Source organism: Xanthobacter aminoxidans (genome assembly GCF_023571765.1).
Lineage (GTDB): Bacteria > Pseudomonadota > Alphaproteobacteria > Rhizobiales > Xanthobacteraceae > Xanthobacter > Xanthobacter aminoxidans.
This window is the reverse complement of the sequence record NZ_JAMJXC010000013.1, coordinates 111,613-162,864: the sequence shown is the minus strand read 5'-3', so window position 1 is coordinate 162,864 and position 51,252 is coordinate 111,613. Positions and strand designations below refer to the sequence as shown.

At 67.7% G+C, this 51,252-nt stretch carries 43 protein-coding genes and 2 riboswitches (1 of these 45 only partly in view); of the genes, 26 read left to right on the top strand and 17 right to left on the bottom strand.

Annotation, left to right across the window (positions count from 1 at the left end; all coding sequences use genetic code 11):
- From EJ105_RS19095 to EJ105_RS19065, 7 genes are all read left to right on the top strand, one after another.
- Positions 1 to 449: TrbJ/VirB5 family protein (locus tag EJ105_RS19095; protein WP_488657466.1), on the top strand; the 449-nt coding region annotated here is incomplete at its 5' end.
- 9 nt (positions 450 to 458) lie between these two features.
- Positions 459 to 719, top strand: coding sequence for a putative entry exclusion protein TrbK-alt (gene trbK-alt, locus EJ105_RS19090; protein WP_250167592.1), 261 nt, complete (start codon positions 459 to 461; stop codon positions 717 to 719).
- Positions 716 to 1,996: a P-type conjugative transfer protein TrbL gene (gene trbL / locus EJ105_RS19085; protein ID WP_250167591.1), complete on the top strand. Its 1,281-nt coding sequence runs from the start codon at positions 716 to 718 to the stop codon at positions 1,994 to 1,996. The genes trbK-alt and trbL overlap by 4 nt, the downstream gene beginning before the upstream one ends.
- Entirely contained in the window at positions 1,993 to 2,682 is a 690-nt protein-coding gene (trbF, locus tag EJ105_RS19080; protein WP_250167590.1) for a conjugal transfer protein TrbF, read from the top strand. The genes trbL and trbF overlap by 4 nt, the downstream gene beginning before the upstream one ends.
- On the top strand, positions 2,679 to 3,731 hold the full coding sequence (trbG, locus tag EJ105_RS19075) for a P-type conjugative transfer protein TrbG (protein WP_250167589.1): 1,053 nt from the start codon (positions 2,679 to 2,681) through the stop codon (positions 3,729 to 3,731). The genes trbF and trbG overlap by 4 nt, the downstream gene beginning before the upstream one ends.
- Entirely contained in the window at positions 3,728 to 4,975 is a 1,248-nt protein-coding gene (locus tag EJ105_RS19070) for a TraB/TrbI/VirB10 family type IV secretion system protein (RefSeq protein ID WP_250167588.1), read from the top strand. Before trbG ends, EJ105_RS19070 begins: the two co-directional genes overlap by 4 nt.
- A gap of 1 nt (position 4,976) precedes the next feature.
- Complete coding sequence (locus tag EJ105_RS19065; protein WP_250167587.1) at positions 4,977 to 5,204, top strand: DUF2274 domain-containing protein; 228 nt, start codon at positions 4,977 to 4,979, stop codon at positions 5,202 to 5,204.
- 7 nt (positions 5,205 to 5,211) lie between these two features.
- On the opposite strand, the gene EJ105_RS19060 is transcribed toward EJ105_RS19065, so the two are convergent.
- From EJ105_RS19060 to EJ105_RS19005, 12 genes are all read right to left on the bottom strand, one after another.
- Positions 5,212 to 6,126 (bottom strand): LysR family transcriptional regulator, encoded by a 915-nt coding sequence (locus tag EJ105_RS19060; protein ID WP_250167600.1) that lies wholly within the window; start codon positions 6,124 to 6,126, stop codon positions 5,212 to 5,214.
- Positions 6,127 to 6,286: 160 nt separating this feature from the next.
- A complete protein-coding gene (locus tag EJ105_RS19055; RefSeq protein WP_250167586.1) occupies positions 6,287 to 7,024 on the bottom strand; it encodes a DUF6925 family protein in 738 nt (245 codons plus the stop codon).
- The gene (locus tag EJ105_RS19050; protein ID WP_250167585.1) at positions 7,014 to 7,808 is read right to left on the bottom strand and encodes an ABC transporter ATP-binding protein; all 795 of its coding nucleotides are present in this window, start codon (positions 7,806 to 7,808) and stop codon (positions 7,014 to 7,016) included. Before EJ105_RS19050 ends, EJ105_RS19055 begins: the two co-directional genes overlap by 11 nt.
- Positions 7,805 to 8,800: a FecCD family ABC transporter permease gene (locus EJ105_RS19045; protein WP_394042486.1), complete on the bottom strand. Its 996-nt coding sequence runs from the start codon at positions 8,798 to 8,800 to the stop codon at positions 7,805 to 7,807. The genes EJ105_RS19050 and EJ105_RS19045 overlap by 4 nt, the downstream gene beginning before the upstream one ends.
- Positions 8,797 to 9,717, bottom strand: a complete 921-nt coding sequence (locus EJ105_RS19040; protein WP_250167584.1) for an ABC transporter substrate-binding protein — start codon at positions 9,715 to 9,717, stop codon at positions 8,797 to 8,799. Before EJ105_RS19040 ends, EJ105_RS19045 begins: the two co-directional genes overlap by 4 nt.
- Positions 9,711 to 11,693 (bottom strand): TonB-dependent receptor plug domain-containing protein, encoded by a 1,983-nt coding sequence (locus EJ105_RS19035; RefSeq protein ID WP_250167583.1) that lies wholly within the window; start codon positions 11,691 to 11,693, stop codon positions 9,711 to 9,713. The genes EJ105_RS19040 and EJ105_RS19035 overlap by 7 nt, the downstream gene beginning before the upstream one ends.
- A 102-nt stretch (positions 11,694 to 11,795) precedes the next feature.
- Positions 11,796 to 11,994, bottom strand: a riboswitch (cobalamin riboswitch).
- Between the two features lie 130 nt (positions 11,995 to 12,124).
- Positions 12,125 to 13,042 carry a methylisocitrate lyase gene (gene prpB / locus EJ105_RS19030; RefSeq protein WP_250167582.1) on the bottom strand — a complete coding sequence of 306 codons (918 nt, stop codon included), beginning with the start codon at positions 13,040 to 13,042 and terminating at the stop codon, positions 12,125 to 12,127.
- Between the two features lie 11 nt (positions 13,043 to 13,053).
- Positions 13,054 to 14,235, bottom strand: a complete 1,182-nt coding sequence (gene prpC / locus EJ105_RS19025; RefSeq protein WP_250167581.1) for a bifunctional 2-methylcitrate synthase/citrate synthase — start codon at positions 14,233 to 14,235, stop codon at positions 13,054 to 13,056.
- Between the two features lie 10 nt (positions 14,236 to 14,245).
- A complete protein-coding gene (locus EJ105_RS19020) occupies positions 14,246 to 15,793 on the bottom strand; it encodes an MmgE/PrpD family protein (RefSeq protein ID WP_250167580.1) in 1,548 nt (515 codons plus the stop codon).
- Positions 15,790 to 16,242, bottom strand: coding sequence for an acyl-CoA thioesterase (locus EJ105_RS19015; protein ID WP_250167579.1), 453 nt, complete (start codon positions 16,240 to 16,242; stop codon positions 15,790 to 15,792). The genes EJ105_RS19020 and EJ105_RS19015 overlap by 4 nt, the downstream gene beginning before the upstream one ends.
- A 1-nt stretch (position 16,243) precedes the next feature.
- A complete protein-coding gene (locus EJ105_RS19010) occupies positions 16,244 to 16,489 on the bottom strand; it encodes a hypothetical protein (protein WP_250167578.1) in 246 nt (81 codons plus the stop codon).
- Positions 16,490 to 16,677: 188 nt separating this feature from the next.
- Positions 16,678 to 18,300 carry an isocitrate lyase gene (locus EJ105_RS19005; protein WP_250167577.1) on the bottom strand — a complete coding sequence of 541 codons (1,623 nt, stop codon included), beginning with the start codon at positions 18,298 to 18,300 and terminating at the stop codon, positions 16,678 to 16,680.
- On the opposite strand from EJ105_RS19005, the gene EJ105_RS19000 reads away from it, so the two are divergent.
- From EJ105_RS19000 to metE, 3 genes are all read left to right on the top strand, one after another.
- Positions 18,299 to 19,897: a short-chain fatty acyl-CoA regulator family protein gene (locus EJ105_RS19000; RefSeq protein WP_431192971.1), complete on the top strand. Its 1,599-nt coding sequence runs from the start codon at positions 18,299 to 18,301 to the stop codon at positions 19,895 to 19,897. The two genes, EJ105_RS19005 and EJ105_RS19000, sit on opposite strands and share 2 nt — an antisense overlap.
- A gap of 153 nt (positions 19,898 to 20,050) precedes the next feature.
- Complete coding sequence (locus tag EJ105_RS18995) at positions 20,051 to 20,533, top strand: hypothetical protein (RefSeq protein WP_250167576.1); 483 nt, start codon at positions 20,051 to 20,053, stop codon at positions 20,531 to 20,533.
- A 134-nt stretch (positions 20,534 to 20,667) separates the two neighbouring features.
- Positions 20,668 to 20,865: riboswitch (cobalamin riboswitch) on the top strand.
- Positions 20,866 to 20,982: 117 nt separating this feature from the next.
- A complete protein-coding gene (gene metE, locus EJ105_RS18990; protein ID WP_250167597.1) occupies positions 20,983 to 23,340 on the top strand; it encodes a 5-methyltetrahydropteroyltriglutamate--homocysteine S-methyltransferase in 2,358 nt (785 codons plus the stop codon).
- 213 nt (positions 23,341 to 23,553) lie between these two features.
- Here metE and EJ105_RS18985 read toward each other — a convergent pair whose 3' ends face one another.
- The 4 genes from EJ105_RS18985 to EJ105_RS18970 all read right to left on the bottom strand — a co-directional run bounded on the left by EJ105_RS18985 (position 23,554) and on the right by EJ105_RS18970 (position 26,528).
- A complete protein-coding gene (locus tag EJ105_RS18985; RefSeq protein WP_250167575.1) occupies positions 23,554 to 23,856 on the bottom strand; it encodes a cysteine-rich CWC family protein in 303 nt (100 codons plus the stop codon).
- Between the two features lie 133 nt (positions 23,857 to 23,989).
- Positions 23,990 to 25,045 (bottom strand): aldo/keto reductase, encoded by a 1,056-nt coding sequence (locus tag EJ105_RS18980; protein WP_250167574.1) that lies wholly within the window; start codon positions 25,043 to 25,045, stop codon positions 23,990 to 23,992.
- Between the two features lie 59 nt (positions 25,046 to 25,104).
- A complete protein-coding gene (locus tag EJ105_RS18975; RefSeq protein ID WP_250167573.1) occupies positions 25,105 to 25,449 on the bottom strand; it encodes a DUF3088 domain-containing protein in 345 nt (114 codons plus the stop codon).
- A gap of 104 nt (positions 25,450 to 25,553) precedes the next feature.
- On the bottom strand, positions 25,554 to 26,528 hold the full coding sequence (locus EJ105_RS18970; protein WP_250167572.1) for a TauD/TfdA dioxygenase family protein: 975 nt from the start codon (positions 26,526 to 26,528) through the stop codon (positions 25,554 to 25,556).
- A gap of 203 nt (positions 26,529 to 26,731) precedes the next feature.
- Between EJ105_RS18970 and EJ105_RS18965 the strand changes: the two genes are divergently transcribed.
- The 9 genes from EJ105_RS18965 to EJ105_RS18925 all read left to right on the top strand — a co-directional run bounded on the left by EJ105_RS18965 (position 26,732) and on the right by EJ105_RS18925 (position 36,841).
- Positions 26,732 to 28,378 carry an ABC transporter substrate-binding protein gene (locus tag EJ105_RS18965; protein WP_250167571.1) on the top strand — a complete coding sequence of 549 codons (1,647 nt, stop codon included), beginning with the start codon at positions 26,732 to 26,734 and terminating at the stop codon, positions 28,376 to 28,378.
- 2 nt (positions 28,379 to 28,380) lie between these two features.
- Positions 28,381 to 29,367: an ABC transporter permease gene (locus EJ105_RS18960; protein ID WP_250167596.1), complete on the top strand. Its 987-nt coding sequence runs from the start codon at positions 28,381 to 28,383 to the stop codon at positions 29,365 to 29,367.
- Positions 29,367 to 30,407 (top strand): ABC transporter permease, encoded by a 1,041-nt coding sequence (locus EJ105_RS18955; protein WP_250167570.1) that lies wholly within the window; start codon positions 29,367 to 29,369, stop codon positions 30,405 to 30,407. The genes EJ105_RS18960 and EJ105_RS18955 overlap by 1 nt, the downstream gene beginning before the upstream one ends.
- The gene (locus EJ105_RS18950; protein WP_250167569.1) at positions 30,408 to 31,424 is read left to right on the top strand and encodes an ABC transporter ATP-binding protein; all 1,017 of its coding nucleotides are present in this window, start codon (positions 30,408 to 30,410) and stop codon (positions 31,422 to 31,424) included. It begins immediately after the preceding gene.
- On the top strand, positions 31,405 to 32,355 hold the full coding sequence (locus tag EJ105_RS18945) for an ABC transporter ATP-binding protein (RefSeq protein ID WP_250167568.1): 951 nt from the start codon (positions 31,405 to 31,407) through the stop codon (positions 32,353 to 32,355). The genes EJ105_RS18950 and EJ105_RS18945 overlap by 20 nt, the downstream gene beginning before the upstream one ends.
- An 11-nt stretch (positions 32,356 to 32,366) precedes the next feature.
- Positions 32,367 to 33,503 (top strand): aldo/keto reductase, encoded by a 1,137-nt coding sequence (locus EJ105_RS18940; RefSeq protein ID WP_250167567.1) that lies wholly within the window; start codon positions 32,367 to 32,369, stop codon positions 33,501 to 33,503.
- Positions 33,504 to 33,557: 54 nt separating this feature from the next.
- Positions 33,558 to 34,922 (top strand): LLM class flavin-dependent oxidoreductase, encoded by a 1,365-nt coding sequence (locus EJ105_RS18935; RefSeq protein ID WP_250167566.1) that lies wholly within the window; start codon positions 33,558 to 33,560, stop codon positions 34,920 to 34,922.
- Between the two features lie 115 nt (positions 34,923 to 35,037).
- Entirely contained in the window at positions 35,038 to 36,213 is a 1,176-nt protein-coding gene (locus EJ105_RS18930; RefSeq protein WP_250167565.1) for an LLM class flavin-dependent oxidoreductase, read from the top strand.
- A 25-nt stretch (positions 36,214 to 36,238) separates the two neighbouring features.
- A complete protein-coding gene (locus EJ105_RS18925) occupies positions 36,239 to 36,841 on the top strand; it encodes a nitroreductase family protein (protein WP_250167564.1) in 603 nt (200 codons plus the stop codon).
- Between the two features lie 75 nt (positions 36,842 to 36,916).
- Here EJ105_RS18925 and EJ105_RS18920 read toward each other — a convergent pair whose 3' ends face one another.
- On the bottom strand, positions 36,917 to 38,146 hold the full coding sequence (locus EJ105_RS18920; protein WP_250167563.1) for an acyl-CoA dehydrogenase family protein: 1,230 nt from the start codon (positions 38,144 to 38,146) through the stop codon (positions 36,917 to 36,919).
- 226 nt (positions 38,147 to 38,372) lie between these two features.
- Here EJ105_RS18920 and EJ105_RS18915 point away from each other — a divergent pair, with 226 nt between their 5' ends.
- The 7 genes from EJ105_RS18915 to EJ105_RS18885 form a co-directional block, all read left to right on the top strand.
- A complete protein-coding gene (locus tag EJ105_RS18915; protein ID WP_250167562.1) occupies positions 38,373 to 39,200 on the top strand; it encodes a MetQ/NlpA family ABC transporter substrate-binding protein in 828 nt (275 codons plus the stop codon).
- A 35-nt stretch (positions 39,201 to 39,235) separates the two neighbouring features.
- A complete protein-coding gene (locus EJ105_RS18910) occupies positions 39,236 to 40,447 on the top strand; it encodes an acyl-CoA dehydrogenase family protein (RefSeq protein WP_250167561.1) in 1,212 nt (403 codons plus the stop codon).
- Between the two features lie 11 nt (positions 40,448 to 40,458).
- Positions 40,459 to 41,871: an LLM class flavin-dependent oxidoreductase gene (locus EJ105_RS18905; RefSeq protein WP_250167560.1), complete on the top strand. Its 1,413-nt coding sequence runs from the start codon at positions 40,459 to 40,461 to the stop codon at positions 41,869 to 41,871.
- Between the two features lie 62 nt (positions 41,872 to 41,933).
- Positions 41,934 to 42,794, top strand: a complete 861-nt coding sequence (locus EJ105_RS18900) for an NADPH-dependent oxidoreductase (protein WP_250167559.1) — start codon at positions 41,934 to 41,936, stop codon at positions 42,792 to 42,794.
- A 21-nt stretch (positions 42,795 to 42,815) separates the two neighbouring features.
- A complete protein-coding gene (locus EJ105_RS18895) occupies positions 42,816 to 43,073 on the top strand; it encodes a hypothetical protein (RefSeq protein ID WP_250167558.1) in 258 nt (85 codons plus the stop codon).
- Between the two features lie 7 nt (positions 43,074 to 43,080).
- On the top strand, positions 43,081 to 43,608 hold the full coding sequence (locus tag EJ105_RS18890) for a maleylpyruvate isomerase family mycothiol-dependent enzyme (protein WP_250167557.1): 528 nt from the start codon (positions 43,081 to 43,083) through the stop codon (positions 43,606 to 43,608).
- A 176-nt stretch (positions 43,609 to 43,784) separates the two neighbouring features.
- A protein-coding gene (locus tag EJ105_RS18885) for an autotransporter outer membrane beta-barrel domain-containing protein (RefSeq protein ID WP_250167556.1) crosses the window boundary here: on the top strand, positions 43,785 to 51,252 show its 5' portion. 2,657 nt of this gene lie beyond the right edge of the window; the window shows 7,468 of its 10,125 coding nt (coding positions 1-7,468); its start codon is at positions 43,785 to 43,787; its stop codon lies beyond the right edge, outside the window.

The window sequence follows — 51,252 nt, the reverse complement described above, 5'->3', positions numbered from 1 at the left end:
AGAAGATCGCCTATGACGTCGGCGCCATCGACCGGGCGTTCCAGGGCCAGTATGGCTCGGTCTCCCTGAGCAGTTCGGATGCCGCCCTCGTCACCCACGCCAGGACCCGCTGGGAGACCACGGTCGCAGGCCTTCAGGATGCGCTGCGGATACAGGCGGGCGTCGTCGGCAATCTCGACACCGGCCGCACGCAGGCCTCAACGCTGGTCGGGCAGAGCCAGGCGGCGACCGGCGCGCTGCAGGCCATGCAGGCCGGGAACCAGCTCCAGGCGCTCCAGGCCCAGCAGCTCTCCGACCTCACCGCCGTGGTGGCCGCCAATGGACGGGCGCAGGCGCTGTCCGAAGCCGAACGGGCGACGGCGGTGTCTGAGGGACAGGAGCGCTATCGGCGCTTCTCGACCCCGTCGAGCTATCAGCCCTCCGCTGTCACCATGTTCCGTGGCAACTGAGGGGCGGCCATGGATCAGGGCACCGCGCTCGGAACCCTTGTTGTCGCCGGGCTGGTCGGGTCGGTGATCGCGGCTCTGGCGATGGCCTCTGGCCGGCAGGTGGAGCCGGTCGTCTCAACCAGCGTGCCGGCAGGAAGCGTCTCCTCAGCCGACCTCAAGAGCTGCGCCACGCTGGAGCAGGCCGATCCCATCGATCCGCGCTGCGCCGCGCTGTGGGAGGCGAACCGCCTCCGCTTCCTCGGCAAGCCTGTGGAGGGAGCAACGCCATGAACGACGTCGGCGTCATCGATACCTTCCTCAACACCTTCACCAGCTACATCGATTCCGGCTTCGGCCTGATCAAGGGCGAGGTGACGGGCCTCTCCTCCATCCTGATCGCCCTCGACATCACGCTCGCCGGCCTGTTCTGGGCCTGGGGCGCCGACGAGGACGTGATGCGCCGGCTGGTGCGCAAAACCCTCGCCATCGGCTTCTTCGCCTGGATCATCGGCAACTTCAACGCGCTCGCCAAGATCGTCTTCGAGAGCTTCGCAGGGCTCGGCCTAAAGGCGGGCGGCTCCTCCATCAGCACGGCGGAGTTCCTGCGGCCGGGGCGGCTCGCGGAAGTGGGGCTCACGGCCGGCCAGCCGCTGCTTGATGCCGCGAGCCAGCTCACCGGGCCCGTAGCGCTCTTCGTCAACGCCGTGCAGATCGCCGTGCTGCTGGTCTCCTGGTTGCTGATCCTCATCGCCTTCTTCATCCTCGCCGTGCAGCTCTTCGTCACCCTCATCGAGTTCAAGCTGACGACGCTCGCTGGCTTCGTCCTCATCCCCTTCGCCTTTTTCGGCAAGACCGCCTTCCTTGCCGAGAAGGTGCTCGGCAACATCGTGGCCTCCGGCGTGAAGGTGATGGTCCTCGCCGTCATCGTCGGTATCGGCTCAGGGCTGTTCTCTGAGTTCACCACCTCCTACGGCGATGCCCAACCGACCATCAGCCAGGCCCTGTCCGCCGTGCTGGCGGCACTGGCGCTCCTCGGTCTCGGTATCTTCGGACCCGGGATCGCCACGGGACTGATCACCGGCGCGCCACAGCTGGGCACAGGCGCCGCCGTGGGGACGGGCCTCGCCGCAGGAGGTGTGGCGCTTGCGGGAGCGGGTGCCGCTGGCGTCGCTGTCCGGGGGGCAGGTGCCGCGCTCTCTGGAACGGCGGCTGCGGCACGAGCCGGAGCGAGCCTCGCCGGAGGAGCCGCATCCGCTTACGGCGCGGGAGCTGCCGGCCAATCCGGGGTGTCTGGCGTCGCGGGTGGCCTTGGTGGTGTCGCACGCGCTGGGGCAGCGGCGGCAACCTCCCCCTTGCGCGGTTCAGCCGCCGCGCCGCCGGCCTCCGGAGCCGCCGCCACCCCGTCAAGCGCTTCAGCCTCCTCCGGTGATGTCCCCGAGTGGGCCCGGCGCATGCGGCGCTCCCAGCAGATGGCCCACGGCATCCAGACCGCGACCCATGCGGTGCGATCCGGCGACAGCCATGGCGGCGGATCCTCCATCTCCCTCTCCGAAAGCGATCGCTCATGACGCCCTTCAAGCGACCCTTGGTCCATTACGGCCGCTCGCCCGCGCCCGAGACTCCCTATCAGCGTGCGGCCCAGGTGTGGGATGACCGCATCGGTTCCGCCCGCGTCCAGGCCAAGAATTGGCGCCTCATGGCCTTCGGTTGTCTCGCACTCTCGGCCGGTCTCTCCGGGGCTCTGGCGTGGCAGGCGCTGAGCGGCTCGGTGGTTCCCTGGGTGGTGCAGGTGGACAAGCTCGGGCAGGCGCAGGCGGTTGCACCCGCCACCTCGGACTATCACCCCTCCGATCCCCAGATCGCCTTCCACCTCGCCCGCTTCATCGAGGAGGTGCGCAGCATCTCCGCCGATCCCGTCATCGTCCGGCAGAATTGGCTGAGGGCCTACGCCTATACGACGCAGGCCGGCGCCATCGCCCTCAATGACTATGCCCGCGCCAACGATCCCTTCGCCCGGGTCGGCAAGCAGCAGGTGGCGGTGGAGGTCTCGAGCGTCATCCGGGCCTCGCCGGACTCCTTCCGCATCGCCTGGACCGAGCGCCGCTACCAGGACAGCAGCCTCGCCGACACCGCCCGCTGGAGCGCCATCCTCACCATCATGGTGCAGGCGCCGCGGGATGCCGAGCGCCTCCGGGCCAATCCACTCGGAATCTACGTCAATGCCATCAATTGGTCGAAGGAGCTCGCACAATGACGCTGGCCATCCGCACATCCGGGAAGCCGGCTTTCCGGGCCCTCTCCTCTCAGGCTTTCCGGAAATCAGGCTTGCCGCTTCTCCTCATCTGCACGTCAGCGCTCGCGGGCTGCGCCACCTTCGAGAAGCCGCCCGAGATCGAATATGACGATGCGCCGCCCGCCGTCTTCAAGGCCGAGCCGCCGGGGCCGGTCCGCATCGTCGAGCTGCCAAAGCCCCTGCCGCTGCCCGGTCAACTCAAGCCGGTGGGCAAGGACGGGAAAGCAGAGCCGGAAGCGAGCGACCCTGCGATCCGGGTGAACCAGGCCAATGCCGCCGCCCGCGTGCAGCCCGTCCGCAATGGCTTCATCAATTCCATGCAGGTCTATCCCTTCGTGGAGGGCGCCCTCTATCAGGTCTATGCCGCGCCGGGGCAGGTCACCGACATCGCCCTCCAGCCCGGCGAGCAACTGGTGGGCACGGGACCCGTGGCTGCCGGCGACACGGTGCGCTGGATCATCGGCGACACCGAGAGCGGGGCGGGGACGGCCAAGCAGGTCCACATCCTGGTCAAGCCCACGCGGCCGGACCTCACCACCAACCTCGTCATCAACACCAACCTGCGCACCTATCACATGGAGCTGCGCTCGACCGAGAAGACCTACATGGCCTCGGTCTCCTGGCAGTATCCCCAGGACCAGCTCATCGCCCTGCGGCGCCGGAATGCCGAGGCTCAGGCGGTGCAGCCCGTCGCCACCGGCATCGACCTCGCCCGCGTCAACTTCCGATACGAGGTCACAGGCGACCGGGCTCCGTGGCGACCGCTGCGGGCCTTCGATGACGGCCAGCAGGTGTTCATCGAGTTTCCGCGCGGCATCGCCCAGGGCGAGATGCCGCCGCTTTTCGTGGTCGGCCCGCAGGGCGACACCTCCGAGCTTGTGAACTATCGTGTGCGCGGCACCTACATGATCGTCGACCGCCTCTTCGCCGCGGCCGAGCTGCGCTTCGGCGCCGACAAGGATCAGAAGCGCGTGCGTATCTCCCGCACCGATGGGAGGCCGGTTCTATGAGCGGCAATGAAACCGGGAAGGGGAGGGGGCCGGACCCGAGCGGAGATGCCGGTGCCCGCCCTTTGACGGGAGAGGCTGTGGCGGCCATGCGGCTGCGGCCGGAGCCGCCGCGGGTGACCCGCCTGTCCCGCAAGGTGCTGGCCGGACTGGGGCTGGCTGCGGGTCTCGGGATCGGCGGCGCCCTGATCTACGCCCTTCAGGCGCGCAGGGACCGCGGACCTGGCCAGGAGCTCTACGCCACCGATATCAAGGCGACGCCGGACGGACTTGCCGGCTTGCCGAAGGACTACACCGGCATCCCCAAGCTCGGGCCGCCACTGCCCGGCGACCTCGGCCGGCCGATCCTGAATGCACAGACGGCAGCCCAGCCGCCGATCCCAACGATGGCAGGCATGCCCAATCCAGCTCTCAGCCCCGAGGAGCAGCGTCAGCTTCAAGAGAGCGAGGCGGCGCGGACCGGACGGCTGTTCGCCCAGACCAATACGCGGCCGGTGAGCCCTGTCCCGGCGCAACAGGTGAGCGCAGCGTCGGCTACAACGGCGGCACCTGTCCCGGACCTGACATCCCTCGGCCTCGTTCCGCCGGCGGCGACACCGACGGCCCAGGAGCGCCAGCTCGCCTTCCTCAACCAGGCAATCGACCGACGCACAGTATCGCCCGACCGCGTCGCGGCTCCGGCCTCGGCCAATATCCTGCAGGCTGGCGCGGTCATCCCCGCGGCGCTGATCACCGGCATCCGATCTGACCTGCCGGGTCAGATCACCGCTCAGGTGACGGAGAATGTCCATGACAGCCCGACCGGCCGGATCCTCCTGATCCCTCAGGGCACCCGCATCATCGGCCAGTATGACAACGGTGTCGGCTTCGGGCAGCGCCGGATCCTTCTGGTTTGGAACCGGCTGATCTTCCCCAATGGCCGTTCCATCGTGCTGGAGCGCCAGCCTGGAGCCGATGCTGAAGGCTATGCCGGTCTCGAAGATGGCGTCGACTATCACTGGGGCGAGCTGTTCAAGGCGGCAGTGCTCTCCACCATCCTGAGCGTTGGGGCGAGCGCCGGGACATCAGGCAGCGACAACGATCTTGCGAGCGCCTTGCGCGAGGGCGCATCCGACAGCATCAGTCAGACCGGACGCCAGATCGTCCAGCGCCAGCTCAACATCGCGCCGACGCTGACCATCCGGCCGGGATACCCGGTGCGGATGATTGTGACACGGGACCTCGTTCTCGAACCTTATAGAGGCTGACATGCCGAAGCTGAAGCTCAGCGAAATCCTCGACGACAAACCGGTGAAGGTGACGGTCGAATTGCCGGCGAAGCTGCATCGTGATCTTGTCGCCTATGCGCGAGTGCTGGGCGGAGAGACGGGAAGCTCCATTGCTGGTCCCGCCCGGCTCATCGTACCGATGCTCGAACGCTTCATAGCGACGGATCGTGGGTTTGCAAAAGCGCGACGCGAGACGGTCTCGGGTTAAAGGCCGTTCAATCTCTGGCTGTGCGAGTACGTGCCATCGTTCGCGCAAGGCTGAGCAGCGTCTGTAATGCAGGATTGTCATTCTGCGGCGCCCACGCCGCATGAAACGAGACCGATTCACCGAATAGCGGACGATAGACGACCCCAGGAACCTTAACGAGGCTTTCTGATTCGGTAATCAACGTCGAGCCTCGCCCCGCTGAGACGAGGTTAAGGAGCTTGTAGCGTCCGACACGCTGAGCCTCGACGTTGGGTTCTCCATTCGTCTCGCGAATCTTGCGAACAACGTAGTTCTCAATTCGCGCTGCGGCAGGGGTATCTCTAAGCAGGATCTTTTCTGTGCCCAGGTCCTCCCATCCCACAGCGTCAAAAGCCGACAAAGGGTGACTTTCCGCGAGAGCCACCAGCACCTGCTCTGACCAAAGAAACTCCGTTTCACAGTCTGAAAACTGCGTTAGGCCGATTACGAACGCGATATCGATCTGAAATTGACGGATACCACTAATATGTTCGCTGGCTTCACCCTCGACAAAGTCGACATGAACAGCACCGTATCTATTGTCGTATGCCTTAAACAGACGCGATAAAAAGCCTGATGAAAGGGAGGAAAATAGACCTACTTTTATGTACCCACCTTCGGCCCGACCGAGGGCTGCGATTTCAGCAGCTCCGTCACGGATGTGAGCCAACGCGTGGCGAGCTCGATTAAGGAAACGTTGTCCTGCAATAGTCAAATTTATCCCGCCAGGGTGCCTTAGAAACAAGGCCGCGCCAACGACGTTTTCCATATCACGTATTCGCCGACTTACTGACGATTCCTGAACGCCGAGTGACAGGGCAGCTTTCCGGAAGCTCCCGTGTTCGGCGGCAGAAATGAAATACCTGAGATGAGCAATTTCGATGTTTGCGTGACTATCTGTCATCAGCAAGGGACGTTCATTCTTGTGGGACCTGCCTTTGCCCAAACCGCGAATAGCGAGCCCGTATCGTGAGAATCGAACTACACCTCTGCAACTTTAGAGGGTGTAGGGTGAGCTGGCTAGCGTGCCGGCGATAGGCGGGACGACAGGTCCAAAGTCAGCATCAGGTGCATGTTGCGGTGTCAGCTTTCCCATCCGTATCCTGCGCCGCGGGAGGGTGGATGGAGAGGCAAGGTACCCATCCCTCGGGGATTGGAACCGTGGCGGCGTGGGTGCGCTGATGCGCCAGAAGCCTCGGCAGAACGTGCGTATGCGGCCCATCGGGACTTCGGCCATCAGGCGGCGGAATAGGCGAGAAAACTTCAATGCGCGCGAGCGCTGAGATGAACACGCGATGCGGACCATGCGCGACCAAGGCGGGCATCAGGCCGGGAACCTCGAAGACCGGACGGCCCTCGCCGGCGCGCAGCATCGCCAGAAGGTCCGGAGCGCTGGTCCTTATGCATGCCTCGACGGACTCAAGTCCAATGCCGAGGTCGAACAGAACGGCGTCGCGATCTTCTTCCCGCAGGGCATCGGCGTCAGTCCCCACTTCGGTGAGCACGTTGCGGCCGGCTCTGCTGGCCGAGATGGTCGGCAGACACACGGCGCGCGCGGGTATACGGCGTTCGGCGTGGCGCGAAGGCATGCGATAGTCGACGAGGGCGGCTTGCGGATGGTCGTGAAAGCGCAGCCCACCACGAGACGTGAGCACCGAAAGGCTATAGGGCTCCTCCCGCACCTCCGTCGCCTCGGCGGGGTCTCGCATGAATTCCGCGATGGCCCCGAAAATGCCGAGGCTGAAGCCACACTGCGGGTCCCGGACATGCGCGGCGATAGCGGCGAAGATGTTATCGCTCATGCTTGCTGGCCTCCTGCCTGCTGTTTGCGCTCCCGTGCCGCGACCATGGCAGGACGACACTCTCGCCCGCATGTTCGAACCGCACGACATCGACCGAAAACGTCTCCGCGACCCGTTTTTCGTCCAGCACCTGCCGTGGGGCACCTTCGGCGATAAGGCTCCCATCCTTCATCAGGGCGACACGATCGCAGAAGCGGGCGGCGGCCGGAAGGTCGTGGATCACGGCGACCACCACTGCGCCGCGCCGGGCGGTCTCGCGCAGCAGCGTCATGACTTCGATCTGGTGGAGCGGATCGAGCGTGGCCGAAGGCTCGTCCGCGAGCAGGATCGGTGCCTCCACCGCCAATGCGCGCGCGAGCAGCACGCGGGCGCGCTCGCCTCCCGACAGGGTGCCGGCGGATCGCTTGGCCAGATGGGTCACTTCCGCGGCGTCCATGGCACGCCGGACGGCCGCGTCCACCAAGGCTCCGCCGTGCGGCAGGCGCCCAAGCGCCACCACCTCTTCCACCGGAAGCGGCCAATGAACGCGCCCGTCCTGTGGGAGGTACGCCACCGAGCGCCCGAAGGCGCGGCGCCCGATCTGCGACCGGGTGCGCCCTGCGTAGGACACCTGTCCCGATGCAGGATCTTCGAGGCCCGCGAGGACGCGCAAAAGGCTCGTCTTCCCGGCGCCGTTGGGCCCCAGAAGCGCGAGGAACGTGCCCGGCGACACCGCCAGGCTGACGTCCCGCACCAGCATCGTTTTGTCCCGGGTCACCGTCACGGACTGGGCTGCGAGGCTCATCTCTCCATCCCCTTCAGCCGGATGAGGAGAAACAAGAAGAACGGCGCGCCGATGAGGGCCGTCACCACGCCGAGCTTCAACTCGGGGCGGGTGGGGATCAGGCGCACCACGATGTCCGCGCCAAGGGTCAGCGCCGCGCCCGCGAGCCCGCTCGCCAACAGCAGCCGGCCCGGACGGTGGCCGACAAGAGGGCGCATCAAATGCGGCACGACGAGGCCGACGAAACCGATCGCCCCAGCCACCGCCACACTCGCCCCCACCGCCGCTGCGGTGCCCGCGATGACACGCAGCCGGACCCGGCGCAGCGGGAAGCCGAGGCTTTCGGCAGCCTCCTCCCCCAAGGTCAGGGCATCAAGCGCCGAACCTGTGCCCAGCACGAGCGCCCAGCCTATGGTCATGAAGGGCAACGCCAGAGCCACATGCACCATGCTGCGGTCGGAAAGTGACCCCATGAGCCAGAACACCAACTCAAGTGCCGCATAGGGGCTGGGCGCGAGGTTCAGCGCCAGCGCGGTCAATGCCCCGGCGAGGCTTGAGAGAGCGACGCCGGCGAGGATGAGAACCACGGTTCCCGCACCCCGCGCGGCGAGGATCAGCAGAACGGCCGTCGCGGCGGCGGCGCCGGCAAGGCGGCCTATGGGGAGAGCCATGGCGAAGGTTGAGGAAAAGCCGAAATAGAAGGCGATGACCGCCCCGAGCGCCGCGGCACCGGACACGCCCACCACACCCGGATCGGCCAGGGGATTGCGCATCAATCCCTGCAAGGCCGCCCCCGTGATCCCCAGGCTGAAGCCCACCGCCGCGCCCAGGATGGCGCGCGGAAGACGCAGTTCCGCAAGCACCAGCGCGGAGAGGCTTGGCCGGCCGGAAAGAAGATCATCGAATGCCGCGCCGATATCGAGCGGCGCATAGCCCACGGCAACCGAGACGCAGAAGAGCCCAACGACCAGACATGCGAGAGCGAGGGGCAGGATAAGACGCTTGGGAGTCACCGTAGGGCGCCTCCACCGATGTGCGCGGCCGGCCCAACTTCCCCAGGCGCGCTGGCACCGGAAAGACGCAGCCGAGCGGCGGCGAGACGGGCGGCGGCCTCGGTGAGCGCGGGACCTGCACAGGTCCAAAGCCGGGGCGGCAGCGCTGCGGACCGACCGGAGGCTGCGAACGCCGCCAGCACCGGGTGGCGCAGGAGGCCATCGGCGAGAGAGGGGGGCGCATCCTTCTCCGCATTGACAATGAGGAGGTCGGGGTCGGCGCGCACGATCTCCTCAAGTGTCAGTTGTCCCATCCTGTCGGTGGACAGGCGGGCGGCAAGGTTCGATAGACCGGCCTTCTGCATGACCTCGTCAGAGATCGAGCCCCGGCCGGCAGTGAAGCCGTTGGGCCTCAGAACCACTGCTGTTGGCTGGTCCTCCGCGACTGCGGGCAGCCGGGCGAATCCATTTTCCATCTCCCGCACCATCTCCTCGCCCCGCGCCGGAACGCCGAGCCGCGCCGCCACCATGCGGATCTGGGCATAAGCCTCTCCCAGCGTTCGGGGAACATCGAGCTCAAGCACCTCGAAGCCAAGCCGGCGCAACATGGCCGTGGTGGTGCGCGTGGTATAGGCGCCGACGATGACGAGATCCGGCTGGAGGGGGACAATCTCCTCGGCCAAACCCCGGTTCATCGGCACGGTGCGGGCAAGGTCCGCGACGTTGGAGGCGCGGGGGTCGCGGGCGAGAAACGTGACGGATGCGACCTGTCCCGGATCGGCAAGGCGCAACACCAGTTCATCGGCGCACAGGTTGAGCGAGACGACGCGAAGCGGGGCGTCTGTGCGCCCCGCTTCGGCAAACGCCCCCTGCGCCAGCAGAAGGTGCCACACTGCGACGAGCACGCTCGCAAGGCGCCTCGCAGCTTCCCTCACCATGTGAGCTTCACACCGCCATAGGCGCCGAAGCCGGGAGCAAGGAAGCCGTTGGGATTTTCGTAGGTCTGGTCGAACAGGTTGTCGATGCGCCCAAAAAGCATGGCGTTGGCGTTCAACTTATAGTTGGCGGCAACGTTGACCACCGTATAGCCGGGCTGGTCGATGTAGTTCGAGGTGAGACGCACGATGTCCCACCAGGAGGACGCGTAGACGAGGCTCGCCGTGAGGTCGAGTTCGTCGGTCGGCCGCCAGCCGAGGGTAAGGCTCACCTTGTTGTTGGGCCGCCGCAGGGGATTGCAGGACGTCGCGTCGATGGGCGCACAGGCGGCGCCGAACGGCAGGCCAGGGGGCACATATCCGACCACGTCGGTGTAGGTATAGTCCACGCGCGCATCAATGCGGTCGGTGACCTTGACGGCGATGAACGCCTCAACACCCTGCGACACGGCATTTGAAATGTTGATGTTCTGATACGTCACCGGATCGTAGCTGATGAGGTTGGTGATGTTGTTGTGGAAGTAGGTCACGCCGAACAGCACCCGGTCCCCGAATGCTTTCTGCTCAAAGCCTGCGTCCCATCCGGTGCTTTCTTCCGGCAGCAGGTTCTGGTTGCCGTAATAGGGCGCATAGAGCTGGTAGAGCGTGGGGGCCTTGAAGCCCGTGCCGTAGCTCGCTTTCAGCTTGGTGCCGGTCTCGTCGAACAGAAGAGCAGGGGCGAGACGGAAGGTGGTGTGGTCGCCGAAGCTGTCGTCGCTGTCGTAGCGCACGTTGGCGGCAAAGAAGAGCCGGTTCCAGAGATTGCCCTGATACTCCGCATACACGCCCGTGTCGCCTGTCGCGGCGTCGATGGATGTGTAGGCGGTGGCGGAGGTCATGCTCTCGTTGCGCCGCTCAGCACCCACCAGCAGGTTCTGTCCCGGCGCGAAGGCGTAGTTGGAGCGCAGGTAATAGATCTGCCGGTCGCCCTCATAGGTGCCGTTCACTGACGTGTTCGGCCCGACGGTGGGATTGGACGTGGAAAGCTCGCTCACACCGAAGGTGGTTATGAGGCGATCATCGAAAGCCTTCCACACCCCTTCGCCCTTGGTGAAGAACATGCTGGCATAGGACGTGGAACGCTGCGCGGCCGGCACGCCGGAATAGGTGGGCGGGGGATAGGTGTCCGGCGTGAAGGCGAGGCTCGAGTCGATGTAGCGCGCAACGAAGTTGACCGCGAAATTGTCCGCCGCCTGCCAGTCGAGACGCGTCGAATACGTCCAGTTGTCGTAAGCGTTGGGATTGAGCGGCCAGAAGGGGGGCGCGATGTTCTGGGGCGTCACCGGAATGTCGGTGGACGAGAAGTGGGTGACGTTGAACGAATACGACAGTTTTTCCGTCGAACCGGAGAGGCCTGCATACTGGTTGAAGGTGCCGAGCGCTCCGCCTTCCACATAGGCCGTGACCTTGGGCGGGCCTTCGCCTTTCTTTGTGGTGACCGCAATGACGCCGCCGATGGCGTCCGAGCCATAAAGGCCGGACTGCGGGCCGCGCAGCACCTCCACCCGCTCGAGATCGGAGGCCATGAGCTGCCCGAAGTCGAAGGCGCCGTTGGGCGTGGAGGGATTTCCGGCGTCAATGCCGTCAATCAACACCTTCACATGATTGGAATTTGTGCCCCGGATGAAAACCGAGGTCTGCCCTCCGGGGCCGCCCGTCTGCACCACGTTGAGGCCGGGCAGGGACTGCAGCACGTCCGGGAGTGTGCGCTGCTGGGCCCGGGCGATGTCGTCGGCGGTGACGATGCTGACCGAACTCGCCACCTCGGTCTCGGGCGTCGGAATGCCGGTGGCGCTGACAACGAGGGTGGGCAGGTCACCGGCATTTTGGTCGTCCGCCGTCTGGGCAAAAGCACACGGAGCGGATGCGACGGAAAGGAAGGCAACGAGGGCCGTGGCCCGACCGGGGCGGCGGGGGAGGGACAGCAGAACGGACGACATGAAGACACTCGGCGGCGCGGGTGGTCCGTCACCGCGAACGAGGTCGCCCGGCCGAGAAAGGCTGGAAAACCGCCACCAGGACACCCCGCCCAATGAGCTCGCGTGTGACCACGATCGACGGCAGGTCTCCTGGCTCACGGGTCACCGCCCGTCTGCCGCCTTCCCAGATCTCGCGACCCAGTGGCTGATGGCAGAGGACTCGCCGCTTACAGTTGCGGGGGCAGCCACGGCATTTTCGGACTCACCGAATCACCGTGTTCCCTTTTGATCCCTTTCGGGAACCGTCACTTTAACGATACGGATAGATTTTGCGGTGCGTCAATGGCTCGCCACGATAAAGACAGAAAGCGCCCGAGTTGCTGCGAAAATGCCACAATGTGGCATCGTCTACGTCGCCGCTCCCGGGCGCTCTGAAACCTGACCCGTTGACCTCACTCTGCCGCGAGCGTCGGAACCACGGTTGCAACGATCGACGCATCGAGAGCCTCGAAGGTCTTGAGGCCGATGAGATCGTAGAGCTCGGCCCGCGTCTGCATTTCGCCGACCATTGCCTGCGTGGAGCCATCGCGCGCAAGCGTCGCGTAGAGCGTTTCCTGTGCCTTGTTGGCCACCCGCAGCGATGACACGGGCCAGATCACCAGGCGATAGCCCATGGCCTCGAATTCGGACGCGGTGAAGAAGGGGGTTCGGCCAAACTCGGTCATGTTGGCGAGCAGCGGCACGCCGGGCAGGCGGCTGGCGAATGCGCGGAGCATCTCCGCGTCGTTGAGCGCCTCGGGGAATATGGCGTCGGCCCCCGCCTCCACATAGAGCTTGGCGCGGGCCACCGCCCCGTCGATCCCCTCGCTGGCCGCCGCGTCGGTCCGCGCGATGAGGTAGAGGTGGCGCCGGGCTTTGGCGGCGGCGGCTACCTTGGCGGCCATGTCGCGGGCGTCCGCCAGCTTCTTGTCGTTCAGGTGGCCGCACTTCTTCGGAAGAAGCTGATCCTCGATGTGGACCGCCCCGGCGCCAGCATCCTCGAAGGTGCGCACCATGTGCATCACGTTGAGCGCTTCGCCATAGCCGGTGTCGCCGTCCACCAGCACCGGCAGGCCGCTGGCGCGGGCCACCTGACGGATGAAGAAGGCAACTTCATCCACGGTGATGATGCCGAGGTCCGGCAGGCCCATGGACGCCGTCATGGCGGCACCGGAGAGGTAGAGGGCATTGAAGCCGGCTGCCTTCGCCTGCAGCGCAGCCATGCCGTTGTGCGTGCCGGGAATCTTCAGGATGCCATCGGCCTCCACGAGGGCCCGGAAGCGGGTGCCGGCAGGCGCGGCGGGGCGATCGGATGCGACGAGATAGGGCATGTGTCTCTCCTTCAGGCCGCGCGGACGGCGGCGCGACCGCGCGCTTCCAGCGGCACGAACACCTGATGCTCCGGCCCCACATAATTGGCCGACGGGCGAATGATCTTGTTGTCGGCGCGCTGCTCCAGAATGTGCGCGCTCCAACCCGACGTGCGGGCGATGACAAAGAGCGGCGTGAACAGAGCCGTGGGCACCCCCATCATGTGATAGGAGACCGCGCTGAACCAATCGAGATTGGCGAACATCTTCTTGGTCTCGCCCATCACTTGCTCGATGCGGCTGGCGATGTCGAACATGCGGAGCGCGCCCGCCTCGATGGACAGCCGCCGCGCCACCTCGCGGATGACCACGTTGCGCGGGTCGGCCACGGTGTAGACCGGGTGTCCGAAGCCGATCACCACTTCCTTGGCGGCGATCCGGCGGCGGATGTCCGCTTCCGCCTCATCCGGGTCTGCGTAGCGCTTCTGGATTTCGAAGGCGACCTCATTGGCGCCGCCGTGCTTCGGCCCGCGCAGGGCGCCGATGGCGCCGGTGATGGCCGAGTAGAAATCCGCCCCCGTGCCGGCGATGGAGCGGGCGGTGAAGGTGGAAGCGTTGAATTCGTGCTCCGCATAGAGGATCAGCGAGGTGTGCATCGCTCGCACATGGCTCGCGCTCGGCGCGCGACCGTGCAGAAGATGGAGGAAATGGCCGCCGATGGTGTCGTCGTCCGTCTCCACCTCGATGCGCCGGCCGTTCTGGGAGAAGTGGAACCAGTAGAGCAGCATGGAGCCGAGGGAGGCCAACAGCCGGTCGGCGATGTCCCGTGCCCCTGCCGGGTTGTGGTCCGCCGCCTCCGGCAACACGCAGCCGAGCGCCGAGACGCCGGAGCGCATCACGTCCATGGGGTGGGCGGCGGCGGGCAATTGCTCCAATGTCCGGCGCACGGCCTCGGGTAGGCCGCGCAGACGCTTGAGCTTGGCCTGATAGGCGGAAAGCTCTGCAGCGGTGGGCAGGGCGCCATGGACGAGGAGATGGGCGATCTCCTCGAAGGTGCAGGTCTCCGCCACGTCGAGGATGTTGTAGCCGCGATAGTGCAGGTCGTTGCCTGTGCGGCCGACCGTGCACAAGGCGGTGTTGCCGGCCACCACGCCGGAGAGCGCCACGGACTTCTTGGGTGCGGGCTTCCCCGCGTTTGTCTGTTGCTCGGACATGGGGGCCTCCTCAGCCGGAAATCACTGTGAGCTCGGGCGCCGACCTGACGCGCCAGTCGAAGATGCCGGTAGCGCGCACTGCGCCCAGCAGCGCCGGGTCCACCTGGAAGGTGAGACCGCTGAGGTCGTCCGCCTTGAGCCGGGTCAGGCGCTCCACCGTGCCGAGGAAGCGATCCTGCTCGGACGGGGAGACCACGCCCTCCGCGAGCGCGCGGAACTTGGCGATGTACTCACGCCGGCCGAACGGGCGCGCGCCGAGGGGGTGTGCATCGGCAATCGCCAGTTCGTCCGCGATCACGCGGCCATCCTTGAGCGTCACCACCACACGGCCGCCGAAGGCCTTCTCCTTGGGATCGCGGCTGTGGTAGCGGCGCGTCCATTCCGGGTCCTCGACGGTGGAGATCTTGTGCCAGAGGTCCACCGTGGACGGGCGCGAAGCCCGTTCCGGCGCATAGGAACGCGCGTGGTGCCAGGCGCCGTCCTCCAGCGCCACGGCGAAGATGTACATGATGGAATGGTCGAGGGTTTCCCGGCTGGCCTTCGGATCCATCTTCTGCGGGTCGCCCGCGCCGGTACCGATCACATAATGGGTGTGATGGGAGGTGTGGATGACGATGGAGGCCACCTGCGAGAGGTCGCCGATTGTCGGCCCCATCCGGCGGGCAAGGTCGATCAGGGCCTGGCTCTGATATTCCGCCGAGTGCTCCTTGGTGTAGGTGTCGAGGATGGCGCGCTTCGGCTCGCCCTTCTCGGGAAGCGGCACCACGTATTCGGCTGTGGGGCCGCCGAGCAGGTAGGCGATGAAGCCGTCCTCGCCCTCCCAGGCCGGTGAGGGGGCGCCTTCCCCACGCATCACCCGGTCCACCGCCTCCACCGCCATCTTGCCGGCGAAGGCAGGCGCATAGGCCTTCCAGCTGGAAATCTCGCCCTTGCGCGACTGGCGGGTGGTGGTGGTGACATGCAGCGCCTGCTGCACCGCCTGGTAGGCGGTCTCCGTCGGCAGGCCCAGAGCGGCGCCGATGCCGGCGGCGGCGGAGGGGCCGAGATGGGCGATGTGGTCGATCTTGTGCTCGTGCAGGCAGATGCCTTTCACGAGGTCGACTTGGATCTCGTAGCCGGTGGCGATGCCGCGCACCAGCGCCGCGCCATCGAGCCCGCAATGCTGCGCCACCGCCAGAATGGGCGGGATGTTGTCGCCGGGGTGGGAATAGTCGGCGGCAAGGAAGGTGTCGTGAAAGTCAAGCTCGCGGACGGCGCCCCCGTTGGCCCAGGCCGCCCATTCCGGCGACACACGCCGATGCGCGGAGAGGCCGAACACGGTTGCGCCGGGCTGGAAGGGATGGGCCAGTGCCTGCGCCCGGGCGCTCGCCACCGGGCGGCGCGTGAGAGAGGCCGCCGCCACGGCCGCATTGTCGATGATGCGGTTGCCGATCATCTCCGCTACGTCATCGCCCACCGGCACGGGATCGGTGGCGACTTCGGCGATCTTCCAGGCGAGCTGGTCGGCGCGGGAGAGCGGTTCGGCGGACTTGTAGGTGCGTACGGTGTGCGACTTCACGAGGCTTGATCCTTGGATGAGGCTGAAGGGAATGGCACGGGCACGGGCCGCCCGTTGGCGTCGACCGCGACCATCTCGAAGGCCCCGCGAACGGCCAGGCGGCGGGCGCCGGACAGGAGGGCCTCGGCGGTCATCTCCACCTCCACGGTCATGGAGGTGCGGCCGACGCGCGTGACGCGGGCGGACAGCTCGATGATCTCGCCGACGCGGACCGGAACGTGGAATTCGGTCTTCTCCGCGCTCGCCATCACCACGGGCGTGCGGGCGCGGCGCGTTGCGGCGACGAAAGCCGCCTTGCCCATGAGCGAAAACGCATTGCCGCCGAACAAGGTGCCGTAATGGTTGGCCTGGTCCGGGAAGACCATTTCGATGAATGAGGTTTCGGCGGGGCCGGTGGCTGCCCCTGCGAACGCCTCCGGCGGGGGCGCGGAAATGGCGGGGGCAGCCATCTCAGGCGCTCTTCGGCTCGGAGGTGTCCGTTCGGGCAACCTCACGCACCAGCGGGATCATCTGATCGCCCCAACTGCCGGCGCCGTCATGGTGCCGAGAGACCCGCACCAGCTCCACCGAGACGCCGGCGGAGACGGCCCGCTGGATCGCCTCGTTCACCCGGTGGACGGCATCCGCGACGCGGTTGATGGCACGATCCCTGTCCGACAGGTCGGGCGGAGCGACAGGCTTGAATTCGGCATTCATCGGGACGGCTCCTGTTGGGGGATGGGCTGTCTTCTCTCGCGGGGAGAAAACGGTGGTCAGGCCAAGCGGAAGGGGGATCGAGCCGCCGGAGCGTTTGAAATGGCCCGGAGGTCGCACCGGCGGCTCACCCCGTTCTCCTCGCGCCCGCACCTGACATGCGACGCGAGGAGACAGGACGTTGCGGGCGCCTATTCCGCCGCCGCGAACTGGTTCATGGTGTTGGCGTGGCCGCCGGCCTTGAGGGCGCGCTCGCCAGCGACCATTTCCTTGAAGGTGTCGCCGAGATCGGACCCGACCTCGTGCTGGTGCTTCACAGCCGAGATCCCGCGCCGGATTTCCTCGCGCTGGACGCGGTTCACATACGCCTTCATGCGGTCCGGACCGAAATAGCCGTGGCTCAGTTCGTCGGTTGCAAGGGCGGTGAGGTGGAAGGTCGGCAGGGTAATGAGATTGTGGAACACGCCGGCCCGTGCCGCGATATCCGCCTGGAAGCGGGCGAGCCGGGCATCGGCCTCCCGTCCAAGCCCGTCGTCATCGAGCTTGGCGGACATCAGGAGCGTTCCGTCGGGATAGGCGTCGGCGGCAATACGGCCTTCCGCGATCCACTCGGTGCGGACCTGACGGCGGATATTCAGCGTCCAGTTGAAGGACGGCGAATTGTTGTAGGTCAGCTTGGCGTTCGGGACGACTTGGCGGATCTCCGCCACCATGCCGGCAATCTCGTCCACGTTCGGGGTGTCAGTCTCGATCCAGAGCAGGTCGACGCCGCCTTCGGTGAGGGCAGCGATGCAGTCTTCTATGACGCGGGCGCGTCCCGAGCCGTCCTTGAAGGCGAACAGCCCGTTGGGCAGGCGCACGGGACGCACCAGCTCGCCGTTGAGTACGAGGCCCAGTTCGCCCTCGTGCAGCGGCTTCTCGAGCGTGACAGGCTCCACCTTCAGCCACTTGGTGTATTCGCTTGCGAGGTCGCCAGGTCTCTGGCTCACAGGGATCTTCTGGGTGAGGCCGGCGCCGAGGCTGTCGGTGCGGGCGACGATGACACCGTCATCGACCCCGAGTTCCTCGAAGGCGAGCCGCACGGCGCGCAGCTTCTCGATGAAATCTTCACGCGGCACCGTCACCTTGCCGTCCTGGTGGCCGCACTGCTTGGCATCGGAGACCTGGTTCTCGATCTGGATGCAGCAGGCGCCAGCCTTGATGAGTTCTTTGGCCAGCAGGTAGGTGGCGTGCTCGTTGCCGAAGCCAGCGTCGATGTCCGCGATGATCGGGACCACATGGGTCTCGAAGCCGTCGATGGCAGCGATCGCGGCCTTCTCTGCCGCTTGGTCCCCGGCGGCGCGTGCGGCCTTCAGCGCCTTGAAGAGGTCGTTGATCGCCACCTCGTCGGCCTGGCGCAGGGAGACGTAGATCTCCTCGATCAGATCCGCCACGGCGGTCTTCTCGTGCATGGACTGGTCGGGCAGATGGCCGAAGCGGTTGCGCAGGCCCGCCACCATCCAGCCCGAGAGGTAGACATAGGCGCCACGCGCGGTGCCATTGAGCCGCTTGACCGACTTGACCATCTGCTGCGCATGGAAGCCCGACCAGCAGCCCAGCGACTGGGTGAAGCGCGACGGGTCGGCATCGTAGGCCGCCATGTCCGCCCGCATCACCTTGGCCATGGCGCGGGCGATGTCGAGATGAGTATCGAACGTGTTCTGCAGGCGGAGCTGGATGATGTCATCGACGCTCACGCCGCCCGGTGCCGTTCCGTCGGGAAACCGTGCATTCAGCTCGGTGGCGAGTTCGGCATAGCTTCTCGACGTCCCCATGGGTGTCTCCCTCTTCGCGTTTCGGCATCCGTCCGTCGGTCGCGAATTTTCTTGCGACCGGATCGTTTCCTCACAATATTTGCCGCCAGATCAGTGCGGAATGACTGAAAATGCGTGGATCTGCGAGGCCTTACGGTCAGGTTTGCGAAGTTTGCGAATTGGGGCGAAGCTGATGACGAAGACCTTTGTCGGCGTGCGGCTCAAGCGGCTGCGGGAAGAGCGGGGCCTGACCCAGCTGGCGCTCGCCCAGGCCCTCGGGCTCTCTGCGAGCTACCTCAACCAGCTGGAGAAGAACCAGCGTCCGCTCACGGTGCCGGTGCTGCTGAAGATCAACGAGATCTTCGGCGTGGACGTGCAGCTCTTCTCCGAGGGAGAGGAAGGGCGCCTCGTGGCAGACCTGCGCGAAGTCTTCACGGATCCGCTCACGAGCGAGCATGTGAGCCTTGCCGAACTGAAGGAAGTGGCCTCCGCCATGCCGGCTCTGGGTCGCGCGGTTGTCACGCTCAATCGACGCCTGCGGCATGCGGTGGAGCGGGCGGATGCCATGGCGGGAGAACTCGGCCTCGGCTCAGGGGGAGTCGTTACATTGGCTGCACCCATGTCTTATGAGCAGGTGCGCGACTTCTTTTACGCGCACCACAATTACTTCGCCGATCTTGATGAGGCGGCCGAACGCCTCGCCGAAACGGCGCGCCTGATCCCCGGCGACATGGCCAGTCGCCTCGCGCTTCACCTGGAAAATCGTTACGGCGTGCGCGTCGTCCACACCGAGGATGAGGGGGCGGGCGCAAATGCCTTGCGCCGCTTTCTGCCTTCTGAACGGCTGCTCCGCCTGTCCCGGCGCCTCGATGACGGCCAGCGGGCGTTCCAGATCGCCACGCAGCTGGCCTTCCTGGAGCACGGGAGCCTGATCGAGCGCCTCGCGACGGAGGCCGCCGCTGGCGTGAAGGAGACCCATGCGCTCGCCCGCATCGGCCTCGCCAACTACTTCGCCGGTGCGACGCTGATGCCCTATGGCGCATTTCTGAATGCTGCGGAATGCGAGCGCTACGACATCGAACGGCTCGGCTCCTTGTTCGGCGTCGGCTATGAGACCATCTGCCACCGGCTCTCGTCGCTGCAGAGGCCCGGTGCGGTCGGCGTACCGTTCTTTTTCATCCGGGTGGATCGGGCGGGCAACATCTCGAAGCGCCAGTCGGCCACCGACTTCCACTTTTCCCGTGTGGGCGGAACCTGTCCCCTCTGGAATGTCTACGAGGCCTTCGCCCAGCCCGGCCGCATCCTCACCCAAGTGGCCCAGATGCCGGATGGACGGACCTATCTGTGGATTGCCCGCACCGTCCACCATTCGGCCGGCGCCTATGGCGATCCGGGAAAGACCTTCGCCATCGGGCTCGGGTGTGACATGCGGCACGCCGGCCGGCTGGTCTATTCAAAGGGCCTGGCTCTGAGCGATCCTTCGGCGGCCGTTCCCATCGGTGCCGGCTGCAAGGTGTGTGATCGCCCGGCGTGCCCACAGCGTGCTTTCCCGATGATCGGCAGACCTATTGCCGTGGACGAGACTCTGAGCGTGTTCACGCCCTATGCCGCTGGCTAGGATATGACCGCACGTGGTTCTAGGATTTAAGGGTGACAGCAATCTAAATCGCCCAAATCTGCCGCGTTCCACGGGCATGAAGACCCCCGAGGCTCAAGTTTCTCTCGTGGCAGAGAAGTTGTTGTCTCGTGCAAGCTTTTGTCGAGGTTTTACATGGGTCAGCCCGGCAGAGTGACGACGGAAAAAGAGGGTGCACATGTGTTGGTTCGCCTCACATGGAATGATCTCCCGCCCATCGATCGAGACCGCCGCATCAGGGCATCGGAAGGCCTCGCGAGGCTCATGGCGCGAAAGCTCGACGGCGGTGATTATGCGGTTGGCGAAGGATGGATATCGTTCAGGGTTCCCGATCCCGGAGAGCGCCGGCTTGAGGCGTTTACCAAGCGGATGGAGACTCGTATCGGCGAGATCCTGTTCGCCCCGCTTACCCCGAAAGCCGTTGACAGGGCTCTTGGCATCACCCCCAGAGAGCGCATTCGTTGGTACAAGGATGGGCGCCTCCCCACCTGCGGCCGGGAAAAAACCGATCATGGCGACCGCACAATTCAGTTCCCTATGTTTCCATTTGCAAATATCGCCAGCATTCAGGCGAACCCCGAGATTATCTCCGGTTGGAGAGTTCAGGATGCCCTGTAGTTGCTCCCCCTCGCCGAAGTCGTCCCGAAGGCATTCCTCCAATCCAGCCGAAACCGATGTCCACACAGGTCTTGATGTCCATTTTCCGATATAAAGATGTCTTTATATGTCGTTGACGTGCTGGAGTTTGGCGCGTACGTTGACGGCGTCGTGGTTCTCTGGGCCGTTTGTGGCACCGGAGCTAAGAGGGAAGCCGGTTTAATGCCGGCGCTGCCCCCGCAACTGTAAGCGGCGAGCTGACGTCCATTCATGTCACTGGGAGCAATCCTGGGAAGACGGACGACCGGCCGAGACCCGTGAGCCAGGAGACCTGCCCCGACAACATACGTACTCGGGCGGGGTGTCCTGGTGGTGCGCTTGGGTCTCGGTTGGCTCGCGCCCACCGCGCCCTGTCGCGGCTGCCATGGCCTTCGCTCATTCAACGGAAGGGTTGAAGAGCCGTGACGACGATCACCACACCACCCCCCGCCATTCCCGTGGCCACGCTCGGGACGCCCCGCATCGGTCCACGCCGGGAGCTGAAGGCGGCGCTTGAAAGTTATTGGGCCGGCAAGATCAGCGAAGCGGAGCTGCTGGACGTCTCCGCTGCCCTGCGCGCCGCGAACTGGGCTCGCCAGAAGGCGCGCGGCGTGACCGTGATCCCGTCCAACGACTTCTCTCTCTACGATCAGGTGTTGGACACCAGCGTGATGGTCGGCGCCATTCCTGAAGTCTATGGCTGGCGCGGTGGAAAGGTCCCGCTCGCGGTCTATTTCGCCATGGCCCGGGGCGCTGATGGCGCGGCGTCCGAGGCCTCCTGTGGCCATTCCCATCACGGGGACGGAAGTGCAGGGCGAGGGGCGCCGGCGCAGGAAATGACGAAGTGGTTCGACACCAATTATCACTACATGGTGCCGGAATTTGCTCCGAACCAGACCTTCCAGCTCGCCAGCCTGAAGGCGGTGGACGAGTATCGCGAGGCCAAGGCCCTCGGCTATGAAACCCGGCCGGTGCTGCTCGGGCCTGTCACCTTCCTGAAGCTCGGCAAGAGCAAGGAGGCGGGCTTCGATCCCCTGAGCCTCCTCGGCAACATCCTGCCGGTCTATGTGGATGTGCTCCGCCGCCTGTCCGCCAACGGCGCCGAGTGGGTGCAGATCGACGAGCCCTGTCTCGTGCTCGATCTCGACGATGCTGCGCGTGACGCCCTGCGGCGTGCCTATGCCTCCATCGCGCACGCTCTGCCCAACCTCAAGATCATGCTCGCCACCTATTTCGGCGCGCTCGGCGACAATCTCGATGCGGCCCTGTCCTTGCCGGTTGCCGGCCTCCATGTGGACCTGGTGCGTGCGCCGGAACAGCTTGAGGCGGTGGTTGAGAAGGCCCGTCCGGGCCTCGTGCTGTCGCTTGGAGCCATCGACGGGCGCAACATCTGGCGTGCGAACCTGCCGGCGCTCGCGGAACGTCTGAAGCGAGTGGTTGCACGGCGCGGCACCGATCATGTGCAGCTTGCGCCCTCATGCTCGCTTCTCCACGTACCGGTGGATCTCGATCAGGAGACCGATCTCGATCCGGACCTGAAGTCCTGGCTCGCCTTCTCGCTGCAGAAGATGGACGAGCTTGCCGTGCTCTCGGCCGCGTTTTCGGGCGACAGCACGCGGGTGAAGGACGGGCTGGATGCCTCCGCTGCGGCAGCTGAAGCGCGTCGGACATCGCCCAAGGTGCACAACGCGGCAGTCGCGGCGCGAACCGGCGCGGTCACGACCGCCATGGCCCGCCGCACGAGCCCGTTCGGCACGCGTGCCGATCTCCAGCGCAAGCGCTTCGGCCTTCCCGCCTTTCCCACCACGACCATCGGCTCATTCCCGCAGACCGCCGAGGTGCGCCAGGCTCGTTCGGCTCATGCCAAGGGTTCGCTGAGCGATGACGCTTACACCCAATTCCTGCGCGAGGAGACCGCGCGTGCGGTGCGCTGGCAGGAGGACATCGGCCTCGACGTGCTGGTCCACGGCGAGTTCGAACGTAATGACATGGTTCAGTATTTCGGCGAGCAACTCTCCGGTTTCGCCTTCACCAAGCACGGCTGGGTCCAGAGCTACGGTTCACGCTATGTGCGGCCGCCCATCCTGTTCGGCGACGTCGCCCGCCCGGCGCCCATGACCGTGGAGTGGTGGCGCTACGCCCAGTCGCTGACGCAGAAGCCGCTCAAGGGTATGCTCACCGGGCCGGTCACCATCCTCAACTGGTCGTTTGTGCGCAATGACCTTCCGCGCAGCGCTGCATGCCGGCAGATCGCCCTCGCCATCCGCGACGAGGTGGAAGATCTGGAGCAGGCGGGCGCCGCCATGATCCAGATCGATGAGGCGGCCCTGCGCGAGGGACTGCCGCTGCGCCGGAGCCAGTGGGGTGAATATCTCCGGTGGGCGGTGGAGTGCTTCCGTCTGTGCTCGTCCGGCGTCGGCGACCAGACGCAGATCCACACCCACATGTGCTATTCCGAGTTCAACGACATTATCGATGCCATCGGTGCCATGGACGCGGACGTCATCTCCATCGAGACCTCGCGCTCGAAGATGGAGCTGCTCGACGCCTTCCGCAGCTACAAGTACCCGAACGAGATCGGGCCCGGCGTCTACGACATCCATTCCCCCCGCGTGCCCGCGGTCTCGGAGATGACGGATCTGCTGTCGCGCGCCCGCCAGCGGCTGGACGACAGCCAGATCTGGATCAATCCCGATTGCGGCCTGAAAACCCGCAAATGGGAGGAGGTGAAGCCCGCGCTCGTCAACATGGTCGCCGCCGCGCGGGCTATCAGGTCAGCCACGAACTGATCCGAAACAGGCAGGCGCGGGCGGACAGCCTGCGCCTGCCATGAAGGCGCCGCCTGCCCAAGGGTTGGAGCGCGCGTGGTGTCACCGGCTCGCTGTCTCTCGTGGGCGCGCTCCACGGATTTTCACAGCCCACATTGTTCAAATCCGCCAGCCGGGCGTCGGAGCCGACCTAAGGGTCCGTGCTCTGCAGCAGGTGAGCGTTCGAAAGGGTAGTCAGGATTTGCAGGGGTTTCGTCCGGGCTGCTGATGCCTGATCTCGCGTTGCAGACACTCAGGGCAAAGGCAATCCCCTTCGGCCTGCCTGACCTCCAGTTTTGGCAGATCCTGGCACCAGCACCATGAATCGGAAACGGAGGACGCCGATCCGCACGTGAATTCAGCGCCACATCTTTCGCAGAGCAGCCGACGGATCGGAACGACAACAGGCACGGCATCGCCTCGCGCTTTATCGCGGATCGGCGTCCCAGCGCTGGCAGCCTCTTGAAACTGGGACCGGTGGAACCCGCAGACGATCATATTGCTTCCCATCCTGGAAGATGGAAGCTCTATCTCTGAACCCGGTCAGGCCGATGGGCCGGGCGCTGCGCGGCTTCTGCCTGAACGCCCCGGATGCACCGCCGCCCACCTGCGGACGGCGGTGCGAAGCCGTTCAGGGCGCGGGGTTTCCGTGCAGCTGGTGCAGGGCGTCGATGCGGTCTTCGATCTCCGGCGTCAGGGTCACGTCGAGCGCGCCGAGATTTTCCTCCAGCTGCGCGAGGGTGGTCGCGCCGATGATGTTGGAGGTCACGAACGGCCGGCTGGTGACGAAGGCGAGGGCGAGCTGCGCGGGCGTCAGGCCGACCTCCCGCGCCAGCGCCACGTAGGCGCGCACCGCCTCTTCCGTGCCCGGCTTCTCGTAACGCTGGGTGCGGTTGAACAGCGTTTTTCGGGCGCCGGCGGGCAGGGCGCCGTCGAGATATTTGCCTGTCAGAAAGCCCTGCGCCAGTGGCGAATAGGCGAGCAGGCCCACGTCCTCGCGCTGATGGAATTCGGCAAGGCCCGTCTCATAGGTGCGGTTCACAAGGTTGTAGGCGTTCTGCACCGAAACGACGCGCGGGCCGATGCCCTTTTCCGCTGCGGCGAGGAAGGCGGATAGGCCCCAGGCGGTCTCGTTGGAGAGGCCGATGTGGCGCACCTTCCCGGCCTTCACCAAGGCATCGAGGGCGGCCAGCGTCTCCTCCACCGTCACCTCCGGGCCATCACCGCCGCCGCGCGCGCGGGTGGTGGCGCGCTGGCCGAACAGGGGCACGGCGCGATCGGGCCAGTGGAGCTGGTAGAGGTCGATGTAATCGGTGCCGAGGCGCTTCAGCGAGCCTTCGACGGCCTCGTTGATGTTCTTCGCATCGAGCCGCGTGGTGCTGCCGTCGGCGCGGAAATAGGTGGCGTCCGAGCGGCCCACCACCTTGGTGGCGATCACCACCTTGTCGCGGCCGCCGCGCGCCTTCAGCCAGGAGCCGATGATGCGCTCGGTGGCGCCCTGCGTCTCGGCTTTGGGCGGGATGGGATAAAGCTCGGCGGCGTCGATGAGATTGATGCCGCGGTCTCGGGCGATGTCGAGCTGGGCGTGGCCCTCGGCCTCGGTGTTCTGCTCGCCGAACGTCATGGTGCCGAGCGCGATGGACGACACCGTGATGCCGGTGCGCCCGAGGGGGCGATAATCAAGCATGGGAAATGGAAATCCACAGGAGGGAACGGCGCGGAGGGTGGCTGCGCGGGCTGGCCGCGTCAATGCGGGAACGGGACGCCGTGGCGCTCGGCGATCAGCTCCAGGATGCGGCGGATGTCGGTGACGAAACGGTAGGTGCCATAGGCCTGCGCATCCGCCGGGAGGGGCGCCGCGTCGCCGAGGATGAGGACGGGCAGGCCCTGATTGTCCGGCCCAAGCAGCGCCACCACCTCGGCCCGCGGCCGCAGGAAAGACACGCGCTTCACGGTGATGCGGCTGGCGAGGCCCGGATTACTCGCGAGCACCCCCTCGATCTGGTTGCAGTCGGGGCAGAAGAAGCGCCGGCCGGGCTTCTGCGGATCAGTGAAACCGGGGGCGAGGAGGATGAGGAAGTCGCGGCTCATGGGGTGGGGCGTCCGGTGGCAGGGAAAACCTGGGCTGATGAAAAAGGCAGGCCCGCGCGGGTGAGGCGCAGGCCCGTGAGGCGGGGAGGAAGGGAAAAAGGGCGTCAGGCGGTGCCGGCGGTGAAGGCCTCCAGCGGCTCGCCCTCGATGATGGCTGAGGGGCGCCCGTCCACGCCCACCGGCACGTCGCCCTTGAGGGTGATGCGGTAGAGCTGGCGGTCGAAGTCGAGCGCATAGATGTCGCGCGGGGCGAGGTGCGCGGTGGTGCGGTTGTCCCAGAAGGCGATGGAGCCCGGCCGCCAGCGGAAGCGCACAGTGAATTCCGGTCGGGTGATGTGCTCGAACAGCAGGTCCAGCAGTTGCTGGCTCTCGCGCGGGGTGAGGCCGGTGACGCTCTTGAGGAAGGAGGGGCTGACGAACAGCACCCGCTCGCCGGTCTCGGGGATGACACGCACCAGAGGATGCTCGCTCACCAGCGGACGGCGCCGGTTCTTCTCCTTGAAGTCGGCGGTGCCGGCCTGCCCCTCGGGCGGGGCGAAGGCATGGATGCCGCGCAGGGTATCGACGAAGCCGCGCAAAGTGGGCGACAGCGCCTCATAGGCCACCGCGAGGTTGGTCCAGAAGGTGTCGCCGCCATAGGGCGGGATGGTGACGCCGCGCAGGATGGAGGCGGCGGGCGGGTTCACCGCGGCGGTCACGTCCGTGTGCCAGCCGGTCCAGGGGCGGATCAGGGGCTCGCCGGTATGGCGCGTGGCGAAACGGTCGCGGCCGACGGAATAGACCTGCGGATAGCCTTCCACGAAGCCGAACACGGGATGGCCGATGGTGGGCGCGCCGAAGGCCGAGGCCAGCGCCACATGCTCGGCATGGCTCAGAGGCTGGTCGCGGAAGAACACCACCTTCCACTTGAGCAGCGCGGCGCGGATTTCGTCCACCACCTCCGGCGAAAGCGAGCGGGAGAGGTCCGGCGCCTCGATCTCCGCGCCGATGTGGCCGGTGAGCGGATGCACGGCGATGTGGCGCGGCGGCAGGTCGGCAAAACCGCCTTCGCTGGAGGAGATGGGCGCGGCGCTGGGCATCGGTTTTCCTTTCCTGACAGGCGTTTGACGCGGGCGGTGGCCGCACGCGCCGGCGCGCCGGATGGTTCCCGACGCCGGTAGCTCGACTATAATCTATCTTTTTCATCGATTTTATCAAAAAATAATTGACGCCCCGGAGCCGGGCCATATCGTTGGGTCGCGTGATGCCCCCATCGCGCTTCCCGCAGCCAAGGAGACCCGGCATGGCCCCGCCGCCCGCAGACGCATTCCCGTTCCTCGCCCCGCCTCCGCGTCGGGCGGTTCTGAAGGGGCTTCTGGCGGCGGCGTGCGTGATCGCGGCGTCGGCCGGGACGCCGTCATTCGCTGCGGAGACGGAGGCCGCGCCCCAGCCGGTGCGCGGCGGCGTGCTGCGCTTTCTGGTGGAGCACGAACCCTCGACGCTGGTGACCATCGCCCACACCGCCGGGCCCACCCAGCGCGTCTCGCCCAAGGTGACGGAGGGCCTCCTCACCTACGATCTCGACTTCAACCCCAAGCCCGCGCTGGCGACGGAATGGAGCGTGAGCCCCGACGGGCTGACCTACATTTTCAAGCTGCGCGAGGGGGTGAAGTGGCACGACGGGCGGGACTTCACCGCCGATGATGTGGCCTATTCCATCCAGCTCCTGAAGGAAGGCCACCCGCGCGGCCGCGCCACCTTCGCCTCGGTGACGGCGGTGGAGACGCCCGATCCGCACACCGCCATCATCCGCCTATCGAAGCCGGCGCCCTATCTCCTCACTGCTCTCGACGCCAACGAATCGCCCATCGTGGCGAAGCACATCTACGAGGGGACGGATCCGCTCACCAACAAGAACGGCGCGGCGCCCATCGGCACCGGCCCGTTCATCTTCAAGGAATGGGTGCGCGGCAGCCACATCATCCTGGAGCGCAATCCCGATTACTGGGACAAGGGCAAGCCGTATCTGGACCGAATCGTGGTGCGCTTCATCGCCGACCAGAGCGCGCGCTCGGCGGCGTTCGAGGCGGGTGAGCTCGATCTCGCTGGCGGTCCGCCCGTGCCCTATGCGGACCTCGCCCGCGTTTCCGCCTTGCCGGGGCTCGGCGCCGAGACGCGCGGCTATGAATACGCCGGGCGGATGACCCAGCTCTATTTCAACTTCGAGCGGCCCATCCTTCAGGACAAGCGGGTACGCCTGGCCATCGCCCACGCCATAGATCAGCAGAAGTTGCTGGATGTGGTCTATTACGGCTATGGCGCGGTGGCGCCCTCGGTCATCAGCCCCAAGCTGAAGGCCTTCTACGACCCCGCGCTCGAACCCTACGGCTTTGATCTCAAGGCTGCGAACCGCCTGCTGGACGAGGCCGGCTATCCCCGCAAGACGGACGGCACACGCTTCGCGCTGAAGCTCTATGCCAACCCCTTCAACACCCAGGCGGCGGGCGATTTCGTGAAGCAGGCGCTGGCGAAGGTCGGCATCGCCGTGGACTTCCAGTTCTTCGATTTCTCCACCTACATCCAGAAGGCCTATACCGGCCGAGACTTCGATCTCACGCTCGAATCCTTGCAGAACCTGTTCGACCCCACCCTTGGCGTACAGCGAACGCTCTGGTCGAAGAATTTCCGCGTGGGCCTGCCCTTCTCCAACGCCTCCCACTACGCCAACCCGGAGGTGGACCGGCTGCTGGAGGCGGCGGCCGTCGAGCCGGACCCGGCCAAGCGCCGCCAGTTGTGGCTCGATTTCCAGAAGGTGGTCTACGCGGACGTCGCCGCCCTCGGCCTCATCGCCGTCGATGGCGTCACCATCTTCAACCGGAAGGTGAAGAACCACACCATCGGCGTCACCGGCGTCGATGCCTCCTTCGCCGACGTGTGGATCGAGAAATGACCATGCGCCGTCTGCCCCGCATCCTGAAAGCCGTGCGGCGCACGGCGCTGCAGGCGGTGCCGACCGTCATCGGCATCCTCATCCTCAACTTCTTCCTGTTGCGGCTAACGCCGGGCGACGCGGCCGACGCATTGGCCGGCGAAGCTGGCGCGGCGACGGTGGAGACGCTTGCCGCGCTGAAATCCAAGTTCGGGCTGGATCTGCCGGTGGCGGAACAGCTCGGCGGGTATCTCTGGAACCTCGCCCATTTCAGCCTCGGCGTCTCGCCGCGCTACAACCAGCCGGTGGCGGAGCTGATCGGCGCGCGGCTGCCCAACACACTGAGCCTGATGGGCCTCGCCCTCGTCTTCGCGCTCCTCATCGGCATCACGCTCGGGGCGCTCATGGCGACGTTCGCCGGGCGGCCCACGGACCGGGTTCTGAGCGTTCTCGCGCTGCTGTTCTATTCCATCCCGAGCTTCTGGATCGGGCTGATGCTCATCGTCCTGTTCTCGGTGAAGCTTGGCTGGCTGCCCACCGGCGGGGCCGAGACCATCGGCGCGAACCTCACCGGTTGGGATGCGGTGCTGGACCGGGCGCGCTACCAGATCCTGCCGGCGCTCTCCCTCGCGCTCTTCTACGTGGCCATCTACGCCCGCCTCACCCGCGACGACATGATCGAGGTGCGCACGCAGGACCATGTGCGCACCGCCCGCGCCAAGGGCCTCTCGCCCTTCGCCGTCACCCGCGACCACGTGCTGCGCAACGCGCTCATTCCTGTCACCACCATGGCCGGCATTCACCTCGCCGGGCTCATGGGCGGGGCGGTGGTGGTGGAGACCGTGTTCAGCTGGCCCGGCCTCGGCCGGCTCGCCTACGAGGCGGTGATGGGGCGGGACTTCCATGTGCTGCTCGGCATCCTGCTTTTGTCGTCGCTGCTGGTGGTTGCGGTGAACGCGGCCATCGACATTCTCCAGGCGTGGCTCGATCCGCGCATCGAGGTGCGCTGATGCACGGCACCGGCACCCTCCCCAGCGGCGGCCACGCCGCAAACCCCCGCGCATCCGACGCCGAGGACCGCGCGGCAGCCGCGGCGCTGGGCGCCGAGCGCGCTCAAGCCGCGCAGCCTGAGCCTGATTTCTGGCCCAACGTCCATGCGCCGGATGCCGCGCGCACCGTGACGGCGGACGTGGCGCGGCTGGCGCCCGTGGGCCGGCGCCATGCGCTCCTCGTCTTCCTCTCCAATCCCACGGCGGTGGCGGGTCTCCTCATCCTCGCCGTCGTGGTGGGGGCGGCGCTGGCTGCCCCCGTGCTCTTCCCCGACGATCCGCTGGAGATGGCGGGGCGCCCCTTGCAGTGGCCGGGCCAGAACCCGCGCTTTCCGCTGGGCACCGACGCGCTTGGGCGGGACGTGCTGGCCGGGCTTGTCCACGGCGCGCGGGTGAGTCTGCTGGTGGGTGCCTGCGCGACGCTGGCGGGGCTCCTCGCCGGCATTCTGGTGGGCGCCACGGCGGGCTATTTCGGCGGCGTGGTGGATGATGTGCTCTCCAAGCTCATCGAGATCTTCCAGACGGTGCCGGGCTTCATCCTGCTCATCGTGCTGGTGGCCATCGCCCAGCCCTCGGTGCCGGCCATCGCGCTCGCCATCGCGGCGGTGTCGTGGCCGCAGGTGGCGCGCCTCGTGCGGGCGCAGTTCCGCGCCATCAAGGAAAAGGATTTCGTCGCCGCCGCGCGGGCGCTGGGCTTCGGGCATGGGCGCATCATCTTCCGCGAGATCCTGCCCAACGCGCTGCCGCCGGTCATCGTGCTCGCCTCGGTCACGGTGGCCACCGCCATCCTCATGGAAAGCGCGCTCTCCTTCATGGGGCTGGGCGACCCCAACGTGGTGAGCTGGGGCTCCATGATCGGCACCGGCCGCGACCTCCTGCGCACCGCCTGGTTCCTCAGCGCCATCCCCGGCGTCGCCATCGTGCTCACCGTGCTGTCGCTGAACCTGATCGGCGACGGCCTCAACGAGGCGCTCAATCCGCGCCGCGGCGGGGAGGGGTGAATGGCGCCGCTCATCGATGTACGCGACCTCTCCATCGCCTTCCCACGGGCGACTCCGGTGCGCGGCCTCTCCCTTACGGTCGCGGCGGGCGAGACCGTCGCGCTGGTGGGGGAGAGCGGATCGGGCAAGTCGCTCACCGCGCTGGCCTTGATGCGTCTGCTGCCGGACGCGGCGCGCATCGCCTCCGGCGAAATCCTGTTCCGGGGCCGCGATGGCGCCGTGACCGACCTCGCAGGGCTCGATGATCGCGCCCTGCGGCGGGTGCGCGGACGGGACATCGCCATGGTGTTCCAGGAGCCCATGACCTCGCTGAACCCGGTGCTCTCCGTCGGCCAGCAGGTGGCCGAGGTGGTGCGGCTGCACGAGGGCCTCTCTCGCCGCGCCGCCTTTGCCCGCGCGGTGGAACTGCTCGACCTCGTGCGCATCCCGGAGCCTCGGCGGCGGGCCGGAGACTATCCCCACGAGCTCTCCGGCGGCATGCGCCAAAGGGTGATGATCGCCATTGCGGTCGCCTGCGCCCCGCGCCTCCTCATCGCCGACGAGCCCACCACGGCGCTGGACGTGACCATTCAGGCGCAGGTGCTGGACCTGCTCGACGCCCTGCGGCGCGACCTCTCCATGGGCCTCCTGCTCATCACCCACGATCTCGGCGTGGTGGCCGAATGGGCCGACCGGGTGGCGGTGATGTATGCCGGCCGCAAGGTGGAGGATGCGCCGTTCGAGACCCTGTTCGGCGCGCCGCTGCACCCCTACACGCGCGGCCTGCTCGCCGCCTCGCCCCGGCTTGATGCCGGCCAGCACTATTCGGCCGGCGCGCTCGCCGAGATCGCCGGCTCCATCGCCTCGGCGGCGGGGGAGGAGGGCTGCGCCTTCGCCCCGCGCTGCCCGAACGCGCGGGCGCTGTGCCGCGCCGCCGTGCCGGCCCTTGATGCGGTCGCGCCCGGCCATCTCGTCGCTTGCCCCGTCACCACGTCGGAAGCGCAAAGGGAGGCGCGCCATGCCCTTGCTGTCGGTTGAGAACCTGCACGCCGGCTACGAGTCCGGTGGGCGCGTGCTGCGCGCGGTGGATGGCGTGTCCTTCGACGTGGCGCCGGGGGAAACAGTGGGCCTCGTGGGCGAGAGCGGCTGCGGCAAGTCCTCCCTCGCCAAGGTCATCATGCGTCTCGTGTCCCCTGCCTCGGGGCGGGTGGTGTTCGACGGGGTGGACGTGGGCGGCCTCGAAGGCGCGCCGCTGAAGGCCTATCGCCGGCAGGCGCAGATCGTATTTCAGGACCCGTTCGCCTCGCTCAATCCGCGCCAGTCCATCGCCGACATCCTCACCGCGCCTCTGGCTGTGCACCGCCTCGTGCCGCGCCGCGAGCGGTTAGCTGCAGCGGGGGATGCGCTGGAGCGGGTGGGCCTGCCGCGCGAGGCGCTCCAGCGCTATCCGCACGAATTCTCCGGCGGCCAGCGCCAGCGCCTTGGCATCGCCCGCGCGCTGATCCTCGCGCCGCGCCTCGTCATCTGCGACGAGCCGGTGTCGGCCCTCGACCTCTCCGTTCAGGCGCAGATCCTGAACCTCTTGGCGCGGCTGAAGGCGGAGCTTGGGCTCTCCTATCTCTTCATCTCCCATGATCTCTCGGTGGTGCGCTATTTCGCCGACCGGGTGCTGGTGATGTATCTCGGCCGCATCGTGGAGACGGGCTCCTGGCAGTCCATCTTCGCCCGCCCGCTCCATCCGTACACCCGCGCGCTGATCGAGGCCGTGCCGACGCCCGGGCGGCGGCGCCATGCCGCCCCGCTCTCCGGCGATCTGCCGAGCGCGCGCAACGTGCCGCCCGGCTGCCGCTTCCATCCGCGCTGCCCGCTGGCGACGCCCCTCTGTACCCAATCCGACCCCGCGCTGCGCCCCCTCGGGGCCGGCCGCGCCGTCGCCTGCCATCACGCGCCCGAAGAGGCGCTTCACTGAGGATTTCGCCCATGACCGCCCATGTGACCGCGCACGCCTTTCCGAAAGCCCCCGTGACGCCGCCGGAGTATCGCTATCTCGGCAGGAGCGGCCTGAAGGTGCCCAAGCTGGCGCTGGGCACCATGATGTTCGGTGGACCGACCGACGAGGCCACGTCCCACCGCATCATCCACAAGGCGAAGGAGCAGGGCTTCTTCTTCCTCGACACGGCGGATGCCTATCAGAACGGGCGCACCGAGGAGATCGTCGGCCGCGCGGTGAAGGGCGATCGGGACGCCTATGTGCTCGCCACCAAGTTCGCCAATCCCGGCGGCGCGGGACCGAACCGGCAGGGCATTTCCCGCAAGTGGATCATCGAGGCGGCGGAGGCGAGCCTCAGGCGCCTCGGCACCGATTACATCGACATCCTCTATTTCCACCGCGCCATCTTCGACGCGCCACTCGGCGAGGCGGTGCGGGCGGTGGCGGACCTCGTGAAGGCGGGGAAGGTGCGCTATTTCGGCGTCTCCAGCTTCCGCGGCTGGCGCATCGCCGAGGTGGCGCATCTCGCCGACCAGTTCGGCATCGACCGGCCCGTCGCCAGCCAGCCCCTCTACAACATCGTGGACCGCACGGCGGAGGTGGAGCAGCTTCCCGCCGCCCACCATTACGGCCTCGGCGTCGTCACCTATTCGCCGCTGGCGCGCGGCGTGCTCACCGGCAAATACGCCCCCGGCGTCGCGCCGGCGGCGGACAGTCGGGCCGGGCGCGGCGACCGGCGCATTCTGGAAACGGAGTGGCGCGCGCAATCCATCGATATCGCAGAGGCCATCGCCCGCCATGCGGCCGAGGCCGGCATTCCGGCGGCGACCTTTGCCTTGTCCTGGGTGCTGAACAACAGCCTCGTCACCTCGGCCATTGCCGGGCCGCGCACGGAAGCCCAGTGGGACGATTACGTCGCCGCCCTCGACTACGGCTTCACCGCCGCCGACGAGGCGCTGGTGGCCTCCCTCGTGCCGGACGGTCACGTCTCCACGAAATTCTACACCGACCCCAGCCACCCCGTGGAAGGCCGCGTGCCCCGCACCGGCGGCGGCGATGCGGCGGCGCGGGTGCAGGAGCGCGCGCAAGAACGCGTGGCTTCGCGCGTCGCCGCCCGCGTCGGCTGAACCAACCGAATGTTCTGCCCCTTCACGCCTTGAGCGATCAAAGGAGAGATCCCAATGGCAGTCCCATCGTCCCACGCCACGCGGCGGCAGCTCGTCCTCAACCTGTTCATCTATCCCGGCGGCCACCACGAGGCGGGCTGGCGCTATCCCGGCGCGCGGCCGGAGCGGCTGCTGGACATCACCTTCTACCAAGACCTCGCCCGCTCGGCCGAGGCGGCGAAGCTCGATGCGGTGTTCTTCGCCGACGGGCCGGCGCAGGTGGACAACATCCGCTACGCCTCGCGCTTCCGGCTGGAACCCTTGACCTGGCTCTCGGCCATCGCTGCCGCGACCACCCATATCGGCCTCATCGGCACGGCCTCCACCACCTATTACGAGCCCTACAATCTCGCCCGGCTGTACGCCTCGCTGGATCATCTCTCCGGCGGACGCGCAGGCTGGAACATCGTCACCACCGCCGTCCCCCAGGCGTCCGCCAATTTCGGCCTCGCCGAGACGCCGAGCCATGCCGAGCGCTATGCCCGCGCGGCCGAGTTCGTGGACGTGGTGACCAAGCTCTGGGACAGCTGGGAGGACGACGCCCTCGTGGCCGATCCCGTCTCCGGCCTGTTCGCGGACGACGCCAAGATCCACCCCATCGAGCATGTGGGCCGGCACTACCGGGTGAAGGGCGCGCTCAACACGCCGCGCCCGCCGCAGGGCCGTCCGGTCTATGTGCAGGCGGGCTCCTCCGACGACGGGCGCTCGTTTGCCGCGCGCTATGCGGAAGCCATCTTCACCGCGCACCAGACGGTGGAGAGCGCCAAGGCCTTCTATGCCGACATCAAGAAGCAGGCGGCGGGCCTCGGGCGCAATCCGGACCATGTGAAGATCCTGCCCGGCATCAGCCCCTATATCGGCTCCACCGAGGCGGAAGCGCGCCAACTGCACGAGGCGTTCAGCGACCTCATCCAGCCGGAATATTCCATCTCCCAGCTGAAGCAGATCACCGGCGTGGACTTCTCCGGCCATCCCCTCGGTGCGGTGGTGGAGCTGGACGCCTTCAAGGATGCCGGCCCCGCCAAGCTCGTGGCCAGCCGCTTCCAATTGGTGGTGGACATCGTGCGGCGGGAGAAGCCGACGCTCCGCCAGCTCATCGACCGCCTCGCCGGGGCGCGCGGCCATTATGTGGTGGTGGGCACGCCGGAGAAGATCGCCGACGAGATCCAGCTCTGGTTCGAAAGCGGCGCGGCCGACGGCTTCAACGTGATGCCCCCCTGGTATGCCGCCGGCTTCGACCTCTTCGCCTCGCAGGTAGTGCCCATCCTGCGCAAGCGTGGCCTGTTCCGCGCGGAATACACCGGCCGGACGCTGCGCGAGCACTACGGCCTGCCGCGGCCGCAGAGCCAGTTCGCCGAGGCGGCGCGCGCCACCGCCTGAGGCATTCCCGATCCCTTCGTGCCGGCGCTCCCCTGGCGACGACACGGATCCGGCCCCTTCTCCGGTCGCTCGGGGAAGGGGTCGGGGCTATTTCGATCCTCCCGCGAGGTCCGTCATGTCCGCTCTCGTGTCTGCTGTTCCGTCCGAAGCCCCGCTCCTGCGCGGCCCGCTGGACTTTCCCGACAGTCCGCTCTCCCGCTCGGCTCGCCAGCCCTTGATGCTGGGGCTGTTCCTGAACCTTCAGGACATCCACTTCTCCGACCATCCCACCAGCAACAGCTGGACCTACGACTACAATTCCGCCCTCGTGGAGAAGGCCGACGCGTTGGGCTTCGACATCGCCTTCTCGCGCACCCAGTGGCTGCCCAAGGGCGGCTATGACGGGGAAGCCTCGCTGGACAGCTTCGTGGCCCTCGGCGCCATGGCCGCGACGACGAAGAACATCCTCCTCATCTCCACTTTGCATGTGCTCTACGGGCCGTGGCACCCGCTTCACATCGCCAAGATCGGCGCCACCTTCGATCACATCTCCAAGGGGCGCTGGGGCATCAACATCGTCACCGGCCACCGTGCCATCGAGCACGAGATGTTCGGCTGGAACCGCATCGAGCATGACCGCCGCTACGACATGGCGGGCGAGCTGTTCGACGTGCTCCACCGCCTGTGGAGCGACAGCGAGAACTATTCCGTCGAGGGCCGGCTGAACCCGTGGAAGATCGTCAACGGCTACATCACGCCGAAGCCGCTCTATGGCCGGCCCATCCTTGTAACGGCGACGGGCTCGGACGCCGGCATCGACTTCGCGGCGGGGCATTCGGACCTGCTGTTCATCACCTCGCCGGGCGGCGCGCACATCGACAGCGCGCTGGAGACGCTGCCGGCCCACGTCGCCGCCATCAAGGCGCGGGCGCGGGCGAAGGGGAGGGAGGTGAAGGCCATCATCAACCCCATCATCGTCAGCCGTGCGACTTCAGCCGAGGCGCACGACCATGCCCGAGCCATCGCCGCCGGGGTGCCGGCACCCACCCACACCTCCTTCGGCCATCGCGGCTATGACAGCGATGCGGTGGCCTGGCTCGGCCGGCGCGATGCGACGCACAAGCAGGGGCTCAATCTCGGCGGCAATATCGAGATCATCGGCTCGCCGGAAGAAGTCGTGGACCAGCTCGCCGCACTGAAGCGCACCGGCATCGACGGCGTGCAGCTCAACTTCTATGACTTCGCCGCCGACCTCGACCATTTCGCCACGGCCATCCTGCCGTTGCTGAAGCAGGCCGGCCTAAGGCTGTGACCCTTTCCGCACTAGAGGATTTGCCATGACCATTGCCGTCCCGCCGCGCCAGAGCGAGCATCCTGTCGAGCCGCTGTTCCTGGAGCGCTGGTCGCCCCGCGCCTTCACCGGGGAGGAGATTCCGCAGGCCGAACTCAACTCCATCTTCGAAGCGGCGCGCTGGGCGCCTTCGAGCTTCAATTCGCAGCCCTGGCGCTTCCTCTATGCCCGCCGGGGCACGCCCGCGTTCGACACTTTCCTGAGCCTGCTCGTGCCGTTCAACCAGCAGTGGGCGCAGAATGCGGCGGTGCTCGTCTTCGTCGTTTCGGCCCGCAACTTCGTCCGGCCGGGGACGAGCGAGCCGGTGCCGGCGCGCAGCCATTCCTTCGATGCCGGCGCGGCCTGGGCGAACCTCGCCTTGCAGGCGACGAAGCTCGGCTGGCACGCCCACGGCATGGGCGGCTTCGATGTGGAGAAGGCCCGGACGGAGCTGAAGGTGCCTGAGGACTACGAGGTGGAGATCGCCGTCGCGCTGGGCCGTCGCGGCGACAAGTCCCTGCTGCCGGAGAGCTTCCACAAGGGCGAGACGCCAAGCGGCCGCCGCCCGCTCGCCGAGACCGTGTTCGAGGGCGCCTTTCCGGCGGCGTGACCCTTAAAAAGCAATGGCCCCGCCGGTGTCGCGGGGCCATCAGCGTGCGGCGCAAGACGCCTGAAAGACGCCGGATCAGAAAAAGCCTTTGGCCGGCAACGGCGTGCCCTTCACCAGCAGTTCGCCGATGGCCTTCGCCTTGTAGCTCGCCGGATTGTGCGAGGCGATGGTGCGGGCGTTGCGCCAGTGGCGGTCGAGGTTGACGGCCCGCTCGGTGGCCGAGGCGCCGCCGGTCTCGAACAGAAGCGCGCCGGACTTCAGCGCGAGATCATCCACCACCAGCTTCGCCTGCGCCGCCGCCTTCGCGGCCTCGGCTGCGAGCGCCTCGGCGGTTTCGTACCGGTCGCGGGCGTCGCTCACGCGGTCCAGCGCTTCGGCTGCCGCGAGGATCACCGCCTCGGCCGCGAAGGCGTGGGCCGCGAGCTGGCCCACCGCCTGTTGCAGGAAGGGGTCGTCTGCCGGGGTGGGCACCGGCGCATAATAGAAGCTGCGCTTGCGCCGCTTCACCAGCGCGATGGCATCCTCCAGCGCGCCGCGCGTAATGCCGGCCACCACGGTGGTGAGGAAGAGCTGCGCCTGCGTGTTTGAATAGGCGAGGCCGTAGCCCCGGCTGGGTGTGTCGAACACTGCCTCGTCCGCCTCCACCCGCACATTGTGGAAGCGCGTGGTGCCGGATGCGGTGAGGCGTTGGCCGGCGCCGTCCCAGTCATCGACGATCTCGATGCCCTCGCGCCGCGTGGGAATGATGACCGCTGCCAGCCGCCCGTCCGCCGTCGCCGCGCGGATGAGCATGGAATCGGCGAAGAGCGTGCCCGTGCTGTAATATTTGACGCCGTTGAGGCGGTAGCCGTCGCCATCGGGATCAAGCTTCGTGTCGGGCGCGAAGCCGCCGGCAGGGTTCGAGCCCGCTTCGGTGGAGGCGAGGCCGAAGAGGGTGCCGGCCGCCACCTCCGCCTGCCACGCCCGGCCCTTCGCATCATAGGGCCGCCGAGCGAATTGCTCGGCCACGGTGAAGTGGTTGCGGAAGATGTGCGCCACATTGGCGTCGGCCGCCGCGAGATCCAGCGCCAATTTGTAGGTCTGGCGGAAGGTCGCGCCCGCACCGCCATCCGCCTCGGCGAGCCTGAGCGCGCCGAAGCCGGCCTGCTTCAGAAGATCCACCGCCTCGAACGGCAGCACCCGGTCGCGCTCGCGCACACTGGAGCCGGCACCGATCTCCGCGAAGAGGTCGCGCCAGTCGGCGGGATCGGCCGAGCGGCGGCTGGAGGGCGCGACAGGGGGGAGGGGGATGACGGGTTTGTTCATGGCGGTTCCCGGCGTCGAAAGGGGCATGACGAAAAGGGATAGACACTGCGGCCTCGGTGTGCAAACTAATTCTATTAATTTTATAGAATAAAGGTCGGGCCGGCTTCCAGGCAGATCCGATCCTCACCGGCGCGCAGACCCGACGACATCTTCACAGCGGCTCCGCCTGCGCGGGGACGCGTGGGTTCGTGCGCCCTTCCGCCAGATCCTGACCGAGGACAGATCCATGACCTCCCGCTTCCGCTCCTCCCTCGCGGCCCTCGTCGTCTCCAGCCTCGCCCTGTTCACGCTCGCAACGGGCGCAAACGCGCAGGCCCCGGCCTCCGACAAGCCCCTGAAGATCGGCGTCTCGGCCGGTCCCTATGGCGACATCCTGCGCGAGGCGGCGAAGCTCTCGGCCGAGCAGGGGGTGAAGGCGGAGATCATCGAGTTCACCGACTGGAACCAGCCCAATGCGGCGCTGCAGGCCGGCGACATCGACCTCAACAATTTCCAGAACCGGCCGTATCTCGCCAATCAGGTGAAGACGCGCGGCTACACCATCGTCGCGCTGGATGAATCCATCCTCGTGCCGGCAGGCCTCTATTCCAAGAAGTACACGAGCTTCGCCGACATCCCGGCCGGCTCCAAGATCGCCATTCCCAACGATCCCACCAATGGCGGGCGCGCGCTTCTGCTGTTCCAGAAGGCCGGCCTCATCAAGCTGAAGCCGGGCTCGGGTCTCTATGCCAGCGTGCTCGACGTGGCGGAGAACCCGAAGAACCTGAAGATCGTGGAGATCGACGCTGCCCAGCTGCCGCGCTCGTTGGACGACGTGGCCGCCGCGTTCGTCTCCTCCAACTACGCCTATCTCGCCGGCCTCCAGCTGAAGAGCGCGCTTCTGGCCGAGACCACGCTGGAGGAGGCCAAGCCCTATTTCACCCTCGTCTTCGCCGCCCGCGAGGACCGCAAGGATGACCCGCGCATCGCCAAGTTCATCGCGGTCTACCGCTCCCAGCCGGTGAAGGACTTCACCCTCGCCAAGTTCAACGGCAGCCTCATCCCCACCTGGTGAGCGCCCCTGCCGAACCCCATCGAGGAGTGTGACCCATGAACCCGCCCGCCGCCCGTCCGTCCCATTTGTCCCTCGCCCCGGCTGCGCCCGCGCGGCCCGACTGGATCGCCCGCGCCCAAAGCGTCGCCGATGCGCTCACCCCAGACGCCGCCGAGCGCGACCGCACCGGCGCCTCGCCCCGGCGCGAGCTCGCGCTGCTGCGCGAGGCGGGGCTGCTCGAACTGCTCTATTCCGCCGAGCACGGCGGGGGCGGCGGATCGTTCACCGACGCGCTCCTCGCCGTGCGGGTGATCGGCCGGGCGGATGCTTCCATCGCCCAATTGCTCGCCTATCACTATCTCCACCTCACCAACGCCTTGTGGCGGGCGCGCCCCGAGCAGGCGGCGGCGCTGGCGCGGGCTTCGGTGGCCGGGCGCTGGTTCTGGGGCGGTGCCTCCAACCCGCGCGATCCGGAATCGCGCCTTGTGCCGGTGGAGGATTTCTATCGCCTCACCGGCCGCAAGACCTTCGCCTCCAATGCCGCGCTCGCCGATCGCATCACCCTGCGCGCGCAGCTGGGCGACGGCTTCGCCGTGCTCGTCGTGCCCGGCGACCGGGAGGGCGTGACCCACGGCAACGACTGGGACGCCTTCGGCCAGCGCCTGTCGGAGAGCGGCACCATCACCTTCGCCGACGTGAAGGTGGGGCGCGACGAGATCCTCGGCGATCCCGCCGCCCCGCCGCCGCCGCGCACGAGCCTGGTGGTGCCGTTCCACCAGCTGCTCATCGTCAATTTCTACATCGGCATCGCCAAGGGCGCGCTGGCCGAGGCCAACCGCTATATCCGCGAAGTCTCCCGCCCATGGCAGGCCTCCGGTGTGGAGAAGGCGCGGCTCGATCCCTACATTCTCGAGCATTACGGCAATCTCGACGTGCAGCTGCGCGCCTCCACCGCCCTGGCGGACGTGGCCGGCGTGCGCTTCGAGGCGGCAACGGCGCTGGGCAATGCCATCACCCCCGACGATCGCAACGTCGCCGCCGCGGCCATCTATGCGGCCAAGGTGCATTCCAGCCGCACGGCGCTGGAGATCACCTCCCGCATCTTCGAGCTGATGGGCGCCCGCGCCACCGCCGGCCACTACGGCTACGACCGCTTCTGGCGCAACATCCGTACCCATACCCTGCACGATCCGGTGGTCTACAAATCCCGCGAGGTGGGCAATTACGCCCTCAACGGCGTCATCACGCCGACCCCGCTCTACAGCTGAGCGAGGCTGACATGACGAAACCCCTTAACCGCGACATCCGCTTCAACGCCTTCAACATGGCCTCGCCCGGCCACACCTGGGCCGGCCTGTGGGCACATCCGCGCGACCGCGCCTTCGACTACAACAGCCTCGATTACTGGATCGACCTTGCGGTGACGGCCGAGCGCGGCCTGTTCGACGGCGTGTTCATCGCCGACGTGTTTGGCGTCTATGACGTCTACGGCAACAGCCCGGATGCGGCCCTGATCTCCGCCGCGCAGACGCCGGATATCGACCCCGCCCTCGTGGTGCCGAGCATGGCGCACGCCACCAAGCACATCGGCTTCGGCGTCACCGCCAACCTCACCTACGAGCACCCCTACCAGTTCGCCCGACGCTTCGCGACGCTGGACCACCTCACCCAGGGTCGCGTTGGCTGGAACATCGTCACCGGCTATCTCGACAGCGGCGCGCGTGGCATGGGCGACAAGGCGAACCGCGATCATGATGCGCGCTACGAGGCGGCGGAGGATTTCCTCGCCGCCGTCTACAAGCTGTGGGAGGGCAGCTGGGAGGAGGGGGCCGTGCGCCGCGACCGCGCCGCCCGCATCTTCACCGATCCCGCCAAGGTGCATCGCATTCGCCACGACGGGCCGTACTACCATGTGGACGGCATCCAGCTCGCCGAGCCCTCGCCCCAGCGTACGCCGGTACTCTATCAGGCCGGCACCTCGGGCCGCGGGCGGCTGTTCGCGGCGAAGCATTCGGAGGCCATCTTCCTCAATGGCCAGACCCGCCCCATCCTCGCCGAGGCGGTGCGCGCGGTGCGCACGGCGGCGGCGAGCTTCGGGCGAGATCCCTACGACATCCGCATGTTCCCCGGAGCGACGGTGATCGTCGCGCCCACCCGGGCCGAGGCCTTCGACCGGCTGGCCGAATATGCCCAGTATGTGGACACGGCCGGGCAACTGGCACTGCTCTCCGGCTGGACCGGCGTGGACCTCTCCACCCTCGATCCGCAGGAGGCCATCTCCTACGTGAAGAGCAACGCCATCCAGTCCACGCTGGAAAACCTCACCTTGCGCAGCGCCGAGCCGCTGAAGGTGAAGGACCTCGCCACCCTCTCCGCCACCGGCGCCCGCGCGCCCTTCATCGTCGGCGCACCCGGCGAGGTGGCGGACGAGATCATCTCCTGGGTGCGCGACACGGACGTGGACGGCTTCAACCTCAACCGCCTCGTCTCCCACGAGACGCTGGCCTCGTTCGTGGATCTCGTGGTGCCCGAGCTTCAGGATCGCGGCGTCTACAAGACGTCCTACGATGAGGGTACCCTGCGCGAGAAGCTGTTCCGCCGCGGTCCCCTCCTGCCCGACACGCACCCCGCCGCCGGCTTCCGCCGGAATGCGGGAGCCGTCGCCGTCGAGAAGCCGCGCGCCACGGCCTGATCGAGACCGCCTGATCGCATTTGGGCGCCGTTCGCGGCGCCGTCCCACGGAGCTTGCCCTGAATGACCGACATAGCCACCGGCGCCACCCTCGCGCCCGATGAAGCCGCGGCCGCACGCGCCCTGCTGGAGGCCCGCTACGGCGCGGCCGAGGCGCCGGGCGGCATCCTCCTCAACAACACCATCGCCGGCCTCCTGAGCCATCGCAGCGTGCGCGCCTTCACGCAGGAGCCGCTGCCGGAGGGGCTGCTGGAGACGCTGGTGGCGGCGGCGCAATCCGCCCCGTCCTCCTCCAACCTCCAGACCTTCAGCGTGGTGGCGGTGGAGAACCCGGCCACCAAGGCACGCCTCGCCGAGATCGCCGGCGGGCAGAAGCATGTCGTCGAGGCGCCTTTGGTGCTGGTGTGGCTCGCCGACCTCGCGCGGCTGGAGGAGATCGGCCGCCGCAACGCCCACCCGACCGACGCGCTGGGCTTTCTGGAAACCCTGTTCGTCGGCTTCATCGACGCCGCTCTGGCGGCGCAGAATGCGTTGGTGGCGCTGGAATCCCTCGGGCTCGGCGGCGTCTATCTCGGCGCGCTGCGCAACCGGCCAGTTGAACTGGCCGAACTGCTGGGCCTGCCGCCCAACGTGGTGGGCGTGTTCGGCCTCGCCATCGGCCATCCCGATCCCGACCGGCCGGCGGATGTGAAGCCGCGCATTCCCCAGCGCCTCGTGCTCCACCGCGAGCGCTATGACGCGAGCCTGCCACAGGACGCCCTGGACCATTACGAGGCGGCGCTGAAGGCGTTCCAGAAGGGCCAGAACATCCCCGAGATCGGCTGGATCGCCGCCGCCCTCCCGCGCGTGCGCGGCGCCTCGTCCCTCGCCGGCCGCGACCGCATCCGCGACGCGCTGACGGCGCTCGGCTTCGGCCTGCGCTGAGGGCAAAGGCCACCTGCAGGCGTGGGCGACCGTCCAGGGCGGCGCGCCCGCGCGGCGTGGAACCTCGTCACTTCCTCCGGCGGGGAGGAGGCCCGCACCTTCAACCTGGTCGAACACATCCCCACGTTGACCGCGCAGACCGGCCGCGCTCGCGAATTCGTCGAGGTGGTGAAGGGGCGGCAGAACAGCTGGGAGGACGAAGCCTTTCTGTGGGACAAGGTCTCCGGCAGCCGACGACGCGGCGGGAGAAGAGATCGATCACGACCGCAAGCTCGGTGAAGCCCTCGTGGGCGATCGGTTGCGGGTCGAGTGGCTGGCGACAGCGACCGCGATCAGCGCGCACTGGTCGGATATCAATCCGTCCATGAGAGCGGTCTGGGCGGGGCGGGAAATGAGCGTCCGCTCCCTGATAACGTCCCGCCTGAAGGAAACCTGGGCACATGCGCAGGCCGTGTACGACATATTGGGCGTGGACAGAATAAGCCGGGACAGGATCAAGGGCATTGCGGCGCTTGGGGTCAGCACGTTCGGCTGGAGTTTCCGCGTTGGCAAGATGGAGGTTCCGGCCATCGTTCCTCATGTTGCTCTGACAAGTCCGTCGGGTGAGATCTGGCGGTGGGGACCTCAGTCTCATTTGGAAATCATCTCCGGCTCCGCGGAGGCGTTCTGCCAAGTTGTCACGCAAGTGCGCAACATCAAGGATGTTCGCCTCAACGGGGTGGGGGACGTGGCGCAGACGTGGATGGAGAACACCCAGTGCTTCGCGGGCGCGCCGCAGGGTTCTCCCCCGCCCGGAACCAGGTTTCGGATATGAGCGCACCGCACTGAGAAAGGCGCCTGCGTGGTCGTGATAGTCCCGTAGGCGTCCCTTTCGGTCCTTTAGCCACGCAACCTCTGGCGGCGGCTTTTTGGTGGGCGAGCCATCTCCAACGGTTGCGCTTTCACCCCCAGGACAACAATATCCTACCGTAGGCTTTGCTGGGGGCGGGAATGCCTGGGGATGGGATTGCGCTGAACCGTGGTCCGCGGGCGACGGCATCGAACGTGTATGGCGCCTCCACGGCGCGGATGCTTCTGTCCACCGCGCTCACGACAACCCTGTGCAGCCTCGCATTGGTCGCCGCGCCCGTCGCGGTCCGGTCGGCAGCGGCGCAGACCGTGGTGACGATGCCCTTCAGCCAGACGATAACGGGCTCGGGCGGTTCGAACGGGTCCAACACACGTTACGACTTTGAAAGCGCCACGGGCGGCTCCGGCGGCATCGGAGCTTCCGTCGGAGCCACGTCCATCACGATCAGCGGGGGATCGACCAGCACCTACGCCATCAATAGTTCAACACAGGGTGGCGTTGGCGGATCGGGCGGCTATGGCAAGGTCCTTCACGGCACCGGCACGGGCACGGGCGGCCCGGGTGGGACGGGCGGCGATGGCGGTGTATTCACGGCGACGCTGACCGGCGTTACGGCCAACCAGACGACCGGCACGGTGGTCTCGACCGCCTCGATGGGCGGCGCCGGAGGAGCCGGCGGCTACGGTTTCAGCAACCTCGGCCAAGCGTATGGCGGTGCGGGCGAAACAGGCGGCAATGGTGGCGCCATCACCATCACGGTCTCCGGTTCCAATCTATCGTCCCAGGCCGGCGGCATCATCATCTCGACCATCGGCGGCGTCGGCGGCGTCGGCGGTAAAGCCTATGGCACGGCAAATTCGGACGGCGGCAACGGCGGCAACGGCGGCAACGGCGGCAGCGCGTCCATAACGGTGACCTCGTCTACAATTGTCAGCGGCAGCGGTGCGGCCGTGAGCGCGGTCTCGGTAGGTGGCGCTGGCGGGGACAGCGGCTATGTCCACACCCTGGCTGCGGCTCAAGGTGGCTCCGCCGGCGCGGGTGGGAACGGCGGGACGGTGAGCGTCACCCTTGCCAATGCCACCCTGACAAGTCAGGGCGGAGTTGGCCTCATTGCCGTCTCCCTGGGCGGAGCAGGAGGCTCGGCCGCAGAAGCCGATTCCACTTTTGCCAATGCAACCGGAGAGGTTGGTGGCAGCGGTGGCAATGCCGGAAGTGTTACCGTCGTGGTCTCCGGCACCGTCTCCTCGGCCCAATCCGGCATCGTTGCCCTGTCCAATGGCGGGACCGGCGGGCAGGGCGGCTTCAGCGACGGCGGCTTTTCCGAATCCTGGGGCGGCAACGGCGGCGTAGGCGGCAATGGCGGGACCGTCTCCGTAACCGTCCAGCAGCAGTCACAAATCACCACCACGGGCGACTCCGCATCGGCCATCATGGTGTTTGCCAATGGCGGCGCGGGCGGCTACGGCGGTAAGGCGAATGCCGCCGCCGAGGCCTTCGGCGGCAACGGCGGAACGGGTGGCACGAGCGGCACAGCTACCGTCACGGTCCAAAACGGCGTCACCATCTCCACAAGCGGCGATGAGGCCCATGGCATCCTCGTTTCCGCCAACGGCGGGGCGGGCGGCAATGGGGCGCCGGCTGATGAATCGCTCAACGAGACCGGCGGCAGCGGCGGCACGGGCGGAAGTGCTGCGAGTGGCACCGTTGTCAATGTGACCATCGCAAGCGGATCGACCGTCAAGACCTCGGGCTATGCCTCGAACGCCATCGTCGCGCAGAGCCTCGGCGGCACCGGCGCGAACGGCGCGTCCGTGGGCGGGTTCATCAGCAGCTCCGGCGGCGTGGCCGGCCCGGGCGGCGCCGCGGGCAACGTCTATCTGAACTCCGGCGGCGCGGTCTCAACCAGCGGCAATGGCTCGGTCGGCATCGTGGTGCAATCCGTCGCGGGCGGTGGCGGCAACGGCGGCTCGGCAGATGCGGTGTTCGTCTCCATGGGCGGGAACGGCGCCGTCAGCGGCGCGGGCGCGAACGCCACGGGCATCAACACCGGGACGGTCACCACCACCGGGAATTACGCCCACGGAATGCTCGTGCAGTCGGTGGGCGGCGGTGGCGGCAACCTCATCGTGGGCGGATGCTCAAACGTCGCCGCGGGGTGTGTCGCCGTCGGCGGCTCCGTCGGCAATTCAGGCACGTCCGGCACCGGCGGCAGTGCGGAAGCGACCGCCAAGAATTACGGCGTCATCACCACCAGCGGCAAGTTCTCGGACGGTGTTCTGGCCCAGTCCATCGGCGGGGGCGGGGGCAACGGCGGGGGCGCGGGCGGTGTCGCATCCCTCGGCGGACAGGGCGCGTCGGGCGGAGACGGCGGGAAGACCGCGCTCTACAATTCGGGAACGATCGTCACCAGCGGCGACAATTCGCTCGGTGTGGTCGCGCAGTCCGTGGGCGGCGGGGGCGGGCGCGGCGGCGGCACCATGAGCGTCGGTGTCGGCGTGTCCGCAGCCATCGGCGGCGGCGGGGGCAGCGGCGGCAATGGCGGAAACGTCTATGTGACGAATTCCGGTGTGGCGCCGGGCACCGTCACCATCGTCACGTCTGGCAGCTATTCCACGGCCCTGCTGGCCCAGTCCATCGGCGGCGGCGGCGGCGCGGGCGGGAAGGCGGTGGCCGACACCGTCGAAGGCGCGGCCCTGACCATCGGCGGCTCCGGCGGGTCCGGTGGCTCCGGCGGCACGGTCACCGTCACGAACTCAGCGGGCATCGTCACCACGGGCGACCGCGCGTCCGCCATTCTCGCCCAGTCGGTGGGGGGCGGTGGCGGTTCGGGCGGCAGCGGGCTGTCGCAGAGCGGCGGCCTGTATGTCGCGGTTGCGGCGGCGGTGGGCGGATCGGGCGGCAGCGGTGGCAACGGCGGCAACGTCACCGTCACCAATTCAGGGCAGATCGTCACCAGCGGCCTCGATTCCATGGGCATGGTGGTGCAGTCCATCGGCGGCGGCGGCGGCAATGGCGGTTCTTCCGCCGCCAACGCCATTTCCGCAGGCGTCGAAGGGTCGGTCACTGTCAACGCCAGCGTGGGCGGCTCGGGCGGGGACGGCGGTATCGGCATGGCCGCCAGCGCCACCAATACCGGCTCCATCAAGACCTCCGGCGCCGGCTCGACCGGCATCCTGGCGCAGTCCATCGGCGGGGGCGGCGGAACCGGCGGAGATGCGAGCGCGCTCGGCGTCAGCGTGTCCAGCGGCGTCGCCCTGACGGTCTCGGCGACGCTGGGTGGGCAGGGCGGAGCGGGCCAGAATTCCGGCACGGTGACGGTGAACAATTCCGGCACCATCGCCACGTCCGGCGATTTCGCCGACGGCATCATCGCCCAGGCCGTCGGCGGCGGCGGTGGCAATGGCGGCGTGGGCTCCACCTCGTCCAATGCCGCATCTCTTTCCGGCAAGACCTCCGTGTCGCTCGGGCTCGGCGCCGGGGGAAGCGGCAATGTCGCGGGCAACGCCTATGCGGTGACGGTAATCCAGTCCGGCACCATCACCACGTCCGGCACCAGCGCGCGGGGCATCCTTGCGCAATCGGTGGGCGGCGGCGGCGGCACCGCGGGCGGCGGCACGGCCGATGCCGCAGGCGGCTCCGTCGACCTGAGCGTCGGGCTGGGCGGCAAGGGCGGTGGTGGCGGCAAGGGCGGCGACGTCACTGTGACCGACACCGGGCAGATCGCGACGACCGGTGCCGATGCGGATGCCATTCTCGCCCAGTCGGTGGGCGGCGGTGGCGGCACCGGCGGCTCCGCCTCGGGCAAGAGCAGCACCAAAGCCTCCGATCTTTCAGGGGGCTCCAACACGTCCTTCACCCTCTCCGCAGACCTCGGCGGCAAGGGCGGCAAGGGCGGCAACGGCGGAAGCGTCACGGTCACGGCCCTCACGCCCAGTTCAGCCCAGCCGATCCACATCCAGACCTCCGGCGATCACGCCTCGGCCATCGTGGCGCAATCCATCGGTGGCGGCGGTGGCAAGGGCGGCGCGGCGGCGGGCTCCGCGAGCGGCGGGCAGGCTGGCCTCACCCTCACCCTCGGCGCGACAGGCGGAAGTGGCGGCACGGGCGGCAACGTCACGGTGAATACCGACGCCATCATCGAGACCAAGGGCGCAGATTCCGTCGCCATCCTGGCCCAGTCGGTGGGCGGCGGCGGCGGCATCGGCGGCAACTCCAACGCGGCCGCCTCGTCGAAGATCTCGCTCGGCGCATCCCTCGCGGGAGGGGGCGGCCTGGGTTATTCCGGCGGCACCGTCACAGTGACCACCGCGGGTCAGATCACCACATCCGGCAAGCTCTCGGATGCCATCCTGGCCCAGTCGGTGGGCGGCGGCGGCGTGGGCGGATCGGTGGGAGCGGATTCCCATGCCTCCGGCGGCCAGTCGGTGTCGGCGACGCTGACCCTCGGCGGAGCGGGGGGGACCGGCTCCAACGGCGGCAATGTCTATGTGACCAATTCCGCCGCCATCAGGACGAGCGGTGACATGGCCAACGGCATCCTCGCCCAATCGGTGGGCGGCGGTGGCGGCAAGGGCGGCTCATCCACCGCCAAGGGCTCCGGCGGCAGCTATTCCATCACCGCAACCCTCGGCGGCGCGGGCGGCGCCGGCTCCGAGGGCGGCAAGGTAAGCGTGACGAATTCGGGAACCATCCTCGTCACCGGCGACCATTCCAATGCCATCCTCGCCCAGTCGGTGGGCGGCGGCGGCGGCACGGCGGGCGCGAGCGCTGCGACCAGCGCGGCCAAGACCGCGAGCCTCTCCTTCGCCCTCGCCGGCACGGGCGGGACGGGGGCCTACGGCGGAGCGGTGACGGTCACGAGCACCGGCGATATCCGCACCGAGGGGCAGGACGGCGTCGGCATCCTGGCGCAGTCCATCGGTGGTGGCGGCGGCAATGCGGGCAGTTCCACCAATGCGGCCACCGGCAAGTTCGCCATCGGCTCGGCGATCGGCGGAACCGGCGGCGGCGGCGGCAACGGCGGAGCCGTGACCGTCGACCTGTATAATGCCAAGCTCGGCAGCCTCGTCACCACCGGAAATGGTTCGGACGGCGTGCTGGCCCAGTCCATCGGCGGCAGTGGCGGCAACGGCGGGGCCGGCTCGGGCAAGGCGGACGGGGCCGGCGGCAACAGCGCCAGCCTCGACGTCACGGTTGGCGGCGGCGGCGGCTCCGGCGGCCAGGGTGAAAAGGTCGTGGTGAACAACGGCAGCGCGACCACCCAGGGCGTCGCCATCACCACGCTCGGCACCGGTTCCAATGGTCTCGTCGCGCAGTCCATCGGCGGCGGCGGCGGCAAGGGTGGCGCCACAACGTCGTCAAGCGCCGCGAAAGGTTCCTCGTCCACCGTCGGCCTGACGGTCGGGATTGGCGGTAACGGCGGTTCGGGGAATTCTGGCGGCGGCGCCTATGTGACCACTGTCGGCGGCACCATCGTGACCGGCGGCGACCATGCCTCCGGCATCGTGGCGCAGTCCATCGGCGGCGGCGGCGGCATCGCGCTCGCCTCCCATACTGCGGCGGACGGCACCAAGGCCGACGCGACCGTGACCGCCACGCTGGGCGGAAGCGGCGGCTCCGGCAACACGGGCGGCACCGCCTCCGTCGAGAACGGCGCAACCATCCTCACTCTCGGCAATTTCAGCTACGGCATCCTGGCGCAGTCCATCGGTGGCGGCGGCGGCAAGTCGGGCACTTCGGCTGGAGCCGCCAATGGCGGCACGGCAGGCGTCAACCTGACCCTGGCGGGGTCGGGCGGCAGCGGCGGCGACGGCGAGTTGGCCTCGGTCTCCACCTCCGGCAGCATCTACACGACCGGGCAGGGCGCCACCGGCATCCTCGTGCAATCCATCGGCGGTGGCGGCGGCGCAGCCGGCAGCGCCGACAATGCCGCTTCCGGCAAGATCAGCATCGGCGCCGCGCTCGGTGGTTCCGGCGGCGGGGGCGGCAATGGCGGGCAAGCCACTGCCACCCTGTCCGCGACCGGCGGCGGCGGCAGGATCATCACCACCGGCGACGCGGCGGATGCCGTTCTCGTGCAGTCCATCGGTGGCGGCGGCGGTTCGGCCGGCTCGGGTACGGGCCAGGCCGACGGCAAGGGTGGCAACGGCCTCGGCCTGTCGGTGGACATCGGCGGCGGGGGCGGCAGCGCCGGAAACGGCTATTCCGCCATCATCACCAACGGCACCGGGGCCGACCCGAGCGCCACCGCCTTCGCCATCGTGACCGTGGGCACCGGCTCCAATGGCCTGGTCGCGCAGTCCATCGGCGGCGGCGGCGGCAAGGGCGGCGCGGCCTCCTCCACCACCTCGGGCGCGGACGCGGCCAATGTTTCCGCCACCCTCGGCGGGAGCGGTGCGACCGGTGGCAACGGCGGCGCGGCCACCGTGGTCAACGCCGGACGGGTGCAGACCTCCGGCGACCACGCCAGCGCCATCGTCGCGCAGTCCATTGGCGGCGGCGGCGGCAATGCGGTGTCCACCGTCTCCACCGCATCGGGTCAGAGCGCGCAGCTCAATCTCGGTGCCAGCCTCGGCGGTAGCGGCAAGGGCGGGGGCAACGGCGGCCTCACCACCGTGAACAATTCCGGCACGCTCGTCACCAGCGGCGATTTCGGCCACGGCATCCTGGCGCAGTCCATCGGTGGCGGCGGCGGCTCGGCCGCCGTGACGGGAAACAGCGGCACCGGCGGCACGGCGGCCGTCACCCTGTCCCTCAGCGGCAGCGGCGGCCAGGGCGGCTACGGCAACACGGTGTCGGTCTCCAATACGGGCGACATCTTCACCGCCGGCACCGGGGCGAGCGCCATCCTGGCGCAGTCCATCGGCGGCGGCGGCGGCGCGGCCGGCAGCGCCCAGAATGCCACCAGCGGCAAGATCGCGGTGGGGACCATCGTCGGCGGCACGGGCGGGGCGGGCGGTCATGGCGGCCAGGTCTCCGTGACCGCTACGGGGGCCGTGACCATCGCCACGACGGGCGATGCGGCGGATGCCATCGTCGCCCAGTCCATCGGCGGCTCGGGCGGCGTCGGCGGCGCCGGCAAGTCCACCGCAGACGGCAAGGGCGGGAACAGCTTCGACCTGTCCGCGACCGTGGGCGGCAGCGGCGGCAGCGGCGGATATGGCGGCAAAGTCGAGGTCCTGTTCGGCAGCGGGGACACGTCCCACCTTGTCACGAAGGGGCACAATTCCGCGGGCATCCTCGCCCAGTCCATCGGCGGTGGCGGCGGCAAGGCCTCCGTCGCTTCGTCCTCCGGCGGCGACACCGGCGGCAAAGCGAGCGTGACCGCCAGTCTGGGCGGCTCGGGCGGCGGCGGTGGCAATGGCGGCAACGTCACCATCGGCATCAACGGCGTAATCCAGACGCTGGGTGACGGCTCCGACGGCGTTCTGGCCCAGTCCATCGGCGGCGGCGGCGGCAATGCATCCGTCGCCAACAACGTCGCCAACGGCGGGCAGAACACCATTACCGCCACATTTTCCCTCGGTGGTGCCGGTGGCGTGGCGGGCAAGGGCGAGACCGTCAACGTCACGCAGCAGGGCACCATCGTCACCAGCGGCGATCTCGCCA

Excerpts from the sequence above, each read along its gene's own strand:
- trbK-alt (WP_250167592.1), top strand. The coding sequence starts at position 459 with ATGGATCAGGGCACCGCGCTCGGAACCCTTGTTGTCGCCGGGCTGGTC.
- trbL (WP_250167591.1), top strand. The coding sequence starts at position 716 with ATGAACGACGTCGGCGTCATCGATACCTTCCTCAACACCTTCACCAGC.
- trbF (WP_250167590.1), top strand. The coding sequence starts at position 1,993 with ATGACGCCCTTCAAGCGACCCTTGGTCCATTACGGCCGCTCGCCCGCG.
- trbG (WP_250167589.1), top strand. The coding sequence starts at position 2,679 with ATGACGCTGGCCATCCGCACATCCGGGAAGCCGGCTTTCCGGGCCCTC.
- EJ105_RS19070 (WP_250167588.1), top strand. The coding sequence starts at position 3,728 with ATGAGCGGCAATGAAACCGGGAAGGGGAGGGGGCCGGACCCGAGCGGA.
- EJ105_RS19065 (WP_250167587.1), top strand. The coding sequence starts at position 4,977 with ATGCCGAAGCTGAAGCTCAGCGAAATCCTCGACGACAAACCGGTGAAG.
- EJ105_RS19060 (WP_250167600.1), bottom strand. The coding sequence starts at position 6,126 with ATGACAGATAGTCACGCAAACATCGAAATTGCTCATCTCAGGTATTTC.
- EJ105_RS19055 (WP_250167586.1), bottom strand. The coding sequence starts at position 7,024 with ATGAGCGATAACATCTTCGCCGCTATCGCCGCGCATGTCCGGGACCCG.
- EJ105_RS19050 (WP_250167585.1), bottom strand. The coding sequence starts at position 7,808 with ATGAGCCTCGCAGCCCAGTCCGTGACGGTGACCCGGGACAAAACGATG.
- EJ105_RS19040 (WP_250167584.1), bottom strand. The coding sequence starts at position 9,717 with ATGGTGAGGGAAGCTGCGAGGCGCCTTGCGAGCGTGCTCGTCGCAGTG.
- EJ105_RS19035 (WP_250167583.1), bottom strand. The coding sequence starts at position 11,693 with ATGTCGTCCGTTCTGCTGTCCCTCCCCCGCCGCCCCGGTCGGGCCACG.
- prpB (WP_250167582.1), bottom strand. The coding sequence starts at position 13,042 with ATGCCCTATCTCGTCGCATCCGATCGCCCCGCCGCGCCTGCCGGCACC.
- prpC (WP_250167581.1), bottom strand. The coding sequence starts at position 14,235 with ATGTCCGAGCAACAGACAAACGCGGGGAAGCCCGCACCCAAGAAGTCC.
- EJ105_RS19015 (WP_250167579.1), bottom strand. The coding sequence starts at position 16,242 with ATGGCTGCCCCCGCCATTTCCGCGCCCCCGCCGGAGGCGTTCGCAGGG.
- EJ105_RS19010 (WP_250167578.1), bottom strand. The coding sequence starts at position 16,489 with ATGAATGCCGAATTCAAGCCTGTCGCTCCGCCCGACCTGTCGGACAGG.
- EJ105_RS19000 (WP_431192971.1), top strand. The coding sequence starts at position 18,299 with ATGGGTGTCTCCCTCTTCGCGTTTCGGCATCCGTCCGTCGGTCGCGAA.
- EJ105_RS19005 (WP_250167577.1), bottom strand. The coding sequence starts at position 18,300 with ATGGGGACGTCGAGAAGCTATGCCGAACTCGCCACCGAGCTGAATGCA.
- EJ105_RS18995 (WP_250167576.1), top strand. The coding sequence starts at position 20,051 with ATGGGTCAGCCCGGCAGAGTGACGACGGAAAAAGAGGGTGCACATGTG.
- EJ105_RS18985 (WP_250167575.1), bottom strand. The coding sequence starts at position 23,856 with ATGATCGTCTGCGGGTTCCACCGGTCCCAGTTTCAAGAGGCTGCCAGC.
- EJ105_RS18980 (WP_250167574.1), bottom strand. The coding sequence starts at position 25,045 with ATGCTTGATTATCGCCCCCTCGGGCGCACCGGCATCACGGTGTCGTCC.
- EJ105_RS18975 (WP_250167573.1), bottom strand. The coding sequence starts at position 25,449 with ATGAGCCGCGACTTCCTCATCCTCCTCGCCCCCGGTTTCACTGATCCG.
- EJ105_RS18970 (WP_250167572.1), bottom strand. The coding sequence starts at position 26,528 with ATGCCCAGCGCCGCGCCCATCTCCTCCAGCGAAGGCGGTTTTGCCGAC.
- EJ105_RS18965 (WP_250167571.1), top strand. The coding sequence starts at position 26,732 with ATGGCCCCGCCGCCCGCAGACGCATTCCCGTTCCTCGCCCCGCCTCCG.
- EJ105_RS18960 (WP_250167596.1), top strand. The coding sequence starts at position 28,381 with ATGCGCCGTCTGCCCCGCATCCTGAAAGCCGTGCGGCGCACGGCGCTG.
- EJ105_RS18955 (WP_250167570.1), top strand. The coding sequence starts at position 29,367 with ATGCACGGCACCGGCACCCTCCCCAGCGGCGGCCACGCCGCAAACCCC.
- EJ105_RS18950 (WP_250167569.1), top strand. The coding sequence starts at position 30,408 with ATGGCGCCGCTCATCGATGTACGCGACCTCTCCATCGCCTTCCCACGG.
- EJ105_RS18945 (WP_250167568.1), top strand. The coding sequence starts at position 31,405 with ATGCCCTTGCTGTCGGTTGAGAACCTGCACGCCGGCTACGAGTCCGGT.
- EJ105_RS18940 (WP_250167567.1), top strand. The coding sequence starts at position 32,367 with ATGACCGCCCATGTGACCGCGCACGCCTTTCCGAAAGCCCCCGTGACG.
- EJ105_RS18935 (WP_250167566.1), top strand. The coding sequence starts at position 33,558 with ATGGCAGTCCCATCGTCCCACGCCACGCGGCGGCAGCTCGTCCTCAAC.
- EJ105_RS18930 (WP_250167565.1), top strand. The coding sequence starts at position 35,038 with ATGTCCGCTCTCGTGTCTGCTGTTCCGTCCGAAGCCCCGCTCCTGCGC.
- EJ105_RS18925 (WP_250167564.1), top strand. The coding sequence starts at position 36,239 with ATGACCATTGCCGTCCCGCCGCGCCAGAGCGAGCATCCTGTCGAGCCG.
- EJ105_RS18920 (WP_250167563.1), bottom strand. The coding sequence starts at position 38,146 with ATGAACAAACCCGTCATCCCCCTCCCCCCTGTCGCGCCCTCCAGCCGC.
- EJ105_RS18915 (WP_250167562.1), top strand. The coding sequence starts at position 38,373 with ATGACCTCCCGCTTCCGCTCCTCCCTCGCGGCCCTCGTCGTCTCCAGC.
- EJ105_RS18910 (WP_250167561.1), top strand. The coding sequence starts at position 39,236 with ATGAACCCGCCCGCCGCCCGTCCGTCCCATTTGTCCCTCGCCCCGGCT.
- EJ105_RS18905 (WP_250167560.1), top strand. The coding sequence starts at position 40,459 with ATGACGAAACCCCTTAACCGCGACATCCGCTTCAACGCCTTCAACATG.
- EJ105_RS18900 (WP_250167559.1), top strand. The coding sequence starts at position 41,934 with ATGACCGACATAGCCACCGGCGCCACCCTCGCGCCCGATGAAGCCGCG.